This is a genomic window from uncultured Microbulbifer sp. (assembly GCF_947504145.1).
In the GTDB taxonomy this organism is placed as follows: Bacteria; Pseudomonadota; Gammaproteobacteria; order Pseudomonadales; family Cellvibrionaceae; genus Microbulbifer.
In genome coordinates, this window is sequence record NZ_CANNGQ010000003.1 from 287,467 (window position 1) to 345,137 (window position 57,671).

Annotated in this window: 47 protein-coding genes (2 of these 47 only partly in view); 27 read left to right on the forward strand and 20 right to left on the reverse strand. The window is 57.9% G+C overall.

What is annotated here, in order from left to right; translation table 11 throughout:
• From tpiA to rlmE, 5 genes are all read right to left on the reverse strand, one after another.
• Positions 1-658: the 5' portion of a triose-phosphate isomerase gene (tpiA, locus tag Q1A74_RS11905; protein ID WP_299596092.1), read on the reverse strand. 80 nt of this gene lie to the left of the window's left edge; 658 of the gene's 738 nt are visible here — the first part of the coding sequence; its start codon is at positions 656-658; the stop codon falls past the left edge of the window.
• A 153-nt stretch (positions 659-811) separates the two neighbouring features.
• On the reverse strand, positions 812-2,167 hold the full coding sequence (gene glmM, locus Q1A74_RS11910; RefSeq protein WP_299596094.1) for a phosphoglucosamine mutase: 1,356 nt from the start codon (positions 2,165-2,167) through the stop codon (positions 812-814).
• Positions 2,168-2,284: 117 nt separating this feature from the next.
• Entirely contained in the window at positions 2,285-3,130 is an 846-nt protein-coding gene (folP, locus tag Q1A74_RS11915) for a dihydropteroate synthase (RefSeq protein WP_299596096.1), read from the reverse strand.
• A gap of 127 nt (positions 3,131-3,257) precedes the next feature.
• Entirely contained in the window at positions 3,258-5,180 is a 1,923-nt protein-coding gene (gene ftsH / locus Q1A74_RS11920) for an ATP-dependent zinc metalloprotease FtsH (RefSeq protein WP_299596987.1), read from the reverse strand.
• Between the two features lie 246 nt (positions 5,181-5,426).
• Positions 5,427-6,047 carry a 23S rRNA (uridine(2552)-2'-O)-methyltransferase RlmE gene (gene rlmE / locus Q1A74_RS11925; protein WP_299596098.1) on the reverse strand — a complete coding sequence of 207 codons (621 nt, stop codon included), beginning with the start codon at positions 6,045-6,047 and terminating at the stop codon, positions 5,427-5,429.
• Positions 6,048-6,118: 71 nt separating this feature from the next.
• Here rlmE and yhbY point away from each other — a divergent pair, with 71 nt between their 5' ends.
• From yhbY to Q1A74_RS11940, 3 genes are all read left to right on the forward strand, one after another.
• A complete protein-coding gene (gene yhbY / locus Q1A74_RS11930) occupies positions 6,119-6,424 on the forward strand; it encodes a ribosome assembly RNA-binding protein YhbY (RefSeq protein WP_299596100.1) in 306 nt (101 codons plus the stop codon).
• Between the two features lie 172 nt (positions 6,425-6,596).
• A complete protein-coding gene (locus Q1A74_RS11935; protein ID WP_299596102.1) occupies positions 6,597-7,340 on the forward strand; it encodes a c-type cytochrome in 744 nt (247 codons plus the stop codon).
• On the forward strand, positions 7,340-8,449 hold the full coding sequence (locus Q1A74_RS11940) for a c-type cytochrome (protein ID WP_299596104.1): 1,110 nt from the start codon (positions 7,340-7,342) through the stop codon (positions 8,447-8,449). The genes Q1A74_RS11935 and Q1A74_RS11940 overlap by 1 nt, the downstream gene beginning before the upstream one ends.
• A 76-nt stretch (positions 8,450-8,525) precedes the next feature.
• Here Q1A74_RS11940 and Q1A74_RS11945 read toward each other — a convergent pair whose 3' ends face one another.
• The 5 genes from Q1A74_RS11945 to Q1A74_RS11965 form a co-directional block, all read right to left on the reverse strand.
• The gene (locus Q1A74_RS11945; RefSeq protein ID WP_299596106.1) at positions 8,526-10,475 is read right to left on the reverse strand and encodes a hypothetical protein; all 1,950 of its coding nucleotides are present in this window, start codon (positions 10,473-10,475) and stop codon (positions 8,526-8,528) included.
• Between the two features lie 249 nt (positions 10,476-10,724).
• Entirely contained in the window at positions 10,725-12,122 is a 1,398-nt protein-coding gene (gene pntB, locus Q1A74_RS11950; RefSeq protein ID WP_299596108.1) for a Re/Si-specific NAD(P)(+) transhydrogenase subunit beta, read from the reverse strand.
• Between the two features lie 12 nt (positions 12,123-12,134).
• Positions 12,135-13,676 carry a Re/Si-specific NAD(P)(+) transhydrogenase subunit alpha gene (locus Q1A74_RS11955; protein ID WP_299596110.1) on the reverse strand — a complete coding sequence of 514 codons (1,542 nt, stop codon included), beginning with the start codon at positions 13,674-13,676 and terminating at the stop codon, positions 12,135-12,137.
• 669 nt (positions 13,677-14,345) lie between these two features.
• A complete protein-coding gene (modA, locus tag Q1A74_RS11960; protein WP_299596112.1) occupies positions 14,346-15,164 on the reverse strand; it encodes a molybdate ABC transporter substrate-binding protein in 819 nt (272 codons plus the stop codon).
• Between the two features lie 160 nt (positions 15,165-15,324).
• Positions 15,325-15,948, reverse strand: a complete 624-nt coding sequence (locus Q1A74_RS11965) for a molybdenum cofactor guanylyltransferase (protein ID WP_299596114.1) — start codon at positions 15,946-15,948, stop codon at positions 15,325-15,327.
• Positions 15,949-16,283: 335 nt separating this feature from the next.
• Between Q1A74_RS11965 and Q1A74_RS11970 the strand changes: the two genes are divergently transcribed.
• The 14 genes from Q1A74_RS11970 (at position 16,284) to Q1A74_RS12035 (ending at position 35,682) form a co-directional block, all read left to right on the forward strand.
• Positions 16,284-17,516 (forward strand): alginate export family protein, encoded by a 1,233-nt coding sequence (locus Q1A74_RS11970; protein WP_299596116.1) that lies wholly within the window; start codon positions 16,284-16,286, stop codon positions 17,514-17,516.
• Between the two features lie 5 nt (positions 17,517-17,521).
• Positions 17,522-18,109, forward strand: coding sequence for an ANTAR domain-containing response regulator (locus Q1A74_RS11975; RefSeq protein ID WP_299596118.1), 588 nt, complete (start codon positions 17,522-17,524; stop codon positions 18,107-18,109).
• Between the two features lie 65 nt (positions 18,110-18,174).
• Positions 18,175-19,266, forward strand: coding sequence for a CmpA/NrtA family ABC transporter substrate-binding protein (locus Q1A74_RS11980; RefSeq protein WP_299596120.1), 1,092 nt, complete (start codon positions 18,175-18,177; stop codon positions 19,264-19,266).
• A gap of 447 nt (positions 19,267-19,713) precedes the next feature.
• Positions 19,714-21,192, forward strand: a complete 1,479-nt coding sequence (locus Q1A74_RS11985; protein ID WP_299596122.1) for a NarK family nitrate/nitrite MFS transporter — start codon at positions 19,714-19,716, stop codon at positions 21,190-21,192.
• Between the two features lie 61 nt (positions 21,193-21,253).
• Positions 21,254-22,720 carry a NarK family nitrate/nitrite MFS transporter gene (locus tag Q1A74_RS11990; protein WP_299596124.1) on the forward strand — a complete coding sequence of 489 codons (1,467 nt, stop codon included), beginning with the start codon at positions 21,254-21,256 and terminating at the stop codon, positions 22,718-22,720.
• Positions 22,721-22,899: 179 nt separating this feature from the next.
• Positions 22,900-24,648 (forward strand): bifunctional protein-serine/threonine kinase/phosphatase, encoded by a 1,749-nt coding sequence (locus tag Q1A74_RS11995; protein WP_299596126.1) that lies wholly within the window; start codon positions 22,900-22,902, stop codon positions 24,646-24,648.
• A 330-nt stretch (positions 24,649-24,978) separates the two neighbouring features.
• Complete coding sequence (nirB, locus tag Q1A74_RS12000; RefSeq protein WP_299596129.1) at positions 24,979-27,507, forward strand: nitrite reductase large subunit NirB; 2,529 nt, start codon at positions 24,979-24,981, stop codon at positions 27,505-27,507.
• A gap of 210 nt (positions 27,508-27,717) precedes the next feature.
• Positions 27,718-28,074 carry a nitrite reductase small subunit NirD gene (gene nirD, locus Q1A74_RS12005; protein WP_299596131.1) on the forward strand — a complete coding sequence of 119 codons (357 nt, stop codon included), beginning with the start codon at positions 27,718-27,720 and terminating at the stop codon, positions 28,072-28,074.
• A gap of 34 nt (positions 28,075-28,108) precedes the next feature.
• Positions 28,109-30,826, forward strand: coding sequence for a nitrate reductase (locus Q1A74_RS12010; protein ID WP_299596133.1), 2,718 nt, complete (start codon positions 28,109-28,111; stop codon positions 30,824-30,826).
• A gap of 276 nt (positions 30,827-31,102) precedes the next feature.
• On the forward strand, positions 31,103-32,356 hold the full coding sequence (gene glp, locus Q1A74_RS12015) for a gephyrin-like molybdotransferase Glp (RefSeq protein WP_299596135.1): 1,254 nt from the start codon (positions 31,103-31,105) through the stop codon (positions 32,354-32,356).
• Between the two features lie 40 nt (positions 32,357-32,396).
• A complete protein-coding gene (gene trmH / locus Q1A74_RS12020; RefSeq protein WP_299596138.1) occupies positions 32,397-33,083 on the forward strand; it encodes a tRNA (guanosine(18)-2'-O)-methyltransferase TrmH in 687 nt (228 codons plus the stop codon).
• A 27-nt stretch (positions 33,084-33,110) separates the two neighbouring features.
• Positions 33,111-33,839, forward strand: a complete 729-nt coding sequence (locus Q1A74_RS12025) for a dienelactone hydrolase family protein (RefSeq protein WP_299596140.1) — start codon at positions 33,111-33,113, stop codon at positions 33,837-33,839.
• A gap of 119 nt (positions 33,840-33,958) precedes the next feature.
• The gene (locus tag Q1A74_RS12030; RefSeq protein WP_299596142.1) at positions 33,959-34,915 is read left to right on the forward strand and encodes an ABC transporter ATP-binding protein; all 957 of its coding nucleotides are present in this window, start codon (positions 33,959-33,961) and stop codon (positions 34,913-34,915) included.
• A 5-nt stretch (positions 34,916-34,920) separates the two neighbouring features.
• Complete coding sequence (locus Q1A74_RS12035; protein WP_299596144.1) at positions 34,921-35,682, forward strand: ABC transporter permease; 762 nt, start codon at positions 34,921-34,923, stop codon at positions 35,680-35,682.
• Between the two features lie 96 nt (positions 35,683-35,778).
• On the opposite strand, the gene Q1A74_RS12040 is transcribed toward Q1A74_RS12035, so the two are convergent.
• Positions 35,779-36,429 carry a TetR/AcrR family transcriptional regulator gene (locus Q1A74_RS12040; RefSeq protein ID WP_299596146.1) on the reverse strand — a complete coding sequence of 217 codons (651 nt, stop codon included), beginning with the start codon at positions 36,427-36,429 and terminating at the stop codon, positions 35,779-35,781.
• A gap of 241 nt (positions 36,430-36,670) precedes the next feature.
• On the opposite strand from Q1A74_RS12040, the gene Q1A74_RS12045 reads away from it, so the two are divergent.
• Together Q1A74_RS12045 and Q1A74_RS12050 are read left to right on the forward strand one after the other, a co-directional pair.
• The gene (locus Q1A74_RS12045; RefSeq protein ID WP_299596148.1) at positions 36,671-37,822 is read left to right on the forward strand and encodes an efflux RND transporter periplasmic adaptor subunit; all 1,152 of its coding nucleotides are present in this window, start codon (positions 36,671-36,673) and stop codon (positions 37,820-37,822) included.
• 45 nt (positions 37,823-37,867) lie between these two features.
• Positions 37,868-40,975, forward strand: coding sequence for an efflux RND transporter permease subunit (locus Q1A74_RS12050; protein ID WP_299596151.1), 3,108 nt, complete (start codon positions 37,868-37,870; stop codon positions 40,973-40,975).
• Positions 40,976-41,041: 66 nt separating this feature from the next.
• Here the strand turns inward: Q1A74_RS12050 and Q1A74_RS12055 are convergent, their stop codons facing one another.
• The 7 genes from Q1A74_RS12055 to Q1A74_RS12085 form a co-directional block, all read right to left on the reverse strand.
• On the reverse strand, positions 41,042-41,965 hold the full coding sequence (locus Q1A74_RS12055) for a glycerophosphodiester phosphodiesterase (RefSeq protein ID WP_299596154.1): 924 nt from the start codon (positions 41,963-41,965) through the stop codon (positions 41,042-41,044).
• A gap of 42 nt (positions 41,966-42,007) precedes the next feature.
• Positions 42,008-42,814 (reverse strand): glycerophosphodiester phosphodiesterase, encoded by an 807-nt coding sequence (locus tag Q1A74_RS12060; protein WP_299596157.1) that lies wholly within the window; start codon positions 42,812-42,814, stop codon positions 42,008-42,010.
• A gap of 6 nt (positions 42,815-42,820) precedes the next feature.
• Positions 42,821-43,474: a VWA domain-containing protein gene (locus tag Q1A74_RS12065; protein WP_299596160.1), complete on the reverse strand. Its 654-nt coding sequence runs from the start codon at positions 43,472-43,474 to the stop codon at positions 42,821-42,823.
• Positions 43,471-45,006, reverse strand: a complete 1,536-nt coding sequence (locus Q1A74_RS12070) for a hypothetical protein (RefSeq protein WP_299596163.1) — start codon at positions 45,004-45,006, stop codon at positions 43,471-43,473. Before Q1A74_RS12070 ends, Q1A74_RS12065 begins: the two co-directional genes overlap by 4 nt.
• A gap of 265 nt (positions 45,007-45,271) precedes the next feature.
• On the reverse strand, positions 45,272-46,396 hold the full coding sequence (locus Q1A74_RS12075) for an ABC transporter permease (RefSeq protein WP_299596165.1): 1,125 nt from the start codon (positions 46,394-46,396) through the stop codon (positions 45,272-45,274).
• Positions 46,393-47,355, reverse strand: coding sequence for an ABC transporter ATP-binding protein (locus Q1A74_RS12080; RefSeq protein ID WP_299596168.1), 963 nt, complete (start codon positions 47,353-47,355; stop codon positions 46,393-46,395). The genes Q1A74_RS12075 and Q1A74_RS12080 overlap by 4 nt, the downstream gene beginning before the upstream one ends.
• The gene (locus Q1A74_RS12085; protein WP_299596171.1) at positions 47,342-48,433 is read right to left on the reverse strand and encodes an HlyD family secretion protein; all 1,092 of its coding nucleotides are present in this window, start codon (positions 48,431-48,433) and stop codon (positions 47,342-47,344) included. The genes Q1A74_RS12080 and Q1A74_RS12085 overlap by 14 nt, the downstream gene beginning before the upstream one ends.
• A gap of 472 nt (positions 48,434-48,905) precedes the next feature.
• On the opposite strand from Q1A74_RS12085, the gene Q1A74_RS12090 reads away from it, so the two are divergent.
• The 8 genes from Q1A74_RS12090 (at position 48,906) to Q1A74_RS12125 (ending at position 55,384) form a co-directional block, all read left to right on the forward strand.
• Complete coding sequence (locus Q1A74_RS12090) at positions 48,906-49,499, forward strand: LuxR C-terminal-related transcriptional regulator (protein ID WP_299596174.1); 594 nt, start codon at positions 48,906-48,908, stop codon at positions 49,497-49,499.
• Positions 49,496-49,948 carry a CsgE family curli-type amyloid fiber assembly protein gene (locus tag Q1A74_RS12095; protein WP_299596177.1) on the forward strand — a complete coding sequence of 151 codons (453 nt, stop codon included), beginning with the start codon at positions 49,496-49,498 and terminating at the stop codon, positions 49,946-49,948. Before Q1A74_RS12090 ends, Q1A74_RS12095 begins: the two co-directional genes overlap by 4 nt.
• Positions 49,948-50,367, forward strand: coding sequence for a curli assembly protein CsgF (locus Q1A74_RS12100; RefSeq protein ID WP_299596180.1), 420 nt, complete (start codon positions 49,948-49,950; stop codon positions 50,365-50,367). Before Q1A74_RS12095 ends, Q1A74_RS12100 begins: the two co-directional genes overlap by 1 nt.
• 110 nt (positions 50,368-50,477) lie before the next feature.
• Positions 50,478-51,356, forward strand: coding sequence for a CsgG/HfaB family protein (locus Q1A74_RS12105; protein ID WP_299596183.1), 879 nt, complete (start codon positions 50,478-50,480; stop codon positions 51,354-51,356).
• A 56-nt stretch (positions 51,357-51,412) separates the two neighbouring features.
• Positions 51,413-51,961 (forward strand): hypothetical protein, encoded by a 549-nt coding sequence (locus Q1A74_RS12110; protein WP_299596186.1) that lies wholly within the window; start codon positions 51,413-51,415, stop codon positions 51,959-51,961.
• Positions 51,954-52,940, forward strand: a complete 987-nt coding sequence (locus tag Q1A74_RS12115) for a hypothetical protein (protein WP_299596189.1) — start codon at positions 51,954-51,956, stop codon at positions 52,938-52,940. Before Q1A74_RS12110 ends, Q1A74_RS12115 begins: the two co-directional genes overlap by 8 nt.
• 572 nt (positions 52,941-53,512) lie before the next feature.
• Positions 53,513-54,388 carry a hypothetical protein gene (locus tag Q1A74_RS12120; protein WP_299596192.1) on the forward strand — a complete coding sequence of 292 codons (876 nt, stop codon included), beginning with the start codon at positions 53,513-53,515 and terminating at the stop codon, positions 54,386-54,388.
• A gap of 123 nt (positions 54,389-54,511) precedes the next feature.
• The gene (locus Q1A74_RS12125) at positions 54,512-55,384 is read left to right on the forward strand and encodes a hypothetical protein (protein ID WP_299596195.1); all 873 of its coding nucleotides are present in this window, start codon (positions 54,512-54,514) and stop codon (positions 55,382-55,384) included.
• Positions 55,385-55,446: 62 nt separating this feature from the next.
• Here the strand turns inward: Q1A74_RS12125 and greA are convergent, their stop codons facing one another.
• Positions 55,447-55,923: a transcription elongation factor GreA gene (gene greA, locus Q1A74_RS12130; RefSeq protein ID WP_299596199.1), complete on the reverse strand. Its 477-nt coding sequence runs from the start codon at positions 55,921-55,923 to the stop codon at positions 55,447-55,449.
• A gap of 135 nt (positions 55,924-56,058) precedes the next feature.
• Positions 56,059-57,671: the 3' end of a carbamoyl-phosphate synthase large subunit gene (gene carB, locus Q1A74_RS12135; RefSeq protein ID WP_299596202.1), read on the reverse strand. 1,618 nt of this gene lie beyond the right edge of the window; 1,613 of the gene's 3,231 nt are visible here — the last part of the coding sequence; the start codon falls outside the window, past its right edge; its stop codon occupies positions 56,059-56,061.

Below are 57,671 nucleotides of genomic sequence, written 5' to 3' on the forward strand. Positions count from 1 at the left end.
GCTTGGCAAACAGTTCCTCGGCGTTGGCTGCCTTTACGCTACCTCCGTAGAGGATTTGCGTTGCGCCGCCCGCTTCGCCCAGTTGCTGGCGAATGAACTGGTGCACTTCCTGCGCCTGTTCCGGGGTGGCGGTTTTGCCGGTGCCGATAGCCCATACGGGCTCATATGCGACGACCGCATTCTGCCAGGTCTCGGGCAGGCCCAGGGCGATTACCGCCTGAATCTGCTCGGCCACGATCTGCAGCGTTTTGCCGGCCTCGCGCTCCTCCAGGGACTCGCCCACACAGAGGATCGGGATCAGGCCTGCGGCCTTGGCTGCGGCATACTTGGCGGCGACCAGCTCGTTGCCTTCGCCATACAGGCTACGGCGTTCCGAGTGGCCGATGATCGCGTAGCGTGCGCCACAATCCAGCAGCATCTCCGCAGAGACTTCCCCGGTGTAGGCACCGGAAGGCTGCTCGCTAAGGTTCTGTGCGCCCAGCTCTGCCTGGCCCATCTTGTCCGCTACGACACCCAGGTAAGGGTATGGCGGGCAGATGACCACCTGAGCGGAGCACTTGCCGGACTCCAGTCCGCTGTTCAGCTTTTCCAACAGTTCCACGGCAAATGCTTTGGTGCCGTGCATTTTCCAGTTGGCAGCTACCAGGGTTTTACGCATGGGTGCTCCTCCAAGGGGCGCAAATCTTAGCGGTATTGCCGGTAACATACAACCAGCGTTTTTGGATTATTGGTGGTTTTCTATCGGTTTTTCTATTTGTGAATCAAGGGCTTCCGGTGGCCTTGGGGTTAACCGAATGCCACCGGTGGCACATCAGGTATTGCCGACCCGCTCCACGACCTTGGCGATGTCGCCGGCCAGTTGTTGGACGACTTTGGGGTCTTTCCCCTCAACCATGACCCGAATAAGGGGTTCGGTACCCGATGGTCGCAGCAGCACACGGCCACTGCCGGCCAATTTGGACTCCACCTGGGCGACGGCGCCCTGTACGTCGGCATGGTCCAGCACGCCATCGCGGCTGGCGAGGCGTACATTGATCATGTGCTGAGGCAGCATTTCCATTTTGGCGGTGAGCTGGTGCAGGGGCTCGCCGAAATCACTGACCGCGCGCAGTACTTGCAGGGCGGAGATGATGCCGTCGCCGGTAGTGGTCACATCGGTGCACACGATATGCCCCGAGGATTCGCCGCCCAGGGTCCAGCCGTTCTTGTACATTCTTTCCAGCACGTAGCGATCGCCGACTTTGGCGCGGGCGAAGGGTATGGCGCGATCCTGCAGGGCCAATTCAAAGCCGTAGTTACTCATCTGGGTGCCCACTACGCCGCTGCAGCCGCCGAGGAACTGCTGGCGGTGGATGGCGATGAGAAACAGCAGCTGGTCGCCGTCGATCAGGCTGCCATCTTTATCGACGAACATGACCCGGTCGCCGTCGCCGTCGAAGGCGATGCCCAGATCGGCGCCGCGCTCGACCACGGCCTTCTGCAGCTGCTCGGGTTTGGTGGAGCCACAATCGAGGTTGATGTTGAGGCCGTCTGGCTGGGTTCCGATGGCGTGCACTTCGGCCCCCAACTCACGAAACACCTTGGGGGCGATGTGATAAGTGGCGCCGTTCGCGCAGTCCAGCACGATGTTCAGCCCCTGCAGGGAGTAGGCCCACGGGGTGCTGGCTTTACAGAATTCGATATAGCGGCCGACGGCGTCGTCGATGCGCCAGGCCTTACCCAGGTCTTTGGCAGTTTCCATGGGCAGGTCGAGAGCGGCTTCGATGTCCGCCTCTACCTGGTCCGGCAGTTTGCTGCCATCGCCGCTGAAGAATTTAATGCCGTTATCCTGGTAGGGATTGTGAGAGGCACTGATGACGATACCCGCCTGGGCGTGAAAGGTGCGGGTGAGGTAGGCGATGGCCGGAGTTGGCATCGGGCCGAGCAGGCCGACGTCGACACCGGCGTTGATCAGGCCGGCTTCCAGCGCGGCTTCGAACATGTAGCCGGAAACGCGGGTGTCTTTGCCGATGAGGATTCGGCTGCGGCCACTGCCACCAGTGCCTTTAACACGGGCACCGAGCACCTTGCCGGCCGCGTAGCCGAGGCGCAGCATAAAGTCCGGGGTGATTGCGCCCTCGCCTACCAGGCCGCGGATGCCGTCGGTGCCGAAATATTTTCTGCTCATCTTACTTCTCGTTTTCAATCGCGATTTTTTTCGCGGTGTATTCGTTCTGCACCTCTCCTGCCTGGGCCTGCTCTGCTCGCGAACGGCCGTGGATGGGTTCGCCTTCAGGGCAGGCTCTTACAGGGGGTGGTCGATTAGTTTTTGCATTTTCAGGACGTCGGTGGTGGCAGCGACGTCGTGGACTCGGATAATTTTGGCGCCGCGCTGGGCGGACAGCATGGCCAGCGCGAGACTGCCGGGGAGCCGCTGGTCGACGTTGCGGTCCAGCAGGCGCCCGATCATGGATTTGCGGGACAGGCCCACCAGTATGGGGATGTCGTCCGGGGCCAGTTGCGGCAAATTGCGCAGCAGGGCCAGATTGTGCTCATCGTTTTTACCAAAGCCGAATCCAGGATCGTAGATCACCCGCTCGCGGGCGATGCCGGTGTCGATACAGGCTTGCAGGCGCTGGTCGAGGTAAGCGCGCACTTCGGCCACCACGTCGGTGTATTCGGGTTTGGACTGCATGGTGCCGGGCTGCCCCTGCATGTGCATGAGGCACACGGGCAGGCTGGTGGTGGCGGCTGCTTGCAGTGCACCGGGGCGAGTGAGTGCTCGCACATCGTTGATTAGCCCGGCGCCGGCCGCGGCGCTTTCGCGGATTACCGCCGCGGTGCTGGTGTCCACGGAAATGACGACGTCGAGGCGCTGGCGAATGGCTTCCACCACCGGCACCACCCGCTCCAGCTCTTGCGCTTCCGACACCGGCTCGGCGCCGGGACGGGTGGACTCGCCGCCGATATCCAGGATCGATGCGCCATCGCGCACCATCTGTTCGGCCCGCTGCAGCACAAGGTCGAGATCCAGTCCGCCGCCGGCGTAATAGCTGCCGCCATCGGAGAAGGAGTCGGGGGTGGTATTCAGGATACCCATCACCTGAGGGCTGGTAAGGTCCAGGGTGTGGGTTCCGCAGTGCAGCTTCATAGGCGTGAAAAGCGTGTTATGGGGCTGGGATGGTTATTCGGGCAGTTAGACAAAGCGGGCCAATTGGCCCGCTTTGTGTCGGTGAGTCTGCACTTACCGTATTTGCCATGTCGCGGAGGCGATCAGCTCAGTGGCCGTTGACCGGGCCACCCACGGGGCTCTCTCCATCTTGGGAGCCGTCTTTGGGCTTTTCGTCCGCTTCCGGCACTTCGTCCGCAGGGCCGCCGCCGGTGTAGTCGTTGTCGTGCCAGTCTTTGGGCGCGCGCACTTTGCGACGCGCCATCAGGTCGTTCACCTGTTCCGCATCCAGGGTTTCGTATTCCATCAGCGCGTCTTTCATCGCTTCCAGAATATCCCGGTTGTCTTCCAGCAGTTTTTCCGCACGCGCGTAGCAGCTGTCGATGATGCGGCGCACTTCCTCGTCGATATCGTTGGAGGTTTTGCCGGAGATGGGGTTGCCCTGGCCGGGCTGGCCGGTCTCGTCTTCACCGTAGTGCAGCGGGCCGAGCTTCTCGGACAGGCCCCACTTGGTCACCATACTGCGGGCGATATCCGTGGCGCGTTCGATGTCGTTGGAGGCACCCGTGGTCACACCGTCTGCACCCAGGGTCATCTCTTCGGCGATACGGCCACCGAACAGGGAGCACAGCTGGGATTCCAGCGCGCGCTTGCTCAGGCTGTATTTGTCTTCTTCCGGCAGGAACTGGGTGACACCCAGCGCGCGGCCGCGGGGAATAATGGTGACCTTGTGCACAGGGTCGTGTTCCGGTACCAGGCGGCCGATGATGGCGTGGCCGGCTTCGTGGTAGGCGGTGTTGGTCTTTTCTTTCTCATTCATCACCATGGATTTGCGCTCGGCACCCATCATGATCTTGTCGCGGGCGCGCTCGAACTCTTCCATGCTGACCATACGGCGGTTGGCGCGGGCGGCGAACAGCGCGGCCTCGTTCACCAGGTTGGCCAGGTCGGCACCGGAGAAGCCGGGGGTGCCGCGGGCGATGGTCTGCGGATCCACATGCTCTTCCAGCGGCACTTTGCGCATGTGCACCTTGAGGATCTGCTCGCGGCCGCGGATATCCGGCAGGCCGACAAATACCTGGCGGTCGAAACGGCCCGGGCGCAGCAGCGCCTTGTCGAGTACGTCGGGACGGTTGGTAGCGGCGATGACGATCACGCCTTCGTTACCTTCAAAGCCGTCCATCTCTACCAAGAGCTGGTTCAGGGTCTGTTCGCGCTCGTCGTGGCCACCGCCCATACCGGCACCGCGATGGCGGCCGACGGCATCGATCTCGTCGATAAAGATGATGCACGGGGCCTGTTTCTTGGCCTGCTCGAACATGTCGCGCACCCGGGAGGCGCCCACACCCACGAACATTTCCACGAAATCGGAACCGGAGATGGAGAAGAACGGTACTTTCGCCTCCCCGGCAATGGCCTTGGCCAGCAGGGTTTTACCGGTACCGGGAGGACCCGCCATCAGTACGCCGCGGGGAATGGCGCCGCCGAGGCGCTGGAATTTGGACGGATCGCGCAGGAACTCCACCAGCTCCTGTACGTCTTCCTTGGCTTCATCCACGCCCGCCACATCGGCGAAGGTGGTTTTAATCTGGTCTTCGCCCAGCAGGCGCGCCTTGCTCTTGCCAAAGGACATGGGGCCGGAGCGGCCACCGGCACCGCCCTGCATCTGGCGCATGAAGAACATGAATACAGCAATGATGATCAAGATCGGGAAGCTGGCTACCAGCAGCTGCTGCCAGATGCTGGGGGATTCCGGCTCACGGCCATTGAACTGAACGCCGCCGCGCACCAGCTCGTTGGTGAGCTCGTCGTCGATGATCTGTGGCTGGATGGTCTTGAAGCGGCTGCCGTCGGCTTTTTCACCGGTGATGACCAGGCCGTCCACCAGCGCGCTCTTGATCTGGCCGGACTGCACGTCCTGCACAAATTCGGAGTAGCTGACAGACTCGTCCCGGGTTTGTGGCTTGAAGTTCTGGAAGACCATCAGCAGTACCGCAGCGATGATCAGCCACAACACCAGGTTCTTTGCCATATCGTTCAAAGGGTTTGCCCTCTTGTCCTGTGCCTTGGGTTGAGCCTTAGCAGGTAAATCCGTTCCACCCAGTATAGGCGGCGAAAATCGTAAATCTGTCGCCCCAGTCATCCAGCCCCAAATCCACTGCTGGGAAGGGTCAGAATGACGGGGGTGTGGCGCCGGTCCAGGCCAGCGCAGGGTGCCGTTTTACCACACCGCCCGGGCTGCGCCAAAGCGGTGGATACGCATTGGTCAATCTTTGAGTCAGCCCTTGAAGCCGCGCGCGACTACGTAGACTTCGCGGGAGCGGGGACGGGATGCACCGGGTTTGCGGGTAACCACGGTCTGGTATTGACTGCGGAGATCGCGGATCAGTTCATCGAAACCTTCACCCTGGAACACCTTGGCGACAAAAGCACCACCGGGTTTCAGGGTCTGGCGCGCCATGTCCACCGCCAGCTCCACCAGATACATAGAGGCCGGCTGATCCACAGCGCGCACACCACTCATATTGGGGGCCATATCGGAAATCACAAGGTCGGCGCGCTCTTCACCGAGCTTTTCCAGCAGCTCGTTGAAGACCTTTTCTTCAGTGAAGTCGCCCTGCACGAAGTCCACCCCTGCCAGGGCATCCATCTCTAGGATGTCCGATGCAAGAACCCGACCTTTGTGGCCGACCAGTTCTGCGGCCACCTGAGACCAGCCGCCAGGCGCGGCGCCGAGATCCACCACGGTCATGCCCTGCTTGATCAGGCGATCCTTCTCCTGCAGCTCCTGCAGTTTGTAGGAGGCACGGGAGCGGTAACCGTCTTTCTGGGACTGTTTGACGTAGTGGTCGTTGAAATGTTCACGCAGCCAACGGTGGCTGCTCTTTGATCGGGCCATCAGTTACAATACATCGCTAATTTCTGGGGTTGTCCGCGCACGGGTTACCCGATTTAAGGATGGAGTATTGTATGCCTTTAACAGCCGACCGTAAAAAAGCCTTGCGCGCACGCGGCCACACCCTCAAACCAATTGTCACCATAGCCGACAAAGGGCTCACCGAAGGGGTGATTGAAGAGCTGAATCGCGCCCTGGAAGATCACGAGCTGATCAAGGTGAAACTGGCGGTCAACGACCGCGATGCACGCCGGGAGCTGATCACCGAGCTATGCCAGCAGAGCAAGTCCGAGCTGGTGCAAGAGATTGGCAAGATCGCGCTGATCTTCCGCAAAGCCGACAAGCCCAACGCGCGCCTTTCCAACCTGCTGCGCCCCTGAGCGCTCTGTCCGAAAACCTCATCCTCCGGGGCCAGCTGCTTTCAGCGGCCCCAGCCGCCTCCCGCGAAACCTCCCCCGACCAGCAGATCCTCTACACTGAAAGCGAAACCCTGGCTGCGCCTGAGCGCTGCCCGCAGCAGTATCGCTCCATTCACTGTACTGGAGACCTTCCGTGAAGATTCCCCACAGGATGTGGGTGCTGCCCACCCTGCTCTGCGTTAGCCTGCTGGCAGCCGTTGTCGGCTTTGCGCAAAGCAGTGAACAGGAAGATGGCGTCAAGCCTCGCGGCGAGCCCTTCAAACCTCAACGAGACACCACACCCACCCCGCCAGAACCGGAGGGGGACGCCACCCGCAATATCCCCGGCTTCCCGAAAGAAGCGGAAGTCTGCGCCGAGTGCCACGACCTGCAAGGCGAAGGGCGCCCGGGACTGGCACCGCGCATTGCCGGACTGCCGGTGGACTACTTCCGCCAGCAGGTACACGGCTTCCAGGCAGGCAAGCGCAAGAACACCACCATGCACGCGCTGTCTGAGGAAGTGACCGACGAGGTGCTGGACAAGATCGCCACCTACTTTTCCTCGCGCCCGCTGCCCAAAATCACCCCCATATTGCGCGGTACCCAGGCTGTCATAAGCGACCCAGTAGAAAAGCTCGCCTATCAGGGCGACTGGTCCCGGGAAATTCCGGCCTGCGTCACCTGCCACGGTGCCTCCGGTATAGGCGTCGGCAATATTCCGCCACTCGCCGGGCAGCACGCGGTGTATCTCAAGGCCCAGCTGCAGGACTGGAAAAAAGGGGGGCGCACCACAGACCAGGATCAGGTGATGCAAAAAATCGCCAGCCAGCTGAGCGATGAAGAAATCGAGGCCCTGGCCAATTACTTCAACCAGCTCGGCAAACCGGGGGGGCAGTGATGCGACTCATTCAATTTGCGTTACTGGCTGCAGTGCTCGGGTTAACACTGACCGCCTGCGACCGCGGTGAATCTGGCAAGCGTGCCTCGGACCAGCCCGGCACCGAACTGCCGGACCGGCAGGAAGCCATTCCCAGCCCGGATGCGGATTCCGGCCTGCCAAAAATCCAGCCGCGGCCCTTTACGGAGATTCCTGATAGCGCCTTTGGGGAGAAGATAAAACGCGGCTATCAACTGTTTGTAAACTCGCAGGAACTGCGCGGCAAATACGTGGGCAATGCACTGAATTGTGTGAACTGCCATATGGATGCAGGTCGCCGCGCCGATGCCGCGCCCTTGTGGGCCGCCTACTTTGCCTACCCCGCCTATCGCAAGAAAAACGACAAGGTGAACAGCTTTGCCGAGCGCATCCAGGGCTGCTTCACCTATTCCGCCAATGGCGCACCACCGCCGGCAGACAGTGCGGAAATGATCGCCCTTTCCGCCTACGCCTACTGGCTGGCAATGGGCGGACTGATGAATCATTTCGGCATCGACGGAGCGGTGCCTGAAGTTTCTGATGAGGATCTGATTACCGGTGCCAAGCGGGAAGACTTCCCCCTGCCAGACGCCATCGCCACGGCGCTGCCGGTGGAACAGCGGGACAAACTCCCCGGCCGCGGTTATCCAAAACTGGAAAAGCCCGCACGCGACTTTTCCCCGGACAACGGCAAAGAGGTCTTTGCAAAACACTGCATGGCCTGCCACGGCCCGGACGGCCAGGGCTATGAAGCCGCCGGCATCTACAACCTGCCGCCGCTGTGGGGCAAAGACAGCTACAACTGGGGTGCGGGCATGCACCGGGTAAATACTGCGGCCGCGTTCATTCACGCGAATATGCCTCTTGGAAAAGGCATTCAGCTGACACCCCAACAGGCCTGGGATGTGGCGGCGTACATCAACGCGCAGGAACGCCCGCAGGATCCGCGCCTCGCCGACTTTGACGGCGACGTGCAAAGGCTGAAGGAACGCTACCACCAGCATCCCGGTTTTTATGGACAAAAAATTGATGGGAAAATCCTGGGTGAAAATGCCTACCCGGACTTTCAGCAGATGCATAAAAGAAATTGACAGGAAACACGAACAAGCAAAATTGAAACGCGAACAGAGTGCCGAATGTTTTCAGCACTCTGCTCCGGGCAGGCTTTTATCGAGTGGGCGTCGGCGGGATAAAACTCCGTGGCAACTCGGTGGGCATGGGAATCGTCCGGCTCGGCACCGGCGCGGCAAAACGCAGCGGCGCCGCCATTCCCGCACAGGCAGGATCCAGGTTCTGCCCCCAACCCTCACCGGCGCAAAGCGCTACCGGCACCACAGACTGCAGGTGAGCATCCGCCTCGGACCAGGCCTCAGGCAACAGCCCCTGCACCGCCACACTGGCGCGAGGGCGAATACGCAGTGAGCCGATGCGGTTGCGCTGCCCCTGCTCTACCCGATAGTCATCCGCCGATGAGGGATTGATCGGTTTGTTGGTCACCGCAACATCCCGGTGGATACCGTAACGCAGGCTCATCATCGTGGCCTCGAACAACATCGCGGTATCTTCCCAGGGGGTTGCGTACGCGTAAAAGTCGCTGGCGGTATCCGGGAAGAAAAACTCGGAAATATCTTCCGGGGAGTACCAGCGCTGGGTAGCCGTCGCCTCTGCGCCGCGGTAGCGCACATCGGCGAGGTCAAACAACTCTTCCGACAGCGGCGGATTGATTTCACTGACAGAGTCATTCACCACCCTGCCCTGCAGCGCCGTCTGCGCCTGGCGAAAGAAAATATCACCTCCGTCGAGGCCGCTGTTAATTTTGGTCTGAGACATGGCGTCGTTGGCGTGGGCCAGCTCGTGGTACAGCAGCGAACCGAGATCCGCCTCCAGATGATCGAACGGGCGATCGTAGCGATTGGCGTGACTGTAGCTGTAAAAAACGTAGTCATTGTTTTTTACAAAACGCGCGGGGGTGACAAAGTTGAGCGCAGAACTGAAAGCACTGCGGTAGTCCGGAATCTCACTGATCACATCGCGCTCTTCCGGCGTCAACCACAGGCTGTCCGGGTCCAGGTGAATGGCCCCTGTCAGCGACCAATAATAGGACGGCCGCACATCGCTGGAAATCACCACCGCGGTCACCGAGCGCAGTAGCAGGGCAAAGTCGCTGTACGGATCCAGCTCGGTCAGGAAACGTTCAAAGCGCTCCCCCATCCAGTCGTGAGATACCAGCACGTGATCCATGATGAGATCAACGCTGGGCGAAGCGCTCTTCATGCCGATCAACGGCAGCTCGTTGAGTGTGCAAAGATTGTCGTCATTCAGCTGATTGGAATAAATACAGTCCGCCAGATAGTCGCGGTAAGGACTGTCGGCGCGGTAGCTGTAGACATTATTGAGTGCGAGGGATTTTGCGCAGGCGTCACCCTCACCGTCGCAGTAATACTCACTGGTGATCTGCGGGCGGTCCTGCACCACCACGTAAACCGTATCGGTATAGGAACCTGTAGTGGTCTCCAGCGTGCCTTCGATGGTGATGACCTGATCCCCATCGACCTGGGGCGCGGTGACGAACAACACCGGCTCGCCGGAGTCGTCGGTTTCCAGAATGGCGTCGGGGCCCGACAACTGCCGGGCAGACCAGTCGCGATAGCCGCCAGAGATCTGGGTATAGCCCAGCCGCAGTGAAAACTGTGAGCCCTCACTCACGGCGCGGTCCGCGCGGAACTGCACCCGGGTACCCGTGCTCCCGGGCACTACGGATACATCAAACGTCTCCTGCACCTGATCGCCGTTGCGATGGGTGGCGGTGAGCTGAAAGCGGTAGTCACCGACATTGGCCGCATCAAAACTGATACCGGCGGTGCCGTTGCCCGCCAGCGGCTCCACATTGGGCCCGGCCAGCTGCTCCCACTGAAAACGGGCATACCCCATATCGGAAACACTGCCCACGATGCCGACGGAATCACCCACTGCGGCGGTGCTGTCGCCACTCAGGGTCAGCACCCCCGGCGCCGTGGTGATCGGCGGCTCGGTGCCATCGTCTCCTCCGCCCCCTGAGCCACCGCCACCACAGGCAGTCAATAGAGACAGGGCGAGGACGCCTAGCGGGCGCTGCACTGAGCGGAGCGATCTGAAAGGAAGGCGTGTAACGAGTTCTCGGATGATTGCGGCCATTTTCTGAACTTTCTTATGGTTAGTGCTTTTTATGGGGACTTTTATGAGTACTTTGGCGCCCTAGGTTACCACCGCCCCAACCGATGAGCGATCCCCCTGCTGCCTGCTCTCACCACCCTGCCTCAACCACAAAAAAAGCGGCCACCTTGCGGGGGCCGCTTTTTCAGCAGACTTGCGATTCCGTCTGACGGATCAGGCCGGGTTCATCTTACCCAGTACGCTCTGCAGGCTCTCTTTCGCATCGCCAAACAGCATGCGCGAGTTGTCCTTGAAGAACAGCGGGTTGGAGACGCCGGCGTAACCGGAGGCCATGGAGCGCTTCAGCACCACCACTTTGCCCGCTTTCCACACTTCCAGTACTGGCATACCGGCGATGGGGGAACCGGGCTTCTCAACCGCGTCGGGGTTGACGGTGTCGTTGGCGCCGATGACCAGAACCAGGTCGGTCTCCGGGAAGTCGTCGTTGATTTCTTCCATCTCCAGCACGATGTCGTACGGCACGTTGGCTTCCGCCAGCAGTACATTCATGTGCCCGGGCAGACGGCCGGCAACCGGGTGGATGCCGAAGCGTACGGTTTTGCCCGCCTTGCGCAGTTTGTCGGTGAGGTCGCTCACCGCCTGCTGGGCGTGGGCTACCGCCATACCGAAGCCGGGTACGATCACGATGCTGCTGGCATTTTTCAGGTCGTCCGCCAGTTCGTCGTGGGTGGTGGCTACCGCTTCACCCTCTTCTTCGCCATCGGCACTGGCCACAGCACCGTCGGAACCGAAGCCGCCCAGGATCACACTGATAAAGGAGCGGTTCATACCGCGACACATGATGTAGCTCAGGATGGCACCGGAGGAGCCTACCAGAGCGCCGATCACGATCAGCAGGTCGTTGCTCAGCATGAAGCCGGTGGCCGCAGCGGCCCAGCCGGAGTAGCTGTTAAGCATGGAGATTACGACCGGCATATCCGCACCGCCGATGGCGGCGATCAGGTGGATACCCAGCAGCAGCGCGATACCGGTCATCACCAGCAGGTTGATGATGGTGGCATTGCTCACGTCCGCGGGGATGAACTGGGCACCCAGTACCAAACAGATCACCAGGGCGATCAGGTTCAGCCAGTGGCGCGCCGGCAGCATCAGCGGTTTACCGGAGATCAGGCCCTGCAGTTTGCCGAAGGCAACGATAGAGCCGGTCAGGGTGATGGCACCGATGAATACGCCGATGTAGATCTCGGTGTTGTGCACGATGTGCGCAGCACCTTCGAGATTGATACGCGGATCCAGGTAGCCGCCCCAGCCGATCAAAACCGCGGCCAGGCCCACAAAGCTGTGCAGCAGGGCTACCAGCTGTGGCATTGCGGTCATCTCCACCTTGCGCGCCAGGTGGATACCGATCACGGCACCAACGCCCATGGCGATGCCGACAGGCAGGTAGGCACCGGAGGTGATGCCGGCCACGGTGGCGATGATGGCAATCGCCATACCGACCATGCCGTAGTAGTTACCGCGTCTTGCGGTTTCGTGGGTAGACAGTCCGCCGAGGCTCAGAATGAACATCACCGCAGAGAACAGATAAGCCATGGAAATTACACTATTCATGTCTCTTTCTCCTTAGCGACGGAACATTTTGAGCATACGGTGGGTAACGAAGAACCCGCCGAAGATATTGATGCTGGCGAACAGCACCGCGATAAACGCCATCACGGTGACGACGAAGGAACCGGTCGCGCCGACCTGCAGCAGAGCACCGATGATCACAATACCGGAAATGGCGTTGGTCACACTCATCAGCGGGGTGTGCAGTGCGTGGGATACGTTCCAGATCACCTGCCAGCCGATAAAGATCGACAGCACAAACACGGTGAAGTGAGCGACGAAATCCGCCGGCGCAAATTTACCCAGCGCCAGCAACAACAGACCGGCCACGGCCCAGAAGGCCACCAGCGACAGCGGCGAAGATTTCTTCTCCGGCTTCGGCTCTACCTGAATCTGCGGCTCCGGCTTTTTCTGCTGGGGTGCAGCAGAGATTTTCGGCGCGGGCGGCGGCCAGGTGATTTCACCTTCCTTCACTACGGTGGCACCGCGGATCGCTTCATCTTCAAAGTTGATGTCGATCTCGCCGTTCTTCTCCGGTGTCATGTCGGTCAACAGATGACACAGGTTGGTGGCGTACAGAGTGGACGACTGGGTGGCCGCGCGGCTCGCCAGGTTGGTGTAACCGAGGATGGTCACGCCGCTCTTGACGACTTTCTGGTCCGCTTGGGTAAAGTCACAGTTGCCGCCCATTTCCGCCGCCAGGTCCACAACCACGGAACCGTCGGCCATGGTTTCCACCATGTCCGCCAGCCACAGCTTGGGTGCCGGTTTACCGGGGATCAGTGCGGTGGTGATGACGATGTCCACTTCCTTGGCCTGTTCGCGGAACAGCGCCATTTCAGCGTCGATAAACTCTTTGGACATCTGCTTGGCATAACCGCCGGTGCCGGCGCCGTCTTCCTCGATTTCCACGGTGAGGAATTCCGCACCCATGGACTCTACCTGCTCGCGAACTTCCGGGCGGGTATCGAAGGCGCGCACGATGGCACCCATGCTCTTGGCGGTACCGATGGCGGACAGACCCGCAACACCGGCGCCGATCACCAGCACCTTGGCCGGTGGAATTTTACCGGCGGCAGTGATCTGGCCGGTAAAGAAACGACCGAACTCGTGGGCCGCTTCGATCACCGCGCGGTAACCGGCGATGTTGGCCATGGAGCTCAGTGCGTCCATCTTCTGGGCGCGGGAAATACGTGGAATGGATTCCACCGCCAGCGCATTGATGTTCTTTTCCGCCAGTTTCTTCAGCAGCGCTTCGTTCTGCGCCGGCTTCAGGAAGGCAATCAGAGTGGCGCCGCTGGGGATCAGGTCCAGCTCCGCTTCGTTGGGCTGCTGTACTTTCAGTACGATGCCCGCCTGGCTGAGACACTCGGCTGCGTTGGCACACAGCTTGGCACCGGCCTGTTCGTATTCTGCATCGGGGAAGCTGGCTGCTTCACCGGCCCCCTGTTCGATGACAACGTCAAAGCCCAGCGACTGCAAGCGCTTGACGCTGGCTGGCGATGCCGCGACCCGCGCCTCGCCCGGCGCGGTCTCCTTTGGTATGGCAATAATCACCGTTTGTGCTCCCGTTTATAAAAATTGTCGTTGTTATATGGCTCGCGAAAATGAGCCGACCCGATTTTCCGGGTCATTTGTGTACCGCGTTATTTAATTCCAATTGGCACATCTCGCCATCAGTGTGCGCCGACATTGAAGTGAAAGCGAGTGCCCCCGGGAAAAACAGGTTTTCCCGGAAAAAACTAAATCCGTTTCGGTAGGACGATGCATTAAAGAGAATAAGCCTGGCGAACGGAAATAGAGGATTCTTATTACTCGTTTAGTGGAATTCTATTAAAAATGCGGAAAAACGATCAAAAAACAGTAGATTACGTTACAAAAGAAACCAAAAACTGGCGCCAGCGACTGACTATTGTGTATTTAAGTGATTTTAAGTGACTTAAACGTTGCCTTGGAAATTTGGCGTAAAAGTATTCCCCGCGAGGTTATTTAATTCATATAAGGGAATATTTGGTTAACTATTCCAATAGGTTTCTTTTAACACCCAAATAACATAACGCTTTGATATGGAAATAATTCAGCATTGGAATAGGTAACAATTAAAACCATTAATGGCGTTAAATAATTATCGATTTACCTGAAACTATTTCTCATGCAACGGATTACAAAAAATGCGAGCCGCGGGTTAAATCCCCCGCCTTTTCACGGGCCACTTTTCAGCCGCATTCAGGAACCGCTTCGGGAGAGTGATTTTACCTGCAGGAACCCCAGCCCCTGCAGTTTCTCTTGCACCCCCTCCGACTGCAGGTATTGCAGCAGACGAATGGCCAGATCTCGCTCGCGGGTGTTACGCAAGATCACCACCTGCTGATGAATCGGCGGGTGAAAGTGGGCGGGAATGCGCATGAACTGTCCGTGACTGCCGGCAGCGAGGGCCTGCCCAAAGGGAATCAGCCCCATATCCCCCTGCCCCTGGTGCAGAAGAATCTGGGCATGGCCCGCGTGGCCCGCATAAACCACCCGCCCACGCAGGCGTGGCCACAGGCGCAGCTTCTTCAGCATACGCACCGCCGCGTCTCCATCTGGCGCCAGTTGCGGGTCTGCCACCACCACCTTGTGCTTACCCCGCCCCAGCAGCAGGATCAGCTGGCGCGGTGTGAGAGCGGTGTCGGTGCTTGCGAGTTTTGCCGAGAGGGTGGAGAACCCGGAGGATTTGTCTGTGGAGATCTGCCGGCTGACCCAGAGGGCAAGTTGGCCGCGGGCGTAGGTCTGGCGGCTGGCGGGCACGGTGAAGCCAGCCTTTTCCAGCAGCACAGGGCGCGCGCTGTCGGCGGAGAGAAAGAGATCGAAGGGTTCACCGGCGCGAATCTGGCTGTACAACAGGCCGCTGGCGCCAGCGGTGATTTTGAGGCGGCAGCGACACTGCGCCTCGAAGTTCTCCCGCAGCGCCTCTAGCGCCGGCTGGAAACCAGCATCGACCGCGAGCCTCAGCTCAGGAGGCTGGCGCAGGCCACAACTGCCGAGAGCCAGTAGTACAGCGCACACGCAAGCATATGAGAGGAACCGTGCGAACAGACCTGCGAAAACCCGAATTCGTAGCCGCACTGCCATGGGCACCTACCTCCCTGTCCCGGAAACTTCCATTCACCGCTTTTTCACCGCCCAATCAGCATGTCCCGGGCAATACCAGCAATACGTGCAACATCTAGGGCGCCAGGCGCCGAAAGTCCTCCGGCCGGTTTACATTCAGGTGCCAGTCCCCATCCGGGACGGGCAGCTGCATACAGCCCAGGTAACCAAACAGCGCCCGCATCGAGGCAATCGCATTGCCGGTTGCCGCGGCGTCCAGATACTTCCCGCTGCGCGCGTTGATAGGCAGCCAGCAGGGCAGGTAAAAATCCCCGATGCATACCGCCTGCTCCACCGTCTGCCCCGCAGCACAGAGTTGCTGGAGCAGCACCGGGCTCAGCAGCGGCATATCCACCGGTACCACCAGCAGCGCATCGCAACCCAGCTCCCACTGATCCAGGTGCCGGGCGACGGCCTGCAATCCCCCCAGGGGACCGGCACTCGGCACCCGATCTGGTATACCACCAGGCCGGGCACCGCTCACCAGTGTCGGCAGCAATTCAACGCCTTCGGGCGGGCGCATCGCATCAAATACGCTTTTGGCCTGCTCCAGGAGCGTGCGCCCATTGGATAATTTTAGCAGTGCCTTGTCTTTCCCCATGCGGCTGGACTGACCACCCGCCAATACCACCGGACAAACGCGCCTGAGGCCCGGTCCGCGGTGCTCCTGCGCACTGGAAAAATCGGAATTTGCCGTCATTGGTTCACATCATTCCTATTTATAAACACCAGAACCTGAATCCTACACCTATTCCCAGCGCCCACAGTCAAAACTCCACAACCAAGTGGTAGTGTTCGGCCAGACCGCACCACATAGGCGCACCGAAGGGAGCGCGCTGCACCCGCAGTGTGCAGGCGCCCGCCAGTAATTGACCATCACGGGGCAATATGGCCGCTCTTTTCACAGGTTCTACTAGATTGGAAATAATTGGTACGAGTTTTGATAGTACAAATGCCACTGGCAACGAAGCCCGGCGGCACAATCTGTGCGGCCGGGCTTTTTTTATGCCTGTCGAAAGTATCCGGGAGCCTCTCATGTCTTCAAGCGCCCTACGCGCCCACATCCTTACCCCGCTGACGCTGGCCGTCACGGCGGTCGCTGTGCTGATCGCACCCGGTACGGTGCTGGCCGATGAGAATATCGCTCAGATGCCCGGGGATATGATCCGTAACAGCACGTTTGACCTGAATTTCCGGCCCCGCTACGAGCATGTGCGCGACGTGGCCTTCCCCCACCATGCCACCGCCGGCACCCTGCGCAGCCGCGCTACCTGGACCAGTGCCCGCTGGGACGGCTGGGAATTTCTGCTGGAAGGCGACAACGTCACCTATATCAGCAGTGAGAAGTTCAACAATACCGAAAATGGCTACACCCAATTCCCGGTAGTCGCCGACCCCGATTACAGCGAGATGAACCGCGCCCAAATCAGTTACGCACTGGATCAAGGGCTGTTTACCGTAGGCCGTCAGCGCATCAACTATGACGACCAGCGTTTTATCGGCGGTGTGGCCTGGCGCCAGAACGAACAGACCTACGACGCCTTTCGCGCCGAATGGGACTTCAACGACAAGGTGTCCCTCGATTACACCTACATGTGGAACGTCAACCGTATTTTTGGCCCGGACGGCGACGATGCCGACATCAGCGGGCCCGTGAACGCGCTGGAGGTGGATTACAAAGTCCGCCCCAATCACACCCTGAAAGGCTTTATCTACAGCCTGGATTTTCACGACCAGGAGCAGTTGGCCAGTGCCACCGTCGGCTTCGAGTGGGCCGCGGATTGCGCCAGCTACCGCTGGCACCTGCGCGCCGCCACCCAGAGCGATATCGGCGGCAATCCCTACGACTATCAGGCGGAGTACTACAACGCGGAGTTCTGGACCAAGCCAGTACAGAAATACAAATTCGCAGGCTTTGTGGGCACAGAATGGCTGACGGGCGATGGAGAGTGGGCCTTCCAGACTCCACTGGCTACTCTGCACAAATTCCAGGGCTTCGCCGACAAGTTTCTGACCACACCCGTGGACGGCGTTCGCGACTACTATGCTGGCGGCTCTGTCGTTGTTTCTGGCATCAAGTTTGCAGCTACCCTCCATAAATTCTATAGCGATCGCGACAGCCTGGATTACGGCAACGAACTGGACCTCGTCGCGACCTATGCCATAACAAAAAACATCGGCCTGCTTGCCAAGTACGCGACCTACGATGCTGACCAATTCAGCAGCGATACGGACAAGTTCTGGTTGCAGTTCGAATTGAAGTTCTGAGAGCGATGACGACGAAACCCATAAGTATCCTGCTGGTCGACGACCAGCCAGAACGCGCCGCTATGGTGGCCGGGCAGTTGACCGCTGCCGGCTACAACCTGCTGGCGCAACTCTCCAGTGCCGAAGGACTGCTTTTCCAGGTGGAAAAGCACCGGCCGGATATCGTGTTGATCGATATCGAATCCCCCGACCGCGACATCCTCGAAAGTCTTTCGGTCATCAACCAGCACAAACCTACCCCGGTAGCGATGTTTTCCGCCCGCGGCGGCGCCGAGTTTATTACCAGCGCAGTGGAGGCCGGCGTGAGTGCCTATATGGCGGAGGGCCTGTCGGCAGACCGCGTGGCGCCGGCCATCGAAATCGCCATGGCCCAATTCCGGAGCTATCAGCAACTGCGCCAGTCCCTGGAGCGCACCCAGCAACAGCTGGACGAGCGCAAGGTAATCGAGCGGGCCAAAGGCCTGCTGATGGCACGCAAAAATATCAGCGAGCAGGCTGCCCACCAGACGCTGCGCACTCTGGCGATGAACAGCAACTCCACAATGCGCAACGTGGCCGAGCAGATCGTTACCCATTTGCAATCGGCGGTGTAATTGCACCCCGGCCGGATAGAAAGACGTGCGCAGACCAATAAATCAATGAATTCGAGAGTATTACCGTGAGCAGCCTGCAAGCAGAAAAGCCCAATCTGAAACTCCTCTACCTGCGCCTGACCGACAGCGCACCACTAATCGTGGCCCACGAGCTGGGGTACTTCGAGCGCTATGGACTGAAGGTGGACCTGCAGCGGGAAACTTCCTGGGCCACCCTGCGCGACAAACTGATCGGCGGTGCCGCCGATGCCGCCGCAATACTTGCGCCCATGCCGCTGACCCTGAACCAGACACTGCCCCACTGCGAAGAGCCGCTGCTCAGCGGGCTGATCCTCAGCTGCAACGGCAACGCGATTACCCTGTCGCGCACGCTCTATGATTCCCTGGAGATTACAGATGCCAGCGACGGGAGCCAGACACCCGATATCGGCGCGGCGCTCAAGTCTCATCTTCAATCCCGCGCCGAAGGCGAAGCACCACTGACATTTGCCAGTGTGTACCCCTTCGCCAGCCACACACTGCAGCTGCGCCACTGGCTCACCAGCGCCGGCATCAACCCGGACACCGATGTGCGCCTTGTGGTGCTCCCGCCGGAACAGATGGTGGACCATCTGCGCCGCGGCGATATCGACGGTTACTGTGTGGGCGAACCCTGGAACACACTCGCGGTGCAGGAAGGGATCGGCGTGATCGCCACCCCCAGCAATGCACTGATGCCGGCGATGCCGGAAAAAGTACTGGCAGTCACCCGCAGCTGGCACCAGGCCAACCCGGCGACCCACCTGGCCCTGCGCGCCGCTCTGCTGGACGCCTGCGGCTGGCTCAGCGACCGCAGCCAGCGCCGGGATGCCATTGCCATTCTGGCGCGCCCGGAGTATCTCGATCTGCCGGAAGCCACCATCGCCGCGTCCCTCGACGACGAGCTCTTCGCCACCACCGGACAACCACCAGTGAAGAACCCCGGCTGGCATCTGTTTGCCCATCCGCAGTCGGAACACGGCCGCCCCACGGAAAAGAAAGCCCGCGAACTACTGGCCCTGTGCAACGAAATCGCACCAACGGATTGCGCCGCCGCGGAAGTCTTTAATGCCGACCTGTATCAGCAGACGCTGGACTTTCTCCGGCACAGAAATTTGCAGCAGACCCTGAGCGCCTGACCCCATTCCGTCCGGGCCCGTAGTTTCGGGCACCGCGCGACAGCAGTGCATCATTTTCACTCTGGTGCATAAAACACCCCAAAACAGGGCGCAATGGCGGCTGCAAATCCCGTCATTCGCCCAATTCCCCCTCGATGCCCCAACGGCAACCCGCGTGACGCACCAAATTTTCCTCCGTGCCCGGATATGGCACAGAAATTGAATAACCTTTAGTGAGCAGATGCTGTTTCCGCCCGTCGGGCATTCAGCGCTCATCGCCGAAGTGCCAACGGGCCAGACGCTGCGAGCAGTCGCAGACGCACCAGAGAGCCCCACCACAAACAACAGCACTCGGCCACACCATAGCGAACGACAGGACATCGAAGTCCACCGGTACAGACCGCCTGTGCCCGTGGGCTTTTTTTATGCCCGGCGGGCAGGCGTCCGATGAGAGAGTTAAACAAAGCAATGTCTCAAAGCAGTCAATCCGAATCCCTGAACCTGTTTTCTTTCAGTGGCAATGTAAAAATCCTGCACATGACCTGGCTGGCTTTTTTCCTGTGCTTCTTTGCCTGGTTCAGCCACGCACCACTGTTGATGGCGATTGCCAGCAGCTTGGCGCTGACACCGGATCAGGTAAAAACCCTGCTGATTCTCAATGTGGCGCTGACCATTCCCGCACGCATGATCATCGGCATGCTTACGGATAAATATGGCCCGCGCCTGACGTTCTCGGTATTGCTGGCGGTCGGCAGTATTCCCTGCTTCGTGTTCGCACTCGCTGACAGCTTTGTGCAGGCTGCCATCGCGCGCTTCTTTATGGGCTTTATCGGCGCGGGCTTTGTGATCGGCATCCGCATGGTCTCTGAATGGTTCCCCGCCCGCCACCTGGGTACTGCGGAAGGTGTTTACGGCGGCTGGGGCAATTTTGGCTCCGCCGCCGGCGCGATTCTGCTGCCCTCCCTCGCACTGGTGTTTGGCGGAGAAGACGGCTGGCGCTATGCCATCGGTCTCACCGGTGTTATCGCCCTGCTGTACAGCGTGATCTATTACAACAGCGTGACCGACACCCCAAAGGGTGCGACCTATTTCAAACCGAAGAAAATCGGCGCGATGGAAATCACCAGCCGCGGCGACTTTTTCCTGCTGCTGTTTATGAAGCTACCCATGTACGGCGCCTTGGCGCTGCTGACCTGGAAGCTGTCACCGGCGGAAGTGGGGCTGCTCAACCAGTTCTGGACCTGGGCGATTTATGCCGCACTCGCGAGCCTGTACTTGCTGGAACTGAAGAAGACTCTGAGTATCAACCGTGAAGTCTTAACCAATCCCCCGGCATCGATCCACCGGTACAAATTCAAACAGGTGGCGATCCTGAACCTGCTGTATTTCGCCACTTTCGGTTCCGAGCTGGCAGTGATCTCCATGCTACCGCTGTTCTTTTTTGAGACCTTCACCCTCGACCCGGTGAAGGCGGGCCTGGTGGCCTCGGCCTATTCCTTTATGAACCTGGTTTCCCGCCCCACCGGTGGTCTGCTGAGCGATAAGTACGGCCGCAAACCGGTGTTGATGATTCTGGTAGCGGGGCTGGCCTGCGGTTACCTGCTGATGAGCCAGATCAATGCCACCTGGCCACTGTACCTGGCCGTGGGCGCGGCCATGGTGTGCTCTTTCTTCGTACAGGCCGGTGCCGGCGCGGTGTTTGCGGTAGTGCCGCTGATCAAGCGCCGCCTGACCGGCCAGATCGCGGGTATGACCGGCGCCTACGGCAATGTGGGCGCGGTATTTTTTCTGACGGTGCTAACAATGGTGGATTACCAGACGTTTTTCCTGGTGATCGCCGGCACCGCGGTGTTCAGTTTTATTGTTCTGTTGCTGATGGAAGAGCCGGAAGGCCATATGGTAGAGGTAATGCCAGACGGCAGTGTCTCCCTGATTGATGTAGCCTGATAAACAGGCCAGATCCACACCAAGCGACAGAGAAGAGATTCATAACTAACGGGATAAGACCATGTCCAGTGATTCTTTAAATCTGTTTTCCTTCAAGGGAAAGATCCGGGTGCTGCACCTGACCTGGATCGCCTTCTTTATCACTTTCTTTGCCTGGTTCAATCACGCTCCGCTGTTGATGGCGATTGCGGACAGTCTGTCGCTCACTTCGGAACAGGTGAAGACGCTACTGATTCTGAACGTGGCGCTGACCATTCCGGCGCGGGTAATCATCGGTATGCTGACCGATAAATACGGCCCACGTCTGACCTATTCGCTGCTGCTGGCAGTAGGCAGTATTCCCTGTTTTATTTTCGCACTGGCAGACAGCTTTACCGCGGCGGCCATCGGCCGTTTCCTGCTCGGTTTTATCGGTGCGGGCTTTGTGGTCGGTATTCGCATGGTGTCCGAGTGGTTCCCGGCCAAGCAGCTGGGCACCGCGGAAGGCATTTACGGTGGCTGGGGCAATTTTGGTTCCGCCGCCGGCGCCATGACGCTTCCTACCATCGCGCTGCTGTTCGGTGGCGAGGACGGCTGGCGTTATGCGATCGGGATTACCGGTGTACTTGCACTGGTTTACAGTGTGATTTACTTCAAGTCGGTGACCGACACACCGAAAGGTGGTACTTACTTCAAGCCGAAAAAAATTGGCGGCATGGAGGTATCCAGCCCTGCGGACTTTGTACTGCTGCTGATCATGAAGGTGCCCATGTATGCGGCACTGGCGCTGCTGACCTGGAAACTGTCTCCGAGTGGTGTGGGTATGCTGGCGATGCCAGTGGCGATCGCCATTTATGTGTCACTGGTGGCGCTCTATGTGTTTGACGCGAAGAAGTGTTACGACATCAACAAAGAGATCTTTGTGAAGCTGCCGGAGCCAATGCATCGCTACCGGTTCAAGCAGGTCGCGGTGCTGAATATTCTGTACTTCGCTACCTTTGGTTCTGAACTGGCGGTAATTTCGATGTTGCCGCTGTTTTTCTCAGAGACGTTTACGCTGGATCCGGTGAAGGCGGGTCTGCTGGCTTCGGCGTATGCGTTTATGAATCTGATGTCCCGCCCGGCGGGTGGTCTGATCAGTGATCGATTCGGGCGCAAGAGTACGCTGCTGATTCTGACCGCGGGTCTGGCGGTGGGCTATCTGACGATGAGTATGATTGATTCGGAGTGGCCGCTGTATCTCGCGGTGGCTGCGGCGATGGCGTGTTCTTTCTTTGTCCAATCCGGTGAGGGTGCGGTGTTTGCGGTGGTACCGTTGATCAAGCGTCGCCTGACGGGGCAAATTGCGGGGATGACCGGTGCTTACGGAAATGTGGGCGCGGTGTTTTACCTGACGGTGCTAAGTATGGTTTCTTACGAGACCTTCTTCCTGGTAATTGCCGGTACGGCGGTACTTGGGTTTGTTACGCTACTGTTCCTGGAAGAGCCGCAAGGCCAGATGGCGGAAGTCATGCCGGATGGTAGTGTTTCCCTGATCGACGTCGCTTAATTTAAATTCCCGGGCAGCCGATAGCGGGTTCCCGGGCGCACTGCACCGATAAAGGGTTCCGAGACACGCCGTGAACCCATCCCTGGGGGCTCTGCAAAAACATCCTGTTTTTGAAGGTCTCAGAACCCTTTATCGGTGCAGTGCTTCGCCCCAAATCACTTACTATTACCGGCACCAATTTGAACACCACTTGCGAAACCACCACCGTGTCCGATCCCAATCAACGGGCTTCCAACACCGAGAATCTGGAGTTCGCCACCGCTACTGAGTGCGGCCAGCGCGCCTATAACGACGATGCTGTTGCGATCTACCGGGCCACCGGCAATGAGCGGCGTTATCGCGGTTCGATGGCGGCGATTGCGGATGGTGTGGGTAGTGCGGAGGCCGGGGGCGCGGCGGCGCGAGCGGCGATCAGTGGGTTTATTTCCGACTATTACAGTACGCCGGATACCTGGTCGGTGAAGCAGGCGGCGGCGCGGGTGTTGCACGCGTTGAATGGCTGGCTGTACCGGCAGAGTGGTGGTGCAGATGAGGTGCAGCGCGGTTGGTTGACGACGTTTTCTGCGGTGGTTTTGAAAGGTGCGACGGCGCATCTGATTCATATCGGGGATTCGCGGATATATCGCCTGCGGGCGGGCAAGCTGGAGTGTCTGACGCGGGATCACAGTCGCTCGCTGGGGCCGGGGCGGACGTTTTTGAGCCGGGCGCTGGGGATGGATGCGCACATCGAGGTGGATTACCGACAGGAGCCGCTGGAATCCGGAGACCTGTTCTGTGTGACGACAGACGGGATTCACGATTTTCTGCCCGCAGCGCAGTTCACCGAGATACTCAACGCGCAAGGGGTGGATGCAGCGGAAGCGCTGATTGCGGCAGCGCTGGATAATGGCAGCACAGACAATCTGAGCCTGGCGCTGTGCCGTGTGAATGTACTGGAGGCACTGGAAGCCGATGACCTGATGTTGGCGACGGGCGACCTGCCCTTCCCGCCACCCCTGCAACCCGGGAATAAGATCGACGGGTACGAGGTGTTGCAGGAGTTGCATGCGAGCAGCCGAAGCTATCTGTATCTGGTGCGGGATCTGGAGAGCGACGAGCTGCGGGCGCTGAAGGCGCCGTCGGAAAATTTCACGGATGATCCGGCGTATATCGAGCAGTTTATCGCGGAGGAGTGGACTGGCCGCCGGCTGGAGCATCCAGCGATCGTCAAGATTTTCCCTCCCCGAAAAGCGCGCAAGTTTCTCTACCATGTCATGGAGTATGTGGACGGGCAGAATCTGCGGCAGTGGATGCAGCTAAACCCGGAGCCGCCTCTGGATCAGGTGCGCAACCTGGTGCAGCAGCTGGTCAGTGCGCTGCGGCGCCTGCAGCGGTTGGAGATTGTGCACGGGGATCTGAAGCCGGAAAACATCATGGTGGATTCCAGCGGCCGCTTGAAGCTGATCGACCTGGGCGGAGCCAATGCGGCGGGTTTACAGGAACTGCTGCGGTATCAGGACAGTGCACCGCCGGGGAGCAAGAACTACTGCGCGCCGGAGTATTTTATGGGGGATGCGGCGAGCCACCGCTCGGATATTTTCTCCCTTGGGGTCATCGCCTACGAGATGCTCACCGGGCACTACCCGTATAAAGAGCGGTTCGGCAGCAGCCACTACCACCTGAAAAGCTATGCCAATATGCGCTACCTCGGCGCGAGCCAGCGTCGGGAAGATCTGCCGGAGTGGATCGACGGCGCCCTGCGCCGCGCCTGTGCGCCGGACCCGAGAAACCGCTATCCGGCACTATCGGAGTTTGTGCACGATCTGAATACGCCAAACAAGAAGTTCATCAACCGCGAAAAACCGCCGCTGATGGAGCGCAACCCGCTGTTGTTTTGGCAAGTGGTGGCGGCGCTGGCGATTCTTTCGCATCTGCTGTATTTCCTGTAACCGGCACCCTGCAGGCAAAGTACGCTTTGCCTGCCCCTTCACCCAAGCCCTGCCATGGGGCAATCAATGCCGTGGCGCACCAGATTGTCGCACTCGAGCAATCGGAATCGCCAATAAACCGCACAAACTCTGTGGTCTCCCCCGTCTCACGCCGCTCTCAAGAGTTGGCACAGAGATTGAATACCATTAGTCACAATCCAAATTTTTTCAGCAAGGCAACGGCGCCTGACACTCTTCGACAGAAGAGGGGACGCCCGTGCAGCCGCAAGCTACCCAGGCCCCCCAACGCTTTTCTTCTGTCGCACTGATCAGGTTCAAACGGCAGAGATTATGGTTAAGCAAAAAATCGTCGTCATCGGCAACGGCATGGTGGGTCACCACTTCCTGGAACAACTGGCAAACCGCCCCGAGCGGGAACTGTTCGACGTACTGGTGTTCTGTGCCGAACCCCGCCCCGCTTACGACCGGGTACACCTTTCCGAATACTTCGGCGGCCGCACCGCGGACGACCTGGCCATGGGCAAGGTGGAGCAGTACCGCGAGTGGGGCTACGACCTGCGCCTGAACGACGCCGCGGTAAACATTGACCGTGACAACAAAGTCGTCACCTCCGCCAGTGGCGCATCCGAAGCCTACGATCACCTGATATTGGCCACCGGTTCCTACCCGTTCGTACCGCCGATCCCCGGCCACGAGCACGAGAAATGCTTCGTCTACCGCACCCTGGAAGACCTGGACAAGATCCAGGCCGCCGCCAAACAAGGCAAGGTGGGTGTCGTTGTCGGTGGTGGCCTGCTGGGCCTGGAAGCAGCCAATGCACTCAAGCAACTGGGCCTGGAAGCCCATGTGGTGGAATTCGCTCCCGGCCTGATGTCCGTACAGCTGGACGAAGGCGGCTCCAAACTGCTGCGGGATAAAATTGAAGAGTTGGGTGTGACCGTTCACACCAGCACCGCCACCGAACTCATCGAAGAAGTGGATGGCGGTCGCCTGCGCATGAACTTCAAAGGCGACAAATCCCTGGATACGGATCTGATCGTCTTCTCCGCTGGCATCCGCCCGGAAGATAGCCTGGCAAAATCTGCTGGCATCGAACTGGGCCAGCGCGGCGGTATCGTCATTGACAACCAGTGCCGCACCTCCGACAAAAACATTTTTGCCATCGGCGAATGTGCCTTGTTCAACAACTTCATCTACGGTCTGGTCGCCCCGGGCTACACCATGGCGCGCACCGCTGTTTCTCTGCTGTGTGGCGAAGCGGCCGAGTTTAACGGCGCGGACATGAGCACCAAGCTGAAGCTGCTGGGTGTGGACGTTGGTTCCATCGGCGACGCCCACGGCCGCGCGGAAGGCTCCGCAGCAATTACCTTTGTGGACGAGCAGACCGGCGTCTACAAGCGCATGATTACCGACAGCGAAGGCAAGAAACTACGCGGTGCGGTACTGGTAGGCGACGCCGCTGACTACGACACCCTGCTGCAATACCACCTGAACGATATGGATCTGCCGGAACACCCGGAGCAACTGATCCTGCCTGCACTGGATGGCGCGGCCCCAACCCTGGGTGCCGATGCACTGCCGGATACCGCCACCATCTGTTCCTGTCACAATGTGAGTAAGGGCGATATCGTCGGCGCGGTTCAGGGCGGTTGCTGCTCGGTAGGCGAAGTAAAAGATTGCACCAAGGCGGCCACTGGTTGTGGCGGCTGTGCGGCGCTGCTGAAAAATGTGGTGGATACCGAGCTGGCTGCGCTGGGTGTCGAAGTCAACAATGACCTCTGCCCGCACTTCCCTTACACCCGCCAGGAAATTTTCCACATGGTGCAGGTGGAAGAGATCAAAACCTTCGATGAGTTGCTGCACAAGCACGGCTCCGGCAAGGGTTGTGAAATCTGTAAACCCACCGCTGCCTCCATTTTCGCCTCCCTCTGGAACGACCACATCCTGGAAAAGCCGCACGTCGGCCTGCAGGACACCAACGATACCTTTATGGCAAACATGCAGAAAAACGGTACTTATTCCGTAGTTCCACGCATTGCCGGCGGTGAGATCACCCCAGAAAAGCTGATTGTTCTCGGTGAAGTGGCAAAGAAATACGATCTCTACACCAAGATTACCGGCGGCCAGCGTATCGACCTGTTCGGTGCACGCCTGGAAGAGCTACCGGAAATCTGGCGCGAGCTGACCGATGCGGGCTTCGAGACTGGGCACGCTTACGGTAAATCGCTGCGGACCGTGAAGTCCTGCGTGGGCAGCACCTGGTGCCGCTTCGGGGTACAGGACAGTGTGGGCATGGCGCTCACCGTTGAGAACCGCTACAAGGGCCTGCGCTCACCGCACAAGATCAAGATGGCGGTTTCCGGTTGTACCCGCGAGTGTGCGGAAGCACAGAGCAAAGACATCGGGGTGATTGCTACCGAAAACGGCTGGAACCTGTATGTGTGCGGTAACGGCGGTATGCGCCCGCGCCATGCGGATCTGTTTGCGACGGATCTGGACGATGTAACCCTGATCAAATATATCGACCGGGTATTGATGTTCTACGTGCGCACGGCGGACAAGCTGCAGCGGACTTCTGTGTGGCTGGAAAACCTGGAAGGTGGTCTGGACTACCTGCGCGAGGTGGTGATCGAGGACAAGCTGGGCATCGGTGAAGAGCTGGAGCGCCAGATGGGCAATGTGGTTGGCACTTACCAGTGTGAGTGGAAAACCGCGATCAACGACCCGGAGATGCTGAAGCGCTTCCGCCAGTTTGTGAATACCGACGAGAAAGACGAGAAAATCGTTTTCGTGGAAGAGCGCCAGCAGCGCCGCCCGGCCACTGAAGAAGAAATCGTAAAGATTGCCGAGCCGGCTTAATTATTTAGGTAAGCCCGGTGGCGGTGGAGCACCGGGCGGGAGGTTTCAGGACCGCTGTAGACCCATCCCTGGGCGCTGCGGCGCAAACATCCTGTTTGCGACGCTCCTGAAACCTCCCACCCGGCACTCCACCTTCGCATCTACCCTCTGTGCGTAGATTGCCGTTAAAGAATTATTGATTTTCACCACCACCATTTGTGGAGAACCAAAATGAGCGAAGTTGCCATAACCCGCACCGAGTGGCTGCAAGTCTGCAAGCGATCAGATCTTGTAGCCAATTCCGGAGTGTGTGCTCTTGTGGGCGATCGTCAGGTTGCCCTGTTTTTTTTACCCGACCAGGAACCCCAGCTTTACGCCATCGATAACTGGGACCCTATTGCCAACGCCGGTGTAATCGGCCGCGGCCTTGTGGCGGAGATTGACGGAGAATTGACGGTAGCCTCTCCGCTGTACAAGCAGCACTACCGTCTGAACGACGGTCAGTGCCTGGAGGAGGAAGATATCAAACTGGATTCCTTCCCGATCGCTTTTGAAGGCGATGATGTGCTGATCAAAATCGATCAGTAAGCGCGATAATAAATACAAAAGTAAGCAGTGAAAGATGGCTTTAACAGAACTGTTCTCGGCGCGTAAGTCCTGCACCACCTGCCCGTACTGCGGTGTGGGCTGTGGAGTGGCGGCTACTCAGGAGTTGCAGCCGGGTGGCGGCGAGTCGGTGATTCGCATTACCGGGGACGAGCAGCATCCGGCTAACAAGGGAAAGCTGTGTGTAAAAGGCTCCTCTCTGGCGGATACCCTGGGGAATCACGGGCGTCTGTTAAAGCCGCGCTTGCACGGTGAAGATTGCGATTGGGACACGGCGCTGGATTATGCGGCGTCGAAGTTTCGCGAGACGATCGAGGAACACGGGCCGGATTCGGTGGCGTTTTATCTTTCCGGGCAGTTGCTCACAGAAGACTATTACGTGGCCAACAAGCTGATGAAGGGTTTTATCGGCACCGCCAACGTAGATACCAATTCCCGCCTGTGTATGTCCTCTGCGGTCGCCGCTTACAAACGCGCGCTGGGCGCGGATGCGGTGCCGTGTAATTACGAGGACCTGGACGAGGCGGAGCTGGTAGTACTGATCGGCTCCAACGCCGCCTGGACGCACCCGATCCTGTTCCAGCGTATGCAGGCAGCGAACGCCAAGCTGGTGGTGGTGGACCCCCGCGGCAGTGCCACCAGTGAAATGGCGGATATGCACCTGGCAATTACGCCGGGCAGTGACGCGGCGCTGTTCAACGGCCTGCTGCGCTATCTGTCCGGATATGGGGACAGCGAATCCGGTGCGCTGGACCAGGTATTTATCCACAACCATACGGAACATTTCACCGACGCGCTCGACGCAGCGGCGGAGTGGACGCCGGAGAAGGTGGCGGAATACTGCAGTGTCGAACTGGAGCAACTGCTCGCCTTCTACGAGCTGTTCCGCACCACCGAAAAAACCATCAGTTTTTATTCCCAGGGCGTCAACCAGTCCAGCACCGGTACCGACAAAAACAATTCCATTATCAATTGCCATCTGGCCACTGGCCGCATCGGCAAGCCCGGCTGCGGCCCCTTTTCCATCACCGGCCAACCCAATGCCATGGGCGGGCGCGAGGTGGGCGGCCTGGCAAATATGCTCGCCGCGCATATGGATTTCACCGAAGAAAACATCGACCGTGTGGGCCGCTTCTGGAATGCCACAAACATGGCACAGGGCCCTGGCCTCAAGGCGGTGGATCTGTTCAACGCGGTGGAGAGCGGCCAGATCAAGGCGGTATGGATCATGGCGACCAATCCGGCCGTGAGTATGCCGGACGCGCGCCGGGTAGCCGCGGCGCTGAAAAACTGCCCGACTGTAATTGTGTCTGACTGCGTGGGCGATACCGATACCGCGCGCACCGCTGACCTGTTGCTGCCGGCTACAACCTGGGCAGAAAAGACCGGTACCGTCACCAATTCCGAGCGCCGGATTTCCCGTCAGAAAAGTTTCCTGCCGAAACCGGGGGAGGCCCGTCACGACTGGGAAATCATCTGCGACGTGGCCAAACGCCTCGGTTTTGAAGAGGCGTTTGATTTTCAGGGGCCGGCGGATATTTTCCGCGAACACGCGGCTCTGTCCGGGTTTGAGAACAACCGCGAGCAGGCCCGCCGCGCTTTCGATATTTCCGCCCTGGCGAATATCAGCGATCAGGAATACGATTTTTTCACCCCGGTACAGTGGCCGGTCAATGCAGAAAACCCAAGCGGCAAAGCTCGCCTGTTCGGCGACGGGGATTTCTACACCCCCAACAGCCGGGCGCGTTTTATCGCTGTTGACCCTCAATGTCCGAAACAGGAAACCCGTGCCGAATATCCGCTGGTATTGAATAGCGGGCGTCTGCGCGACCAGTGGCACACCATGACCCGCACCGGGCGTGCGCGCAAACTGCTGGATCACAGTGAAGCGCCGGAGCTGCATGTACATCCGCAGGAAGCGCAGAAGTTTGGCATTGAAGATGCGCAACTGGTGCGCGTAGAAAGTGAAAAAGGCCAGTTTTTCGGCCGCGCCCGCATCACCGCCAGCCAGAAACCCGGCCAGCTGTTTGCCCCGATTCACTGGAGCGACAGCCTCGCCCACAACGCCACCGTGAGCGCCCTGGCTATTCCGTTCACCGATCCCTTCTCCGGTCAGCCGGAGCTGAAACAGGTCGCGGTCAACATAGAGCCCCTGAGTGCCCACAGCTACGCCTGCCTCCTGCTGCGCACCCAGACCGCGGAGGAGCTGCACAGCCGCCTGCAAGCTGGCGACAAGTCTTTATTCGAGACCATCCTGCACTGGTACCGGGTACCGGTGGAAGGTGGCTACCGTTTTGAACTGGCGCTGAAAAAGCAGCCGGACTGGCAGGCCATGGCCGAAAGCCTGTTTTCCCTGCACAGCAAACGACTCCACCGCCAGCGCCTGCAATTGCCCAATGGAGAGCGCTGGCTGCTGCATGGCAATCAAATGGAGCTGCTGGTGTTCACCACCGCAGACTGGCAGACCCTGCCGGACCGTAAAACCCTGGAAGACACTCTCAACAAGCCTCTGCCAGAAATGCCGGCCCAGTTGCTACAGAACGTCCCCGCCGGCGCCCAGATGGTCTGTACCTGCCTGCAGGTTTCGCGCAAAGAAATCGAAACAGCCATTGCCGATGGTGCAACGAGTGTGGACGAACTGGGCGAGTTGCTGGGGTGTGGTACCAATTGCGGTTCCTGCAAGCCGGAAATCTCTGCGCTATTGAATACGAATCTCGCAGTGGCAGTCGGATAACAGCGATACCTCGCGCCTAAACGACAGACACAATCCTCCATGCGAAGGCAAAGTGCCAGGGATGGGTTTTCGAAAACCCATACCCGGTGCTTTGCCGCCACCCTACCACCCGTGTAAGTGCCATCCAGCTCCGCTCCAACACTGTGGCGGTGACGCTACCGGGTACCCCCTTCTCCCGAACTTTTCCCGATAGCTTGTGCAGTATCAATACTTGGCAAACAGTGCCTCACCCAGCTATCTTCCCGATCAAACAGACGAAAGATAAAGGCATGAGAGATGACTGACGCCTGTGCAGAAAATGGCCTGCGTTCCGTAGAGGCCGCCAAACAGATGCTAATCGACAGTATCCAGCCGGTAACCGGGACCGAAACCGTTCCATTGAGTCAGGCCTGTGGCCGCATTCTGGCCGAGCCGGTGCTGGCCGCACTCGACCTGCCGCCCTGTGACAACTCCGCCATGGACGGCTATGCCCTCTGTGGCGAACACGATCACTACACCATTATTGGCAAAAGTCTTGCCGGCCATCCCTTCCATGGCACCCTGACGCCGGGCCAGGCAACGCGCATCACCACCGGTGCCGCTGTACCGACCGGAGCCGACCGGGTGCAGATGCAGGAAAACTGTACGCTAGAAGGCGACCAGATCACCATGAGCCGTCCGGCCAGACCCCGCGAGAATATTCGCCGTCGCGGTGAAGATGTGCATACAGGCCAAAGCCTGGTGCCCGTGGGCTCAAAAATCAAAGTTCCCCACATCGCATTGCTCGCCAGCGCCGGTGTAGCCGAAGTCACTGTGCTGCGCAAACTCAAGGCCGCCCTGCTCTCTATTGGCGATGAGCTGAAGCCCATCGGTACACCCGCATCCGAACTGGGCGACGGGGATATTTACGATAGCAATCGCATTGCCCTGCAAGCAGCACTTGAACAACTGGATGTGGATATCCTGGATCTCGGCTGCTGGCCGGATCAGCCGGAGAAAATCCGCGAGGCATTTACCCGAGCACGCGACAGTGCAGACTTTGTCATTACCAGTGGCGGCGTCTCCGTTGGCGAAGCCGATTTCACCAAAACTGTTTTGCAGGAGCTCGGTGAAATCGGTTTCTGGAAACTCGCCATCAAACCCGGCAAACCTTTCGCCTTCGGCCGCCTGCCCAGAACCGATGGCGAAACCCTGTTCTTCGGCCTCCCCGGCAACCCGGTATCCGCCATCGTCACCCTGTATCAACTGGTAATGCCCGCATTGGAAAAGCTCCGCGGTACCGCCGACAAACAACGACAACCTCCACTGCAAACACGCGCGCGTCTGTTAAACGATATCCGCAAAAAACCCGGGCGTACGGATTTTCAGCGCGGCTTCACCTACCGCGACGACGACGGAATCCAGGTAGTGGAAACAAGCGGTATCCAGGGCAGCCACATACTGTCTGGCTTTAGCGCTGCCAATTGTTTTGTCGTACTGCCCCGGCAAGGTGGCGACTGCGAGACCGGAGACTGGGTGACCATAGAACCCTTTACCGCACCCCTGAAATAAATCCCCAACACTGACTTCAGCCAAACACAACAGAAGTACCATGAGCCGCGCCCGCTACGACAAATTCAAACAAGTGCTCCGTCAGCGCCAGCACGACATGACCCTGCTTACCGACCAAGTGCACAAAGGCCAGAACATCTCCGCCATGTTGCGCACCGCCGATGCCGTGGGTATTCCCGAAATCCACATGGTTCAGCCCAGCTACGGGCACCTGCTCTATCACAATACCGCCGGCGGTAGTGGGCGCTTTACCGGTAACGCCGTGTATCCCGATATCGAATCGGGTATGGCCGAGCTGAAACACCGCGGTATGCATTTGTATGCAGCGCACTGGTCCGACCGCGCCATCGATTTTCGCCAGGCCGATTACACCAGACCTTTCGCGTTGATTATGGGGGCCGAAAAACACGGGCTCAGCGCTTACGCGGCCGAGCACGCCGACGATCATGTGACCATACCGATTATCGGCATGGTGGAAAGTTACAATGTGAGTGTGGCGGCGGCGATCATTTTGCAGGAGGCGATGTATCAGCGAACCAAAGCGGGAATGTATGAAAACAAAGAGCTCGACGAAGAAGATCCGGCAATAAAAGATATTCTGTTTCGCTGGATGCACCCGAAAATGGTGAGATACTGTGAGCAGTACAAACTACCGTTTCCGGAGCTGGATGAGGACGGAGATATTATTCCGCCAAATGACCCGCGATATCGCCAACCAAAAATCTAGCGTAACCCACCCCTCACGGAGGAAATCATGCATACCGAAGAAATCGAATACACCATCGACGGCGAATCTTTTACCGGCTACCTGGCTTACGACGAAACCATCGAGGGAAAAAGGCCCGCCATCCTGCTGGTGCACGAATGGTGGGGTATGAACGATTTTACCCGCGAAGAAGCCGAACGCCTCGCCGCCGAAGGCTTTACCGCCTTCGCCCTCGACATGTTCGGCACCGGTGTCAGCGCCGACAACCCCACCGATGCCACGGCCCTGATGAACAAAACCATCCAGACCGAAGGAGCCGCTCAGAAACGCTTCCAGGCCGCTCTCGACCTCATCAATAAACACGAAACCGTGATCGAAGGCGAGGTCGCCGCCCAGGGCTACTGCTTCGGTGGCGCCGTAGCGCTGACCATGGCACGCCTCGGTCTACCACTGAAAGGCGTAGTCAGCTTCCACGGCGACCTGCAGACCGAAGTGAAAATCCAACCTGGTGACATCAAAGCCGAAATCCAGGTCTACACCGGTGGCGACGACGACATGATCCCCGCCGAGCAGGTGGCCAACTTCGTACAGGAAATGCAGACCGCGGGTGTGCGTTTTGATGTGACCAGTTACCCTGGCGCCAAACACGGATTCACCAATCCTGCCGCCACCGGCCGCGGTGAAAAGTTTGGTATCCCGCTGGCTTACAACGAAGAAGCCGCCAACGATGCCTACGAAAGCGCCGTTGCCTTCTACAACAGAATCTTCGAGTGGTAACTCCGCACACCCTCCTTTTGCCCTGAAGCGGTAGCACTTGCTGCGCGCTTCGGGGCACAATGTGCGCCGCAGTTTGTGCACCCAAATTATGCAATAGGCACTGCCAACAAGGGGGAAGCGTGCAACCGATCATATCCATAGCCAGCGTGGGTAAAACCTACGCCGGCGGCTTTACCGCACTCAAGTCCGTCGACCTCGATATCAAACGCGGCGAAATTTTCGCCCTGCTGGGTCCCAACGGCGCCGGTAAAACCACGCTGATCAGCATCGTCTGCGGCATCGTCAATCCCACGAGCGGCAAAGTCACTGCCGACGGCCATGATATCCAGCGTGAGTTCCGCGCCGCGCGCAGCAAGATCGGGCTGGTGCCTCAGGAACTGTCCACCGACTCCTTCGAAAGCGTCTGGAACACCGTCACCTTCAGCCGTGGTCTGTTCGGCAAAGCCCCCAACCCCGAACACATCGAAAAAATCCTGCGCCAACTGTCCCTGTGGGAGAAAAAAGACAGCAAGATCATGGCACTTTCCGGCGGCATGAAACGCCGGGTGATGATTGCCAAGGCGCTGTCCCACGAACCCTCCATCCTGTTCCTCGACGAGCCTACCGCTGGTGTCGATGTGGAACTGCGTCGGGATATGTGGGAAATGGTGCGCGGATTGCGTAAAAGCGGAGTCACCGTGATTCTCACCACCCATTACATCGAAGAGGCCGAAGAAATGGCGGACCGCATCGGCGTGATCAACCACGGCGAGCTGGTGCTGGTGGAAGAGAAGCATACCCTGATGCAAAAACTGGGCAAAAAGCAGCTGACCATTCACCTGCAAAACCCGGTCGCCGCATTGCCAGAAAACCTCGTCGAATTTGCACTGGAGGTTGCGGACGAAGGGAACCAGCTGATCTATACCTTCGACACCCAGCGCGAACATACGGGTATCGCCGATTTGCTGCGGGCGCTGAACCAGCAGGGCATCGAATTCAGGGATCTGCACTCCAGCGAGAGTTCCCTCGAAGAGATTTTTGTCAATCTGGTGCACCAGAACCAGAATGAACGCCAGCAGGCTGGCCAAGGGGAGTAGTGAGAATGAATGTTCACGGCATCTGCGCCATCTACAAATTCGAAATGGCCCGTACCGGTCGCACCCTGATGCAGAGTATCGCCTGGCCTGTGATCTCCACCTGCCTGTACTTTATCGTATTCGGCACTGCCATCGGCAGCCGCCTTGGGGAAATCGAGGGTGTCAGCTACGGGGCCTTTATTATTCCCGGCCTGATCATGCTGTCACTGCTTTCGGAAAGTATTTCCAATGCGTCCTTCGGCATATTCTTTCCCAAATTCAGCGGCACCATTTACGAAGTACTGTCCGCACCGGTATCTGCATTTGAAATCGTCGCAGGCTATGTAGGCGCAGCGGCTTCCAAGTCCGTGGTCATCGGTATCCTGATACTGATTACCGCGCGCTTTTTTGTGGATTACGATATCGCACATCCATTCTGGATGATCGGCTTTCTGATTCTCACCGCAGTCACTTTCAGTATGTTCGGTTTCATTATCGGTGTGTGGGCGGACGACTTCCAGAAACTGCAGGTCATCCCGCTGATGGTAATCACGCCGCTGACCTTTCTCGGCGGTGCTTTTTACTCCATCAATATGCTGCCGGAATTCTGGCAGAAAGTGACCCTGTTCAACCCGGTGGTATACCTGATCAGTGGATTCCGCTGGGCGTTTTATGGCGTTTCTGATGTGAATGTGGGTATCAGCCTGGGGATGACGCTGTTCTTCCTGCTGCTGTGCCTGACCGCCATCTGGTGGATTTTCCGCACCGGTTACAAGATTCGCAGCTGATCGCAAACCGGAAACAGAAAAGCCCGCGAGAGGTTACTCTCGCGGGCTTTTTTATGGGCATTTGGCCAGCTCAGGCTTTTGTACGGACTCGAGCTTCTACGCGGGCTGATAGGCCCGGGTAAACACCCGCACCACTTCCGCCACATGCTCGGAAATTTCCGCGCTCTCAGGCGGTTCGGTACAACCGAGCATGATCTGGATATGCCGGCAGCCACCCTGCAACATGCCAAAAAACAGTTCCGACGCCCGCTCGGTATCCACAATCTGCAATTGGCCCAATTCACAGGCCCGGTTCAGAAAGCGCGTCATTTCATTGCGCGTGCGCATGGGGCCCGCTTCGTAGAACAGATTGGCCATGGTCTGATCCTGGGTGCCCACCGCGCTGATCAAGCGCATCAGCTGCAGGGAGTGCTCGTGGTAGAGCATTTCCAGAAAGGCTTCGCCGATCTTGCGCAACATCTCCGCCACCGGCATGCCCGGCTCCAGAGTAAACATCACCACCGGCATCTGGCTGCAGCACCGGGCCTCCACGGCGGCAAAGAACAGCGTCTCCTTGTCGGAGAAATGGCTGTACACCGTCAGTTTGGAGACCCCTGCCTCGCTGGCCACCGCATCCATGCTGGTGCCGGTAAAGCCGTGCGTGAGAAACAGGTCCTTGGCGGCCTCCAGGATCGCCTGGCGCTTGGCCGGGTCTTTGGGACGGCCGCGGCTGGCGGGGGCTGCACTGGTTGAATTTGATTCGCTCATGGTCGTCATCGTCGTTGTGTCGCGCACCTTCCGGTGTATTTCTAATGAATGATGAAGCGCGCGCTCGCCGCCACCGAATTAGTGGACTCGCAAGTTCAATATACTTACTATACTCGCCAGTATAGCAATTGACGCTGGCGAGGATTGGCAGACAACTGTACCAGTTTCTGTCGATTTCCCCGACCTCAAAGTCACCCCGAATGCCATCCAGCGTCCGTGAACCACAAGGAATGAGGGAATCATGCACCACTTCCGCCCCGATTTTGTTAGCGCCCTGAAACTCTGCGCCGCCCTGCCCCTCTCTCTGCTCCTGGCCGCCTGCTCGGCACCGGAAGCCGGTAATGCCAAGCCCCCGCGCCCGGCCATCGTGGTCCATCCCACCATCTCTGGCAGCCAGCTAGCGGTGTACCCCGGCGAAATACGCGCCCGCCACGAGCCGGCCCTGGCCTTCCGCGTGGGCGGTGCGGTAACCCGCCGCCTGGTCGATGTGGGAGACCGGGTAACACAGGGGCAACCTCTGGCGGAACTGGATGCAGAGGACCTGAAGTTGCAGCGCGACGCGGCGCGCGCGCAACTGGAAGCGGCGCAGACGGAAAACCGCAATGCCGGCAATGAACTGGCCCGCTATCGCGACCTGCTGGAGCGCAAGCTGATTGGCGAGTCCCAGTTCGACGCCGTCAAAACCCGCCACGACAGCAGCGTCGCACAGCTGCAGCGCGCCCGCGCCCAGTGGCAGGTAGCCGACAACCAGGCCGCCTACGCGGTGCTGAAGGCCCCCAGCGACGGGGTGATCACCCGTCGCAGTATCGAGCCCGGGCAAGTAGTCAGTGCCGGACAGACCGCCTTTGTAATGGCCGCCGACGGCGAGCGCGAGGTGCGTATCGACCTGCCGGAGCAGGAGGTCGCGCGATTTGCCGTAGACCAGCCGGTGACCGTCGAGCTCTGGTCTCAGCCGGGAACCCCGATCAACGGCAAGGTACGGGAGCTTTCCCCCGCCGCGGAAGCGGGACTGCGCACCTTCGAGGCCCGTGTGGCCTTCTCATCCGCGGCCGATACCGATCAACAAACAAAACCCCAGCTTGGTCAGAGTGCACGGGTCTATGCGCGCACCAGTAACAAGCGCCCCAGCCAGCGCCTCCCCATGTCGGCCATTACTGCCGACGGAGCCCAGGCCTACGTGTGGCGTATGGACGCGGAAAATTTCACCCTGCACAAGGTGGCGGTAACCGTGACCAGTTACGGGCACGAATACGCGGAAGTCGTCTCCAGCCTCACCCCTCAAGACTGGGTGCTTTCCGCCGGAACCCAGCTGGTCCGTGAAGGGCAGCGGGTGCGCCCGGTGGATCGGCACAATCGGCCGATCGAATCCGACGACAACCTGGCACGACGCTGATAGCAGAGCGCGCTCCGCCTCCCCACACGATCCGGACAATAAAACATGCGATTCAACCTTTCCGAGTGGGCACTGAATAACAAACCCCTGGTGCTCTACGCCATGCTGGTGCTCAGCCTCGCCGGCGCCCTCTCCTACACCCAACTGGGGCAAAGTGAAGATCCACCGTTTACCTTCAAGGTGATGGTAGTGAACACCCTGTGGCCCGGCGCCAGCGCCGCGGAAGTTTCCCGGCAGGTAACCGAGCGCGTCGAGAAAAAATTGATGGAGACCGGCGAGTACCAGCGCATTACCTCCTTCTCCCGGCCCGGTCAGTCCCAGGTGATGTTTGTGGCCCGGGACAGCATGCGCTCCGCAGAAATTCCCGACCTCTGGTACCAGGTACGCAAAAAAATCGGCGACATCCGCCACACCCTGCCAGCGGATATCCAGGGGCCATTCTTCAACGACGAGTTCGGCACCACCTTCGGCAATATCTACGCGCTCACCGGGCAGGGCTTCGACTACGGACTGATGAAAGACTACGCCGACCGCCTGCAGCTGGCATTACAGCGGGTGGACAACGTCGGCAAGGTGGAACTGCTCGGCCTGCAGGACGAGAAAATCTGGGTAGAAATTTCCAATGCCAAACTGGCGTCGATGGGTATTCCGCTATCTGCCGTGCAGTCCGTGCTGCAGGCGCAAAACCAGATGGCGGACGCGGGTATCGTGGAAGCGATCAGCGACCGGGTGCGTATTCGGGTCAGCGGCCAGTTCCAGAGCGTCGAGGAAATCCGCCAGTTCCCCATTCACGCCAACGGCCACACGCTCACTCTCGGTGATATCGCCAATGTACAACGCGGCTTCAGCGATCCGCCCCAACCTCGCGTGCGCTTTATGGGCGAGGACGCTATCGGCATCGCGGTATCGATGAAGTCCGGCGGCGACATTCTGCAGCTGGGTGAGCACCTGGATGCGGCCGTGGAAACCCTGCAGCAGGACCTACCTGTGGGGCTGACCCTGAGCAAGGTTTCCGACCAGCCTGCAGCGGTAAAGAGCAGCGTGGGGGAATTCGTCAAGGTACTGGCAGAAGCCCTGATCATTGTGATGCTGGTGAGTTTTTTCTCGCTGGGCTTCCGCACCGGGCTGGTGGTGGCACTGTCGATTCCGCTGGTGCTGGCAATGACCTTCGCACTGATGCATTACTTTGATATTGGCCTGCACAAGATTTCCCTGGGCGCTCTGGTACTGGCTCTGGGGCTGATGGTGGACGATGCGATCATCGCCGTGGAAATGATGGCGATCAAAATGGAGCAGGGTCTGAGCCGCCTGAAAGCCGCCGGCTTTGCCTGGAAAAGCACCGCCTTTCCCATGTTGACCGGTACTCTGATTACCGCCGCGGGTTTTCTGCCCATTGCCACCGCGCAATCCGGCACCGGCGAGTACACCCGTTCGATATTCCAGGTGGTGACACTTTCCCTGCTCGCCTCCTGGGTGGCCGCGGTCATTTTTGTCCCCTACCTCGGCAACCGCCTGTTACCGGACCATGGAGCGCACGGCAGCTCAGCCAGTCCGGACCCCTACAGCAAACCGTTCTACCTGCATTTCCGGCGGGTGCTCAACTGGTGCCTGCACTACCGTAAAACGGTTTTAGTGCTGACATTGCTGGTGTTCGTGGGCTCCATTTTCCTGTTCCGCTTTGTACCGCAACAGTTTTTCCCCTCCTCTGCACGCCTCGAGTTGATGGTGGACCTGAAGCTGAGCGAGGGGGCCTCGCTGCACGCCACAGAGGAGCAGGCCGTGCGCCTGGAAACGCTGCTATCGCAAAATCCGCTGGTGGAAAACTATGTCGCCTATGTGGGTACCGGCTCGCCGCGTTTTTATCTCCCCCTGGATCAACAGCTGCCCGCCGCCAGCTTTGCCCAGTTTGTGGTGCTAACCCGCAGTGTGGAAGAACGTGAAGAGCTGCGCTTGTGGTTGATCGCTTCTCTGCGCGAACAGTTCCCGAGCGTGCGCTCGCGGGTGTCCCGCCTGGAAAATGGTCCACCGGTGGGTTATCCGGTGCAGTTCCGGGTTTCCGGTGAACATATTAGCGAAGCGCGCCGGATCGCCCGCGAGGTCGCGGCGGTTGTGCGCAACAATGACGACGTGGCGAATGTGCACCTGGATTGGGAGGAGCCCAGCAAGGTAGTACATCTGGCACTGGATCAGGCGCGACTCCGGCAGATGGGGGTCAGCAGCAGCTCGCTCTCTCGCGCACTGCAAGGCTCGCTCTCCGGCACGGCCGTAGGCCAGTACCGGGAAGACAACGAGCTGATTACCGTGGCTGTGCGCGGCGAGGAACGCGAACGACAGGCGCTGGCCCAGCTGGGTAATCTGGCGGTACAGACCGACACCGGCGCTTCGCTGCCGCTAAACCAGATCGCCACCCTGGATTACGGTTTTGAGGAAGGTGTCATCTGGCACCGCGACCGCCTGCCGACGGTGACCGTGCGCGCAGATATTTACGGCACCCAGCAACCGGCCTCCGTGGTCGCAGAACTCTGGCCACAACTTCAGGAACTGCGCGATACATTACCGCCCGGATATTTACTGGAAATTGGTGGCAGTGTGGAGGAGTCCGCACGCGGGCAGGAATCCGTCAATGCCGGTATGCCGCTGTTCGTGCTGGTGGTATTTACTCTACTGATGTTGCAGCTGCGCAGCTTCTCCCTGTCTACCATGGTATTTCTCACCGCACCGCTGGGAATTATCGGTGTCACGCTGTTTCTGTTGCTGTTCAACCAGCCGTTTGGTTTTGTAGCGATGCTCGGCACCATTGCGCTGGCGGGCATGATCATGCGCAACTCGGTCATTTTAGTCGACCAGATCGAGCAGGATAAAGCCCAGGGCCTGGCTCCGTGGGATGCCATTGTGGAATCCACCGTGCGTCGCTTCCGCCCCATCGTGCTGACCGCATTGACCGCGGTACTGGCGATGATTCCACTATCTGGTAGCGACTTCTTTGGCCCCATGGCGGTGGCAATCATGGGCGGGCTTATTGTGGCCACCGCGCTTACGCTACTGTTTTTGCCGGCACTGTACGCCGCCTGGTACCGGGTAAAACCTCAGCAGGCTGAGCCACCCGGTGTGTCAGCTCCCGCAACCAATCAACCGACGCAACCGGCAAACTGATCACAGAAACAAAAAAGGCTTCCACAACAGGAAGCCTTTTTTGTTGCCCGCTCCAAGTCTTCGGCGTCATTCATTCATCTCTTCAAATTCCTGCATCTCGCCGATCACCTTGAACAGTCGATCGGGGCGGTCCGTCATAATGCCGTCCACGCCCATTTCAATCAGGCGACGCATTTCGTCCTCATCGTTGATCGTCCATACGTCCACCCGCACACCGTGGTTCTGCACCTGAACGACCGAACTGCGCGACACCAGCTCAATACCGTCATACTCCAATGGAATATGCAACGCCTGATACTGGGGGCTCATCAGACGGAAAGCGCCGAGCTTGGAAGCCAGCGCAAAATCTCGCACTTCGTTTTTTCCGGCTCCGGTGGCCACATGGGCACAATCCCGGCGGAAGGTATCGATCGCTTCCTGATGGAAGGAGGAAACAATCACCTGATTACTTTTATTGAACGCCTTCAGCTTCCGGCACAGACTCTCTGCCGCGTCGCTCCCGGCGCTTTTGATCTCAATAATCATCGGGTATTTGGGATACTGCCTGAAGACCTCATCCACCGTGAGAATGCGCTGGGGATCGTCCCGATAAGGATAGTGCTCACCGTCTTGACTCCAGTGGTAGGCCACATTGAGTTTTTTCAGGTCCGCCAGGGTTTTATCGACAATCGCACCCTCGCCATCGGTGGTGCGATCCACGGTGGTATCGTGCATCAGCACCAGTTCGTCGTCGGCGGTGACGTGAATATCCATCTCCAGAACGTCCACTTTCATCGCCGCCATCTGCTGCAAAAAAATGGGGGTATTGCCCGGGTACAGCCCCAAGCCGGAATCATCCGCGTGGGCAATCACCAGTGGCCGGCGAAAGCCTTCATTCTGATACCGGGGAAACTGTAATCCCGTGTCCGCTGCCGGTCGCGCAGCGAGGTAGCGCCAGCCAAGGAAGGCCAGCATGGCAAGAATCAGGAGAAGTAGTAAGCGCTTGATCATTCAGCTTTCCACAGTTAGCGGCCCACAGTGCATGGTCCACGATTAACGGTCGATAATCGATAACAGCCGGTCGGGCCGGTTGGTGACGATACCATCCAGCCCCAGGGCAATATATTTTTTCATCGCGGCTTCGTCGTCTACCGTCCACACCGAAATATGCAGGTCGCGGCGACGCGCCGCGTTTACAAACCGCTGCGTGAACACGGGGAGCCCGTAGTAACGGGCAGGCAGCTGCATGGTCTGGTAGGCCGGTTTTACCCACTTTTCGGCAAATACACACTGGGCGAGAAAAAACAGTAGTGCTTCCGGCAGGGTCGCGCCGGTGGCCACGTGTGGACACAGACGGCGAAATACGCGGATAACGCCCCGGTGAAACGATGACACAATCACACGCGCCCCACCGCCGGCGCTTTTGATGGATGTCGCCAGGGCATGCGCCGCGCACGAGTCATTATTCTTCAGTTCAATAATCATCGGCGTATGCGGAAATTCCGCGAACACTTCATCAATGGTAACCACCGATTGTGGATCAGTGCGGTAGGGGTAGTGTTCACCATCCGCTGACCACTGGTGAGCCGCGTTGAGGGTTTTCAGTTCCTGCAGGGTCTTGTCAATCACCGCGCCGCGGCCGTCGGTTGTGCGTTCCAACGAACCATCGTGGAGCAATACCAGATGGCCGTCCCTGGTTAGATTCAGATCCACTTCCAGGGCATCCACCCCCAGCGCCACCATCTTGCGCAGGTACAGCATTGTGTTGCCCGGATAGAGCCCCTGCCCGCGCTCGTCACCATGGGAAATCACCAGAGGCCGCGCACGGCCCGGCTGCAACCAGCGGTCAGGTTTGTTCAAGGGCTCTCACGGCAGGATCTTTTCCAGCCGCTCCAGGTCGTTGACCACGCGCCAGCTACCGCCACCCTGCTCCACTTTTTCCTGCCACTGCTGCAGGCGGCCGAGATACTCACTGGGGTCCACATTGTCGCTGCTAAGTTTGGTTACATTCAGGGCCACCAGATCAAACCCATTGAGGGTCAGTGGAAGATCGCGGTTGTAGCCTGCTTTGATTTCTTCTTTCAGGTCAGAAAAAATCAGAATGGTTTTCTGCCCCGGCTGCTTCTCATTGAGAAACTCCACCGCCTGTAAAAGGCCGCCGGTGATGTCTGTGTAATCCGCTGGTTGCGCCTCCTGCACGAATGCATCGATGCTCTGCTGGAACGCCTGCTTCTGCCGGTTGGCCACACTCGGGCGGTCGTCGAAAGTGACCTTGGCGTGGATGTTTTTTTCGCTGAAGCTACCGGTGTTGATACTGGCAACTGCAAAGGTATCCCCTGGATTCAGACGCGCCAGGGTAAAGTTGATCACCTGTTGCGCCTTACCCAGTTCCTCGGTGTAAGTACCGGAGGTGTCAATCAGCATATAGACACCCTGATCGCGCGCTACCGGTTCTCCGCACCCGGCCAGGAGCAACAACAGGCAAAGCGCAATAGCACAATGTGTAAAAGCGGATTTCATGACGGCTGCTCCTGTAGTTTTGCACTCGACTGGGAAGACGATTTGGAAGACCGCTTGGGCGACGCTTTCGCGGCGGTTTTGGTCGAAGCTTTTGCGGAGGCTTTTGTGGAGGGGTGGGCAGCCGCCTCCGTCGATGACGTTTCTACCTTGTCTGCCACCTGCTGACGCCAGCGCAGAAACCGCGCTTCCAGCCACAGCGGGAAGAAAATGGCGATATCGTAAACGCGCACCAGCAGAGTTCCCGTGCGCAGGATAGCCGTACCGGCGAGACGTAACACCACTGAAAGTATCCGCAAAGTAAATGCGGCGAGCAACCCGATGACCGTGCGGGTGGATGCGATAAAGTTCTCCAGGGGAATCGCCACAAAGGTCAGCGCAAACGGCAGGATAAAGCCCATCCCCATCTGTGCCGCGGTGGTAATCCAGAATACCCCACCCTCGGTGCTGGCCACTTCGGCGCCGCGCAACTGGGCACTTACCGCCAGGTCTTCCTGCATCAGGATCTCGCGCATAAACGCCAGGCCGGCCTCAACGGTGGCGAGGAAAAACAGCAGTACAAAGGCCGCCCACATCATCCGCGTGCGCAACTTGTCATTGAGCGCACTGATCACCGGGAACAACCGGGTGATACGCAGACACTCCATCACAAACAATCCCATGGTGATTTCCACCAGAATGATCACCAGTGCGGAAATATCGGCGACCTTGAAGCTGCCGATATAACTGGTGCCGCCCACCATTTCTGTCATGGGCCGTGCGATCAGGTGGAAATTGATCAACGCACCGCCCACGGCGATGGCGAGGACAAAAGCAGAAATAAAGAACTGGCTGAGAGATGAGGAAGACAGCATGCGCTGGGCGCGATCGCTGCTTTGCAGGATTTCTTCGTAGCGCTCCATGTGGCCATCCACCACTTTGGCGCGCTGCTGCACAGTGCTCACGGTCTTGTTGACCTTGCCCAGGCTGTTCAGGATGGAGCGCCACGCGGGCATCATGCGTTTGAGTAACTGATGTCGCTCGCGTGCAGACTCCCGATAGGCCTCCAGCGCCTTGGCTTCTGCCTTGCGCATGGAGCCGTGAATGGTTTCCAGAACATCGCCTACCACCGGGTCCTGCTTGGCGGGAATTTCAGCGACTGCCTTAATCGCCTTGGCCCAGTTGGTGGGCTCCGGTGGCACTTCGGCGCTGCGCACATAGTCTTCATCAATGGCAGTCAGCTGCTCACACAACTTACGGTGTAGGGCGGGGTATTGGGCCAGCTCCTTTTTCATCGCCCCTTCGATACGGTCGAACTCCCGCTCGATATGGCGCTCGGTGGCCTCGCGCCCGGCCGCCAGCAGCACCTCCCGGTTGCGCAATTGCAGGCGCCCTTCCGCGGCGGCAACCGCGCTGGCTCCCAGGCGCAGGGACTGGTGGAAAAAACGGGCCAGGGCGAGTATCCCCAGATGGACGGGCTTGCGCGCCAGAAACAGCGCGGTGAGAGCAATTACGAACCACAGCCAGGGTGGCAGGCTCTGGAAGATTCCGGTCATGGTACAGCTTCCTCCCTTGCTGACATGCAGCAACAGTTAACGTGTGTACAGACCTGACCTCAGTCTTGTATTGAAGTGGTGGCACCTATTGCCACGCAGAATGGATCCTTGACGCCCCCATCCTATCAAGGCTGGGCGGCGGTTTCCTTTATGCCGTCACAAATACGGTGAGAACAGGGGGAAGCACTCAAAGGGTAACTACAGGGAATAAGGACAGCGCCCGGCGCAGAAGTTCACCCGGCGGTGGACATTAACGACAGGGCGATCAATCCAGGCGTTTGCGAAAGCGCATTATGGCGAGGGTCATCATCAGCAGGATAAATGCGAGCAGTGCCAGCAGATCCGGCCACAACTCCAGAATATTCGCCCCCCGCAACATCACCCCGCGCACCAGGCGGATAAAGTGGGTCAACGGCAACAGCTCTGCCAGCCACTGCGCGGCCTTCGGCATGCCATCGAAGGGAAACATGAATCCAGACAGCAGTATCGATGGCAGGAAAACGAAGAAGGTCATCTGCATAGCCTGAAACTGGGACTGGGCGCGGGTAGAGATCAGCAGCCCCATCGCCAGGTTGGCGAGAATCAGCAGCACCGCGGCGATATACACATCCAGCAGGCTGCCGCGAATCGGCACCTGAAACACCAGCTTGCCCAGCAGCAGGATCAGGGTGGTCTGAATCAGCCCGATCAGCCCGTAGGGTAATATCTTGCCGATCATCAGCTCCGCACTGCTCACCGGCGTGGCGATCAGCAGCTCCATATTGCCGCGCTCCCGCTCGCGCACAATGGCCACGGCGGTGAACATCACCATGGTCATGGTGAGAATGATACCGATCAAACCCGGCACGATATTGATCGCTGAAACCCGCTGGGGATTGTAGAAACTGACGACGCTCACCGCGCTCGGAGGCAATGGCACCGACGACTGCCGGTCCGGCAGGCGGGTGTCATTTTCTGGCGGCGGCTCACCCACCGGCACCTGGGCTAGCTGCGCGGCGGCGCTCTGCACCACCGTATCACTGCCATCCACCAGGATCTGGATGGCCTGCTGCCCCAACGCCAGTCGGCGCTCATAGTCGTAGGGGATGGCGATACCCACGCTGATTTCACCGCGGCGCAGCAGGTCCAGCAACTGCTCCGGGGTTTGCGCATCCGCTACCGGCTCGATCACTCCGGTGGCGAGCAGGTCCATTACCTGCCGGCGGGATGCACTGGTATCCGATTGATCGGCAATAGCCGCAGGCAGATTGCGCAGATTGAGGTTGATCGCGTAGCCGAACAGCACCAGCTGCATGATGGGGATACCCACAATCATTGCCAGGGTCATCCGGTCCCGGCGCATCTGCCGGAACTCCTTGACCAGTACGGCAAACAGGCGACGGCGGTTCATGCCCCGGACTCCTGCGGCGCGAAATCAGACTTTTCCGGCTGATGAGTGACCGCGACAAATACGTCCTCCAGACTGGGAGTGACCGGTGCCACTTCAGCGCGCACCTCTTCTGCCGACAGTGCTTCCTCAATATCCTGCTGGCGGATCCGCTCACCATCCACCAGCACCCGCAGGCTATTGCCGATCTGCGCGGCACTGATCACCCCCGGGACCTGCACCAGTATCTGCTTGGCGCGGTGCGGATTTTCCGTCTCCACCAGTAGTGTGCGCCCGTCCAGGTCGCCGGTGAGCTCGGCCGGGCTGCCATCGGCCACCAGCCGGCCACGGTCGAGAATGGCCAGACGGTGGCAGCGCTCCGCCTCGTCCATGTAATGGGTGGAAACCAGAATAGTGGTGCCGGCCTCGGTCAGCTCGAACAGTTTCTCCCAGAAATCCCGCCGGGACTCCGGATCCACCGCGCTGGTGGGCTCGTCGAGAAACAGGAGTTCCGGCTTGTGAATGATGGCGCCCGCCAGGGCAAGACGCTGCTTCTGGCCGCCGCTCATGGTGCCGGCGAGCTGGTCTGCACGCTCATCAAAATGATATTCCGCCAGCAGCTCGGCAACCCGCTCCCGCGCCTGCTTCGACGGGATATTCTGCACCGCCGCAAGAAACTCCAGATTCTCACGCACGGTGAGATCGGCAAACAGGGAGAATTGCTGGGTCATGTAGCCGATATGCTGGCGCAATTCCTCCGCCTGCTCAGGGATACTCAGCCCCAACACCTCGATTTCCCCCGCGGTGGGGATAAGCAACCCGCACAGCATGCGAATGCTGGTGGACTTACCGGAACCGTTGGGGCCGAGAAATCCATACACCTGGCGGCGGCGCACCGTGAGGTCCACGTCATCTACGGCCTTCAGACTGCCGAAATGTTTGCTCAGGCCGCGGGCGCGAATGGCTGTTTCATTTTCCGCCATCGTAGGGCTCGTGTTGCGGGAGATTTGGACGTTGTTCGCCCCGCTCAAATTTCTGGTCTTCGCGCGCCGGGTCTTCAGACACCACGGCACCGGCAACAAATTCCGCAGTCACCGGCAATCCCGCAGGAAGCTGTGCCGCATCCGCTCCCATTTGAATCTCTGCGATATAACTCAGTCGGGTCACATCCTCTCCGGTGAGCGCGTAATACGGCGTAAAGCTCGGCACATTGCGCACCATGCGGACACGGCCGATATACTCCCGGGCCCAACCCGCACGTGTCTCGTCGGTGCCGTGTTCAGCGCCCTTTTCGTCGCCGGTTAAATGCACCCGGGCGAGAACTCCCAATTGAACATTCAATCGCAGGGGTTGCGGAACATAAACCCGGGCATAAGGCGTATCACCCGTAAGCATCACCACCAGAGACGCGCCCACCGGGGCCTGGTCACCGAGCTTGAACGGAATACTGTCGATCAGTCCGGTTTGCGGCGCGCGCAGGGTGAGCTTTTCCAGCAACACCCTCTGAGCCGCCGCCTCAGATTCCGCCTGAGCAAGGAGTGCCTGCCCCTGGGCCACGTCTTCAGAGCGACTTCCCCGCTGCAACTCCAGTAACTGCTCACGGGATGCCCGAACCTGTGCGGACGCACTTTCGGCGGCGGCACGCGCTGCGTCTATATCGGACCTGGATGCATAATTTTTCGCACCGAGCGCACGCAGCCTCCGGTACTCCGCGGTACGATCCGCCTCGACGGCCACCGCAGCAGCCACATCGGCTTTGGCGCGCTCGATCTCCTCGATCCGCGGCCCCACTTGCAACTCCTCCAGCGCCGCTGCCTGACGGGTAACAGCGGCCTCTGCAGCGCGCAGCTGCGCGAGCGTCTGCTCAGGGTCGAGCGCCATTAGTAGCTGCCCCTTTTCAACACGCTCGCCTTCACGCACCCGGATCTCCACGATTCTTTCGGCTGCCGGAGCAGGCAGGGCGATCCGGTCCCACTCCAGGGTGCCCAGCGTACGCTCAACCCGTGTATCGCAGGCCGCCAATCCAAGGCAAAAGAGCGCCAATACCACTGATCTCGCCATGACTTTCGTGAGTCGGCAATTTCCACCCGAGTCGATATCGTCACTAAGCGCATACATGACAGCTAATACTCAATAGCACCATACAATACCAACTCGAAAGGAAATCGCGCCAACGCTCGAAAAACGGTCTCAACCGGGTCGAAGATCACCCATTTTTTTCTAAAATTTTTCACCATAGAAAAAAGTAAAACCCTTATTAAAAACAATTTTATATATAAAAAAATAATATAAAGTATCTGTCACATTATTTGGCCGATAGCCACCGAATCACGACTACACTCCATACAAATTTCTCAGGGATTGAGATTTTTCACTTAACCGGACTGACTCCGCTTCCTCAAAGCCGCAAGAAAAAGTAATCAAGCGCATTAAGAAGTTAGAAGAGGAACAGGGGACGCAATCGCGTTGCAGTAAAGATCCGGCGCCATCTCCCTCTCCCTGAGCAGCTTACTGGCTAAACATGGGGTAAATTATGCCGATTCTCTTCTTGAGTGATTCCGGCCTTCACGGGGACTTACTGTTCTCACTTATTTCAGAATCACTTCCGTTCAATTGGGAAAAATCGGACTTCGGAAAACAAAAGCACTGCCTGAAAAACTACGATGCCATTGTTGTCGATTGCTTTGGTCTGTCTTCAAAACCCACCCCGAGCGCTGAATTCAACTATCTGAAAAATATTGACCACTCAAAGGTCATACTCATCAATATCCCACAAGACTTACCGGCGCATATCACTCAGCCGCTGGAAAGCCGGAAGTTCGCCTTCCTTTGCGACAACAGGTCAAACCAGAAAGATCTCATCAATAAGCTTGGATTCTCCATACAGAACACCCGTTCAAAGTCTGATACCGACTCCCGGTCACGCCTGCTACTCACCAAACGTGAACAAGAAATCCTTGCGCAGCTTACAACCGGAGATCCCAATAGCATTATTGCGTCGCGCCTGCACTTGAGTGAGCACACGGTAAAAAACCATATGTACAACATTTACCGCAAGCTTGGTGTTAAAAACCGCCTTCAAGCCAGCAATTGGGCAAAACTTCATCTCCAGGTAGAGAGGATATGAAAGCGATTGTATTTCCGACATTAATCACACTGCTGAGTTTTTCCTCGCTTATTGCAGCGCAGGAAAATGACGGTGAGGCGCTAGAAGAAATGTCCAGCCAGTCCGATAGCGGCCAGATTGAAGACGAAATCAGTGGTTTCAATGTTGACCAGACGATCACACGTACCGGGCATGATTTTGCCCGCTTCATGAGCGAATACAGGAACCTAAATTACCCGGACAGCACCTATAACCTCACCATCCAGGAGCGCCCTTCCGCGCGATGGGGGAACCTGATCTGGGTCACCTACAACAATAAAACGGTTTTTCGACAATTCATAAGTCCCAGCACAAATAACATTCGAGAAGTAGCGGAACAAACATCAAAAGCCATTCATGAAATGGTACTCAAGGAAAAAGTCCGCGAAGCGCTGACTGATCACTTTGATTTAGGAAAGGATGAACTCTAATGAAAATCGCAAGGCTAATATCACTGGCCGCAATCCCGCTCCTCTCACTGGCAGGAACACACGGGTATACCTCGCAGCTGATCTATGAACCAACCAACCCAAACTTTGGTGGAAATCCACTAAATGGCAGCTTTTTGCTACAGAACGCACAATCCCAGGACGATCACGAAGACCCGAACAACCCGGCGGATTTATATGAACAACCCAGCGCCCTGGACCGCTTTACCGATTCACTAGAAACCCGCTTGCTCAACCAGCTTCTGACAGACGTGGGCGATGGCAACAGTGGTGAACTCATTACCGACGATTTCATCGTGCAGATTGTAGATAACGACGGCGTTTTAACCGTTCTCATTACCGACCGAGCTACGGGGGACAAGAGCGAAATCGTCGTCAGCGGGCTCAACCCCACGAACTAGTCCAACACCCATAAATTTCGAACACTCAGAATGTACAACGGAAAAATAGCTATCAGATTCCCATAGAAGTACCCGGACTGATCCGAAATTCCAAATAATTGCGAATAATATTGGAGACAAGTGTGATGTTTACAAGAGGTTCAAAACTCGTCGCCGCCTTATCATTTATGCTCGCCGTCAGTGGCTGTACTGCAGTCAAGGAAACCGGCGATGCTCTGTTCGGTCCGGGGCGGGGCGACGCCAAACTGACCCCGAGAAACAATACCTATCGAGATCTGATGAATCTCCCCCAACCCAAGGGGAAAATTCTTGCTGCTGTATACAACTTTCGCGACCAGACCGGTCAGTACAAACCCGCACCCTCAAGCAGCTTCTCAACGGCAGTGACCCAGGGTGCTGCATCCATGCTGATGAATGTACTGAATGAATCCGGTTGGTTTATTCCACTGGAACGCGAAGGTCTGCAAAACCTTCTTACAGAGAGAAAAATTGTTCGTGCCGCGCTGGCGAAGCCCAACGCGCCAGAAAACAACCCGATGTTACCCTCGCTGGTTGCAGCAAACATTCTCCTCGAAGGGGGCATTGTTGCATACGACACCAACATTAAAACCGGTGGAGCTGGGGCACGTTATTTTGGCATTGGTGCGGATGAACAATATCGAGTAGATCAGGTAACGGTAAACCTGCGGGCGGTAGATATTCGGTCTGGACGAGTACTGCATTCGGTTCTGACATCGAAAACTGTCTATTCGAAGGCGATTGGCGCAGATGTTTTCCGCTACGTGAAATTTAAACGACTGCTCGAAATCGAACTCGGTACAACCACCAACGAGCCTGCACAACTTGCCATGCTATCGGCAATGGAATCTGCAGTTATCCACCTGATCAGCCAGGGGATCGTCAGTAACTCCTGGGCGCTCGACAACCCGGATGAAATCAACAACCCGGTACTGCAGTATTACCTGAATGAAAGTACCGCCATTCTCTAGTGGTTACTATTTTCATTGCCGCGATCACCGACAGTACGAAGAAGAGAATACCCCCTATGGTTCATCGGCCCTCTACTATTGGCCTGGCATTTTTTATCGCCACATTCGCCGCCAGCCTGGGCACCACTCCCAGGGTGTGGGCCCAGGAAGTCGGGGAAGGCGAACTTTCCGGTATAAATGAGCTGGATACGTCTTACGGGTACTCAGTTGCAAATATCGCAACCATCTACCAGGAAGGAAACTTCAATCACGTATCGGCAACGCAGACGGGTGTGGTGAACTTCCTGTCGATTCAGCAGGTGGGCTTCCAGAATCTATTGATCAGCAGCCAGGTGGGCGAAGGGAACAGCACCATCGCCTCTCAGACGGGAGATGGCAATATTGCCGCTCTACTCCAGGCAGGGTACGAAAACATCATTCTTCTCGAGCAGGTGGGGTATGCGCACAAGGCAGGGATTACCCAGTACGGTGTACGAAATTCTGCGACGGTAGAGCAGATCGGGCTCTACCACAACGTCACTATCAATCAGCGCGGAAATGGGCTAAGTACCGCAGTCACGCAAACCGGCGTTTCCATGTCTACCACGATCAACCAGTATGACTGACACCATGATTCACTCTCGTCCTTGCGGGCAACATACCAAGCCTCAACACAGCCAGCGCGATTTTCGGGGTCCAGCGAACGGTTGGACCAATAAACTCGGATGGACCACTGTAGCGATATTGTTTCACTTGCATTCACTTCCGGTTATTGGCGAGGAAAACTCTGTCTATCAATACCAGGAGGGACTGACCAATTTTGCGATCACACAACAGGTCTTTAAAAACACGAACGACAACACCTTTGAGCAAGAGCAGGAAGGTGTAAGCAATATCGCAGACGGCATCCAAAAGCAGGAGAGCGATAGCAATATCCGGCAACAGCAAGACGGTGCGTTCAACCGTTCCCAGACGCAACAGCAGTACGGTAGCGGAAATGACATCGAGACTATTCAGGCAGGCGCACAAAACCAGGTTACCAGCCTGCAATCCGTGGCTTACGGCAGTCGCTCTCTAAGCCACCAGGCGGGTTTCGGCAATGAAGTTCGCATTCAGCAACTGAACAGTAATTTCACCAATACCCGCATCACCCAAGCGGGCATTTCAAATAAAGCGGAAACTACACAAGCGAATGGCGCCTTCAGTAATAGCACGGTGAACCAACGGGGCAATGATAACGATGCCACGCTGACACAGGTTGGCGAAGGGCATTTTGCCGCTACGGTACAAGAGGGCGGCTTCAATCGGGGGATCACTCGCCAGTCAGGTTCCGTGCAGGAAGCCGATATATTACAGGACGGTATGGCCAACCAGACCTCCCTGTTACAGGAAGATCAATACAATCAAGCCAGTAGTAGGCAGAGTGGTAGTTTCAATCAGGTTGTGGTCCAACAAAGCGGCGTCGCAGGATTGGGTGGCGGACATCACTCCATGGTGAACCAGGTTGGCATTTTTAACGCCACTGCGATTTCTCAGGCGGGAATTTCATCTTCGGCCACGGTGACCCAATTCGGAAACGGCAACTCCGTATCACTCTCCCACTAGGCTTCCCTTCTTTACGCGTATTTTTCTACACGCGCTTCCGTATCCACAGCTCCCCGTAGGCCCTGAAGGCTCTCCGACCATTTCACGGTAATAATACCGTGCTGAAACGTGGCCAGCCGATCGCCCCAAAATAATGCTTAGCGCGCCATAAAATACGATTCTGGTTATGAAAGCAAAAAGACCAGAATTTTTACTGATTAAAAATTGTACTTTTTTCCTAGTTTTTCATGACTTCCCTCCTATAGCGTCCCCCCGCCCGAGCAACAACACTCAATAACAAGATGATCGTTTTTTGAACTTAACGGTTACTTTTCAGGCTCTCACGGAGAGCCAACCCCCGAATAGCAGGACTTATCCACAGCCCCATTCGAGCGCATTCAGTCGAGTTACCGCTGCGCACGGACTATTCGGGAAGCAAGGCACACGGGTAACGAAGCTCTGTAAGAGGTGGACACAACCCCACCCCCTTCAGCTTCTCCCCCACCAGATATGGTGCTTTATCACTGCGCCATAAATGATCAGTATCCCCCGCGGGGCTGGTCGTATTAACGTCCGAAGTAAAGGAGCAACTCATGAAGACGTTTTCCCCTATCGCTGCCGCCGTTCTGCTGGCTGTAAGTGGATCCGCTTTCGCTGCAAACAATACCGCCATCCTGACTCAGGTGGGTGTTGGCAACAATGCAACCGCTGACCAGACTGGCCCAACTACTGATGACAACGTCATTGTTCAAACTCAAGGCGGGTTCTTCAACCAAGCGTACGCTGAGCAAGACGGCGAAACCGGCAGCCTGATCACCCAAACCCAACTGGGTGCGGTAAACGGTGCTTACTCACTGCAGACCGGTGGTACTGGTAACGTAGCCGCTACCTTCCAGGTAGGTGCAGCCAACGGTGCAGCCACCATTCAGGCGGTATCTGCAGCAACTTCCGCCTCTGTTGTTCAAGCAGGTTTCCTGAACCAGGCGTTCTCCCTGCAACTCCTGAGTGCATTGAGCTCAACTTCTATCACCCAGGTTGGTATCGCCAACACCGCATCTGCAGTACAGGTACTGAGCTTGCTGTCTTCTTCCGACATCAACCAGCTGGGTATCGCGAACAACGCGAACTCCTTCCAGGTTGGTATCCTGAACAGCTCCAGCATGAACCAAGTTGGCATTGCTAACGACGCGGATACCCGTCAAATCGGTATCCTCAACGACGCCGACATTCTGCAAGTAGGCCTGGCCAACGAAGCGGATATTTCTCAGTTGGGTCTGGGCAACTCTGGCACCACTGTACAGGTTGGTCTGTTCAACGACAGCTACATCGGTCAAGTCGGTGTTGGCCTGACTGCTACTACCGCTCAGCTGGGTGGCTTCAACAATGTGCTCGTGGGCCAGATCGGTCTGGGTGACACTGCTACAGCTCTGCAAGTTGGTTTTGGCAACAACGGCGTTATCCTGCAGTAATCCTGCGATTATGCATCGAGAAAAGGGTGGCCTATCCGGCCGCCCTTTTTTCAAGCCAATTATCAGCTCGCCAATTCACCTATTTCAAAATTTCTTTCGTAGTTTTGAAATGAAGGAGTTACCGTGAAATATCTCTTTCCTTTCAGTGCTCTCGCCCTGCTCGCGCTCAGTAGTGCCACGTGGGCTGACAACAACACCGCAATCCTGATTCAAACCGGTAACGGTAACAACGCCGTCATTGATCAGACCGCAATGGATGGAAGCTATATCATCAAGATTCAACAAGGTGCCCTCAATGAGAGCAGCACACAAGTTGGATCTTTTGGTGGCCAGATTCACCACGAGCAAATCGGCCTGTTCAACAGTGCCTTTTCATTACAGCTCGGTGGGGAAGGCAATAGCAGCACTATTTACCAGGCTGGCCAGGACAATTGGGGAAGCACGTTCCAAGTGGACGCCGTCGACAGTGACGCTTTTATATCTCAAGTCGGCACCAGCAACACCGCCAATATATTTCAGTTTGGTGGGAGCGGTAACCTGGCAACCATTACCCAGTTTGGCAGTCTGCATAATGGCCTAATCGGCCAGTACGGAGCCACTGACTCCGATGCGCACATTTTACAATTTGGCACCGCTCAGGTTGCTTCCATTTCCCAGGTGGGAACGGGTCACGCATCCTCGATTACACAAAGTGGCATTGCCAACTCAGCACATAATGTGCAATTTGGTCAGTACAACAATTCCGACATCGTGCAAAGCGGCATAGGAAACGTTGCGTTCGTATCACAGACGTCGAGCTTCAACGCCTCATTGGTTACTCAGGATGGCATCGGCAACAATGCGATGGTATTACAAGAGGGCGTTCTTGGTGGGAACTCTGCGATTGTGAGCCAGCAAGGCATTCTCAACCAGGCTTATGTCAGGCAGTCTTCCGGGTCAAATTCCGCAATCGTTTCGCAGACGGGTGTGGGCAACGAGGCGAACGTACTGCAGTAGTTTTCCTCACAGCAAAAATAAAAATGGCGGCCATTGGCCGCCATTTTTATTTTCTCGAACATTCAAATGTGCTTTACGGTGTCAATTTCATATTCCACGGCACCGGAAGGAGTATTGACCACGGCGATATCTCCCTCTTCTTTACCAATCAGCGCGCGAGCAATCGGTGAATTCACCGAGATTTTTTTCTTCTTCACATCGGCTTCGTCATCACCCACGATTTTGTAGGTCACTTCCGAATCGTCTTCCATGTGAATAATGGTAACGGTAGTACCGAAAATCACTTTGCCGGATGGCTCGATGGCTTTGACATCAATCACCTGAGCCATGGACAGCTTGGCTTCAATTTCCTGAAGCCGGCCTTCGATAAAACCCTGCTTCTCGCGGGCAGCGTGGTACTCGGCATTTTCTTTCAGATCGCCGTGCTCGCGGGCTTCGGCAATGGCCTGGACTACTGCCGGGCGCTGTACTTTTTTCAGATCATCCAGCTCGGCGCGCAGGGCTTCGGCGCCCTCTACAGTCATAGGTACTCGGTTCACAGGAACCTCCAGAATTTCAATATTTCGCTGTAAATTGCGATGTTATTTACAGTATTTCTTTAACGAAAAAGCTCCACCGGGTGGCGGAGCTTTCGAAAATGGCCGCCCTTGCGGGCCACCGGTATTTACGGTCGATCAGTTCTGCAAGCGCACTACCCGCTGGTGCAGTTCCTGCAGGCTGCGCACCTTGTGCGGCTCGGCAATCTGCATGGCCATCGCCATGGCACGGGCTGCGGCCAGGGTGGTGGTGTAACAAACCTGATGGTTCTCGGCACTGCGACGGATGTCCGCAGAATCGCGAATGGCCTGGCGGCCCTCTGTGGTGTTCACCACCAGGGCGATCTCGTCGTTTTTGATCATATCGACGATATGCGGGCGCCCTTCGCTCATCTTGTTTACCGTTTTAACGGGAATATCCGCTTCTTGCAAGACCCTGGCGGTACCACGTGTCGCCACCAGCTCGAAGCCGAGACCGGCCAGCTCGCGGGCCACGTCCACCACACCGGGCTTGTCCACATCCCGCACGGAGATAAACACCTTGCCAGATTCCGGCAGGGCGTCGCCGGCGCCGATCAGGCCCTTGTCGAAGGCTTCGGCGAAGGTTTCGCCCACGCCCATGACTTCGCCGGTGGATTTCATTTCCGGGCCGAGAATCGGGTCCACTTTCGGGAACTTGTTGAACGGGAATACCGACTCTTTGACGGAGTAGTAGTCCGGCACAATTTCCGTGGTAAAGCCCTGCTCTTTCAGGCTGATACCTGCCTGACAGCGCGCAGCAATCTTGGCCAGGGAGGTGCCGATGCACTTGGACACAAACGGCACCGTACGGGACGCACGCGGGTTCACTTCGATCACGTAGATCTCGCCGTCCTGATAGGCCAGCTGGGTGTTCATCAGCCCCACCACGCCGAGTTCACGGGCCATGGCCTTGACCTCTTCGCGCATCTTGTCCTGCACGTCCGCCGGCAGGCTGTATGGCGGCAGGGAGCAGGCGGAGTCACCGGAGTGTACGCCACACTGTTCAATATGCTGCATGATCGCGCCGATCACCACGTCCTGGCCGTCGGATACCGCGTCAATATCCACTTCGATGGCCGAGTGCAGGAAGTGATCCAGCAGTACCGGCGCCTCGTCGGACACCTCCACCGCTTCCTTCATGTAATTTTTGAGCTCGTCTTCTTTGTAGACGATCTCCATGGCTCGGCCACCCAGTACGTAGGATGGGCGAACCACCAGCGGGTAACCCACTTCCTTGGCCTTCTGGATAGCTTCGTACTCGGAGCGCACGATGGCATTCTGCGGCTGTTTGAGGCCCAGGCGCATGATCATTTGCTGGAAACGCTCGCGATCTTCCGCGCGGTCGATCTGCTCCGGGGTGGTACCAATGATCGGCACCCCTTCGTTGGCCAGGTAGCGCGCCAGATTCAGCGGTGTCTGGCCACCAAACTGCACAATTACCCCTACCGGGTTTTCCTTGCGCACAATTTCCAACACGTCTTCCAGGGTTACCGGCTCGAAGTAGAGACGGTCGGAAGTGTCGTAGTCGGTGGAAACTGTCTCGGGGTTACAGTTGACCATAATGGTCTCGTAACCGTCTTCACGCATGGCGAGCGCGGCGTGTACACAGCAGTAGTCGAACTCGATGCCCTGACCGATACGGTTGGGACCACCACCGAGTACCATGATTTTCTTGTTGTCCGTCGGCTCCGCTTCGCACTCCTCGTCATAGGTGGAGTACATGTAAGCGG

Excerpts from the sequence above, each read along its gene's own strand:
- nirD (WP_299596131.1), top strand. The coding sequence starts at position 27,718 with ATGAGCGAAGTTGCCATAACCCGCACCGAGTGGCTGCAAGTCTGCAAG.
- Q1A74_RS11985 (WP_299596122.1), top strand. The coding sequence starts at position 19,714 with ATGTCTCAAAGCAGTCAATCCGAATCCCTGAACCTGTTTTCTTTCAGT.
- Q1A74_RS12010 (WP_299596133.1), top strand. The coding sequence starts at position 28,109 with ATGGCTTTAACAGAACTGTTCTCGGCGCGTAAGTCCTGCACCACCTGC.
- Q1A74_RS11975 (WP_299596118.1), top strand. The coding sequence starts at position 17,522 with ATGACGACGAAACCCATAAGTATCCTGCTGGTCGACGACCAGCCAGAA.
- Q1A74_RS12100 (WP_299596180.1), top strand. The coding sequence starts at position 49,948 with ATGAAAATCGCAAGGCTAATATCACTGGCCGCAATCCCGCTCCTCTCA.
- Q1A74_RS12120 (WP_299596192.1), top strand. The coding sequence starts at position 53,513 with ATGAAGACGTTTTCCCCTATCGCTGCCGCCGTTCTGCTGGCTGTAAGT.
- Q1A74_RS12080 (WP_299596168.1), bottom strand. The coding sequence starts at position 47,355 with ATGGCGGAAAATGAAACAGCCATTCGCGCCCGCGGCCTGAGCAAACAT.
- Q1A74_RS12035 (WP_299596144.1), top strand. The coding sequence starts at position 34,921 with ATGAATGTTCACGGCATCTGCGCCATCTACAAATTCGAAATGGCCCGT.
- glp (WP_299596135.1), top strand. The coding sequence starts at position 31,103 with ATGACTGACGCCTGTGCAGAAAATGGCCTGCGTTCCGTAGAGGCCGCC.
- Q1A74_RS12050 (WP_299596151.1), top strand. The coding sequence starts at position 37,868 with ATGCGATTCAACCTTTCCGAGTGGGCACTGAATAACAAACCCCTGGTG.
- Q1A74_RS12110 (WP_299596186.1), top strand. The coding sequence starts at position 51,413 with ATGGTTCATCGGCCCTCTACTATTGGCCTGGCATTTTTTATCGCCACA.
- Q1A74_RS12095 (WP_299596177.1), top strand. The coding sequence starts at position 49,496 with ATGAAAGCGATTGTATTTCCGACATTAATCACACTGCTGAGTTTTTCC.
- Q1A74_RS12055 (WP_299596154.1), bottom strand. The coding sequence starts at position 41,965 with ATGATCAAGCGCTTACTACTTCTCCTGATTCTTGCCATGCTGGCCTTC.
- Q1A74_RS11990 (WP_299596124.1), top strand. The coding sequence starts at position 21,254 with ATGTCCAGTGATTCTTTAAATCTGTTTTCCTTCAAGGGAAAGATCCGG.
- Q1A74_RS11970 (WP_299596116.1), top strand. The coding sequence starts at position 16,284 with ATGTCTTCAAGCGCCCTACGCGCCCACATCCTTACCCCGCTGACGCTG.
- Q1A74_RS12075 (WP_299596165.1), bottom strand. The coding sequence starts at position 46,396 with ATGAACCGCCGTCGCCTGTTTGCCGTACTGGTCAAGGAGTTCCGGCAG.
- Q1A74_RS11940 (WP_299596104.1), top strand. The coding sequence starts at position 7,340 with ATGCGACTCATTCAATTTGCGTTACTGGCTGCAGTGCTCGGGTTAACA.
- yhbY (WP_299596100.1), top strand. The coding sequence starts at position 6,119 with ATGCCTTTAACAGCCGACCGTAAAAAAGCCTTGCGCGCACGCGGCCAC.
- glmM (WP_299596094.1), bottom strand. The coding sequence starts at position 2,167 with ATGAGCAGAAAATATTTCGGCACCGACGGCATCCGCGGCCTGGTAGGC.
- Q1A74_RS12115 (WP_299596189.1), top strand. The coding sequence starts at position 51,954 with ATGACTGACACCATGATTCACTCTCGTCCTTGCGGGCAACATACCAAG.
- Q1A74_RS12065 (WP_299596160.1), bottom strand. The coding sequence starts at position 43,474 with ATGAAATCCGCTTTTACACATTGTGCTATTGCGCTTTGCCTGTTGTTG.
- Q1A74_RS12070 (WP_299596163.1), bottom strand. The coding sequence starts at position 45,006 with ATGACCGGAATCTTCCAGAGCCTGCCACCCTGGCTGTGGTTCGTAATT.
- Q1A74_RS11965 (WP_299596114.1), bottom strand. The coding sequence starts at position 15,948 with ATGACGGCAAATTCCGATTTTTCCAGTGCGCAGGAGCACCGCGGACCG.
- Q1A74_RS12090 (WP_299596174.1), top strand. The coding sequence starts at position 48,906 with ATGCCGATTCTCTTCTTGAGTGATTCCGGCCTTCACGGGGACTTACTG.
- rlmE (WP_299596098.1), bottom strand. The coding sequence starts at position 6,047 with ATGGCCCGATCAAAGAGCAGCCACCGTTGGCTGCGTGAACATTTCAAC.
- ftsH (WP_299596987.1), bottom strand. The coding sequence starts at position 5,180 with ATGGCAAAGAACCTGGTGTTGTGGCTGATCATCGCTGCGGTACTGCTG.
- pntB (WP_299596108.1), bottom strand. The coding sequence starts at position 12,122 with ATGAATAGTGTAATTTCCATGGCTTATCTGTTCTCTGCGGTGATGTTC.
- nirB (WP_299596129.1), top strand. The coding sequence starts at position 24,979 with ATGGTTAAGCAAAAAATCGTCGTCATCGGCAACGGCATGGTGGGTCAC.
- folP (WP_299596096.1), bottom strand. The coding sequence starts at position 3,130 with ATGAAGCTGCACTGCGGAACCCACACCCTGGACCTTACCAGCCCTCAG.
- Q1A74_RS12085 (WP_299596171.1), bottom strand. The coding sequence starts at position 48,433 with ATGGCGAGATCAGTGGTATTGGCGCTCTTTTGCCTTGGATTGGCGGCC.
- Q1A74_RS12025 (WP_299596140.1), top strand. The coding sequence starts at position 33,111 with ATGCATACCGAAGAAATCGAATACACCATCGACGGCGAATCTTTTACC.
- trmH (WP_299596138.1), top strand. The coding sequence starts at position 32,397 with ATGAGCCGCGCCCGCTACGACAAATTCAAACAAGTGCTCCGTCAGCGC.
- Q1A74_RS12045 (WP_299596148.1), top strand. The coding sequence starts at position 36,671 with ATGCACCACTTCCGCCCCGATTTTGTTAGCGCCCTGAAACTCTGCGCC.
- Q1A74_RS12040 (WP_299596146.1), bottom strand. The coding sequence starts at position 36,429 with ATGAGCGAATCAAATTCAACCAGTGCAGCCCCCGCCAGCCGCGGCCGT.